We start from the raw sequence: 55,658 nt of genomic DNA on the forward strand, positions 1-55,658 counted from the left end.
ATTCACCGTTGTCGGCGTCGGCGACATGAGCGGTGACGTATTCGGCAACGGCATGCTGCTCTCGCCGCACATCCGGCTGGTCGCCGCGTTCGACCACCGGCATATCTTCCTCGACCCGACCCCCGACGCCGCGAGTTCCTTCGCCGAACGTGAGCGGCTGTTCGCGCTGCCGCGATCCTCGTGGGCCGAGTACGACCGGAGCCTGATCAGCGAGGGCGGCGGCGTCTTCGAGCGAACCGTGAAGTCGGTGCCGATCTCGCCGCAGGCGCGCACCGCGCTCGGCCTGCCCGATTCGGTGCAGACGCTCTCGCCGCCGGAGCTGGTGCGCGCGATTCTGCTCGCGCCGGTGCAGCTGCTGTGGAACGGCGGCATCGGCACCTATGTGAAGGCGAGCACCGAATCCAATGCCGAGGTGGGCGACAAGTCCAACGACGCGGTGCGGGTCAACGGAAACCAGTTGCGGGTCAAGGTGATCGGTGAGGGCGGCAACCTGGGCGCCACCGCGCTCGGCCGAATCGAGTTCTGCCGCGGCGGCGGCAAGATGAACACCGACGCCCTGGACAACTCGGCGGGCGTCGACTGCTCCGACCACGAGGTCAACATCAAGGTCCTGCTCGACGGCGTGGTCAGCGCCGGTGACCTCGCCGCCGCCGACCGCAATCCGCTGCTGGCCTCGATGACCGACGAGGTCGCCCGAATGGTGTTGCAGGACAACGTCGATCAGAACGTGCTGATCGGCATCGCACGCACTGACGCGCCCGGGATGCTCAATGTGCACGGCCGGGTGATCGCCGACCTCGAACAGCGACGCGGCCTGGATCGGGAGCTCGAAGCGTTGCCGTCGAAGGCCGAACTGGCTCGCCGCGTCGAGGAGGGCGCCGGGCTCGCCTCACCCGAACTGGCCAACCTGCTCGCGCACGTGAAGCTCGGACTCAAGGCCGACCTGCTCGATACCGACATGCCCGACAGCACCTATTTCGCGAGCAAGCTGCCGCTGTACTTCCCGACACCGCTGCGTGAACAGTTCGGTGCGGCGATCAAGAAGCACCGGCTGCGTCGCGAGATCATCACCACGATGATCGTCAACGAGGTCGTCGACTACGGCGGCATCACCTACGCCCATCGGCTCAACGAAGAGGTCGGCGCCACCACCTCCGACACGGTGCGCGCGTTCGCCGCGGCCTCCGAGATCTTCCAGCTGCACGACGTGTGGTCGCGCATCCGCAGCGCCGACGCTCCGGCCGGGGTCTGTGACCTGCTGGAACTGGAATCCAAGCGGACGTTGGATCGGGCATCGCGCTGGCTGCTGAGCAACCGGCCACAGCCGATCGCGGTCGGCGCCGAGATCAACCGGTACCACCGCCGGGTGCAGAAGCTGGCGCCGCAGGTACCGGGGTGGTTGCGCGGGCACCACGTCACCTCGCTCACCCAGGGCTCCGCCGAGTTGATCGCCGATGGCGCACCGACCGACCTGGCCACCGAGGTGTTCGGGCTGCTCGGAATGTTCCCATTGCTCGATATCGTCGATATCGCCGATATCACCGATCGCGACGGTGCCGAGGTGGGCGCCCTGTACTACGCGCTCAACGACCATCTCAAGATCGACTGGCTGCTCGAGGCGGTGAGCCACCTCGAACGCGGCGACCGCTGGCATGCGCTGGCCCGGCTCGCTCTGCGCGACGACATGTACGGTTCGTTGCGCTCGCTCACCCTCGATGTGCTGTCCGCGGGTGACCCGGAGGAAACGCCGGACGAGAAAATTGCATACTGGGAGTCGAAGAACCAGTCCCGGCTGGGCCGTGCGCGCGCGGCACTGTCGGAATTGTTCGAGTCCGGGACCCACGACCTCGCCACACTGTCGGTTGCCGCGCGACAGGTGCGGAGCATGGTGAGCGGGGTGGGCGCCCAATCGGAGGTACCACGGTGACGAGTTCGCCGAACGGCAACATCGCCACGTCCGCACCGGATCTGGTGTTGCCGCAGCGTTTTCACGCGAAGGTCGAGATCCGCTGGTCGGATATGGATGTGTTCCAGCACGTCAACCACGCTCGGATGGTGACCCTGCTGGAAGAGGCGCGGATTCCGTGGCTGTTCGGTGACGACAAGCCGACGGCGTCGATGGGGCGCCAGGGCTGTGTGCTGGTCGACCTGCATGTGAAGTACCGCGGGCAGTTGCGTCACGAGGACACCCCGCTCGACATCGCCATGTGGGTCAAGCAATTGCGCGCGGTCGATTTCACCGTCGGCTACGAGGTGCGTGCCAACGGCGCGGCCCCCGATTCGCCGCCCGCGGTCCTCGCGACCACCCAGCTCGCCGCGTTCGACATCGACACCCAGCGGCTGCGTAGGCTCAGCGAGTCCGAACGCGACTACCTGTCACTGTGGCGGGCCTGATTTCGTGAGCTCCGAGCAGCGGGTGCTACACACGCCCGACCCGGCCGAGCGCGAGAACCTGGCCACCTTCCTCACCCGCGCCATCCGCCTCGACCCGGCCGCTGTCGTCCGGTTGCGGCGGCGGGGATCCAGCCTCGTGTCAGCCTGGGTGGCAACGAGTTTCGAGACTCTCGCGGTGCGCACGATCACCGCTGAACTCGGCGTCGACGATGTCACTGTTGGTGCGGACGCGGTCCTCGCCGGGCTGGGAACCGGCCACCCGATAGACCTCGGTTACTCGATGGATTCCGCCTGGCGTGGCGCCCTTCCGCCCACCGACGGCTTCACCCATGTCGACGACGTCCCGGCGCGCACCCTGGTCGAGCTGGCCGAGCGCGGCGCGGATGTGGCCCGCGAACATGGCGGTCCCAAGGGGCCGCCCGCCTCCCTGCTCGACCAGTCGGTTCTCACTGTCACCGGCCCCGAAGATATCGAGGTCCAGGTGCCGATGCGCGTCGTCTTCGCGCTCACCGCGATGGATTTCATTCCGCACGCGGGGGAGAAGACGGAGTCGCGACGGATCCAGCCCTCGGAGCTGGTTCGGGTCCGTGCTACCCGCACCTGGTTGCGGTTGGATGCTCGGTACGGGTCCGTCGCGCGACGGCTGGGTGGGGGAATACCGTTGTCGCCCAGCTGAATGCCGGGGTCGGGTCAGTGCACGCCGACCAGCCGTAGCAGGGCGGTTGTCGTGGCGGCGGCGAGCACCGTGACGAGCAGGGGAGCGCGCCGCCAGGCGAGGACTCCGCCGACGCCGACGCCGGCGGGCAGGGCGATGCCGAGGTGGCCGGAGCCTGTCGGCAGCGTGGCTGTCGCGACCAGGGCGGCGAGCAGGATGAGGGCGCCGGTGTCCAGAAGATGGATTGTCCTGGGGGACAGTCGCAGTCGATGGCGCATCGCGGGGCCGGTCCATCGCAGGGCGTACGTTCCCACGGCCAGCGCCAGCATGGCGGGGAGCAGGTACGGCGCGTTCACGCCGTGACCGGCTCGGCGGTAGGCGTCGGCGGGCGCAGTGCGAAGACCAGCCCGCCCAAGGCGATCAGGACCGGAAGTCCGGCCGGTACGTACGGCGCGACCACCACTGCCAACCCCGCACCGACGAGTACCGGCCGCAACGTGGCTCGATCGCGCAGTGCGGGCAGGATCAATGCCAGCAGAATCACCGGAAACACCGCGTCCAGTCCGAGCGCCGAGGTGTCGGGCACCAGTGAACCCAGCGCCGCACCGAGGGTCGCCCCGAGTGGCCAGCACAGCGCGACCCCGATCCCGCACGCCCAGTATGCGGCGCGTTTGCGCTCCTGATCGCCCGGCGCGGCGGCGAAGGCCACCGACTCGTCGTTGAGGACGTGGATGCCGAGCACCCGTTTCCAGCCGCGGCCGAACACCTCCGGCGCCGACAACCCGTACGGCAGATGGCGCGCGTTGAGCAGCAGTCCGGCCACCACCGCCGCCAGCGGACTGCCCCCGGCCGCGACGATCCCGAAGAACAGCAGCTCCGACCCGCCTGCCAGCACCGTCACCGCCATCACGATCGGCATCCACATCGGGAACCCGGCCGCGATCGTCGACGCGCCGTAGGACACACCGAACAGGCCGACGGCAAAGCACGCCGCGGCTACGGCAGCCACGGTTCCCCGGTCGAGTGTTCGCCAGATCGAACGCATGTTGTTTATATTGAACGCACAGGGTGGGTAAAGTCAACGCGGTATCGCCAGCCCTCAGGAGGCGTAGATGGACCGGCAGGACCCTGTCGTCGGACCGCCCCAGGCGGTGATCGCCGCGGCGCTGCGCCGCGAACGCGCCCGCGCAGGCTTATCGCTGACCGAGGTCGCCAATCGGGCAGGCGTCGCGAAATCCACACTGTCCCAACTGGAATCGGGTACCGGCAATCCCAGCCTGGAAACCCTGTGGGCACTGTGCGTCGCCCTGGAGATGCCGTTCTCCCGGCTGCTCGACCCGCCTCGATCCAACGTCCAGGTGATCCGCGCCGACGAGGGTTCGCCGGTCCCGGCAGCCGACGCCGACTATCGGGTGACATTGCTCGCAGCAGGCCAGTCGCACACCCGCTGCGACGTGTACCGCATCGCGGCCGAACCCGGTCACACGCGCCGCTCGGAGCCGCACACTCCCGGCGTCGTGGAACACGTGGTGCTCGCGGCGGGGCACGCCATGGTCGGCCCGGCCGACGAGCCCGTGGAAATGCGCCCCGGCGACTACATCCGCTACCTGGGTGATCTCCCACACATCTTCGAAGCCCTCGAACCGGGAACCTGGGCGACGATGGTCATCGAGAGCGCCTGAACTCCTCGCGCGCGGTGTGTCAGGCGGCTCCTTCGCCGAGGTACTGCAACCAGATCGGGTCCAGATCGGCGGTGGTGGACAGCAGCCGCCAGTGCGGACCCTTGGGGGAGACCAGCGGGTGGCGCAGGTGCCAGCCCAGGTCGGCCAGCATCTTGTCGGCCTTGCGGTGATTGCAGGGGGCGCAGCTGGCGACGCAGTTCTCCCACGAGTGCTCGCCGCCGCGACTGCGGGGGATCACGTGGTCGATGGTCTCGGCTTTGCCGCCGCAATAACCGCATCGGTAGTGGTCGCGATGCATGAGCGCGGCGCGGGTCATCGGCACGCGGGCGCGGTAGGGCACCCGCACGTAGGTGCGCAGGCGGATGACGGACGGAATCGCTACTTCGGAGCCCGCGGAGTGCAGGACCGGGCCTTCGGGATCGTCGTGGACGGCGTCGGCCTTGGCGCAGATCAGCAGCACGACAGCGCGACGCGCGGACAGCGCGGTGAGCGGCTCGTAGGTGGCGTTGAGGAGGAGGACCCGGCGTTTGCGCCATGCGGCGGCGTCGTGGTCTCCGGCGAGATGCAGCGGCGCGGGGATATGCGGCAGGTCGTGAAGACCGTGTGCGCCCGGATGGTGATCGGACAGGATATGCAGCGGAACAGCCCCCGAGCCACGATTGTGGACGTCGGCGGGCTGGAGTTGTCGGTGCGTTCGCGCCTCGTGTGAACGGGCGCCCGGTCGCTGCTTCATCCTCTTGACCTCAATTTCATGATTGGCAGGATCATGTGGTATCTGGGGCCGATACTGCCCTCAGTTGACCATGGTTCCGGCGGTATTGCACGGCTATTTTTCAAACTTCCGGATGAACTGTGGTTGAAGGGCAGCGCGTTCGTGACCGTGGCGATCGGGGCACAATGGAACGCGTGACTTCCGGTGAGCAGACAACGACCTCCTTCTACGAAGCCGTGGGCGGCGCGGAGACGTTTCGCCGTCTGGTGTCGGTCTTCTATCGCGAGGTCGCGGCCGACGAGATCCTGCGTCCGTTGTACCCGGAGGAGGACCTCGGTCCGGCCGAGCGCCGGTTCCGGATGTTCCTCGAACAGTACTGGGGCGGTCCGCGCACCTACTCCGACGAGCGCGGACACCCGCGCCTGCGCATGCGCCACAACCCGTTCGTCATCGGGCCGCTCGAGCGCGACGCCTGGATGCGGTGCATGCGGATCGCCGTCGGTGAGATCGAACCGTCGATCCTGGACGACGAACACCGCAAGGCCCTGCTGGACTACTTCCAAATGGCCGCCGCATCCCTACAGAACGCCCCGATGTGACCCAGGCGTACACCGAGTCTCCCGCAGCCTCCCTGCAAAACGCCCCGATGTGACCCAGGGGCGTACACCGAGTCTCCCGCAGCCTCCCCACAGAACGCCCCGATGTGACCAGGCGTACACCGACTTTTCCGGCCTCGCCTGAGCCGACGGGTGCCCGCTGTTCGCTGATGACCGACAGGTGGCGGGCCGGTTTCGCGCTCATTCCGCCTTTTACCATGATGTTTCGTCATGGCGTGGCGAACGCTGGTGATTTGCCAGATTCGCAGAAAGTCTCGCCCCACATGAATATTGCGGGCGATCTTTGGCAATATTGCGGGTGTGACACAGACACCTGCCTCGCCGGTGCCGGGGGAAGCAAGCACCGCTCCGTGGTGGAAAACCGCCGTGTTCTATCAGGTCTATCCGCGTTCGTTCGCCGACTCCGACGGTGACGGTGTCGGCGATCTGGGCGGTGTACGCGAGAAGATGGGGTACCTGGAGCTATTGGGCGTCGACGCGCTGTGGATCTGTCCGGTGATGCGGTCACCGCAGGCCGACGGCGGCTACGACGTCTCCGATCCGCGCGACATCGACCCGCTCTTCGGCGGTCTGGCCGCGCTGGACGAGTTGATCGCCGAGGCGCACGACCGCGAGATCAAAGTGACGATGGATCTGGTGCCCAACCACACCAGCGTCGAGCACGCGTGGTTCGCCGAGGCGCTGGAGGCGGCGCCGGGCAGCCCCGAACGCGCCCGATACATCTTCCGCGACGGTCGCGGCGAGAACGGGGACGAGCCACCCAACAACTGGCCCAGCATCTTCGGCGGCCCGGCTTGGACCAGGATCGTCGAGCCCGACGGCACCCCCGGGCAGTGGTACCTGCACATCTTCGCGCCCGAACAACCCGACCTGAACTGGGACAATCCCGAGGTCGCCGACGATTTCGAGAAGACCCTGCGCTTCTGGCTCGACCGCGGCGTCGACGGTTTCCGCCTCGATGTCGCGCACGGCATGGCCAAACCCGAGGGCTTGCCCGACATGGACAAGGTCGACACCAAGATGCTGGTGCACGACGACGACGATCCCCGTTTCAACAACCCCGGCGTACACGCCATCCATCGCCGCATCCGCACGGTCCTCGACGATTACCCGCACGCGGTGTCGATCGGCGAGGTGTGGGTCGACGACAACGTCCGCTTCGGCGAATACGTCCGCCCCGACGAGCTGCACCTGGCGTTCAACTTCCGCCTCGCCGAGACCCCCTTCACCGCGCAGGGCGTCCACGACGCGATCACGCACTCGCTCGAGGCTGTCGCCGACGCGGGCGCCCCACCCACCTGGACGCTGTCCAATCACGACATCGAACGCGAGGTGACCCGCTACGGCGGCGGCAACACCGGCGTCGCGCGGGCGCGGGCGATGATGATGGTCGAGCTCGCCCTGCCCGGTGCGGTGTTCATCTACAACGGCGCCGAACTGGCGCTGCCCAACGTGGACGATCTGCCCGACGAGGTCTTGCAGGACCCCGTGTGGGAGCGCACGGGCCACCAGGAACGCGGTCGTGACGGTTGCCGGGTCCCGATGCCGTGGGAGGGCGCGGCCGTGCCGTTCGGTTTCACCGAGGGCAAGCCGTGGCTGCCGATCCCCGCCGACTGGGCCGACCGCACCGTCGAAGCGCAATTGGAAACCCTGCACTCGACGCTGTCGCTGTACCGCCTGGCGATCGACCTGCGCGCCACCCGGCCGGAGTTCGCGGGCCAGCGGATCGAGTGGTACGGCAGTCCCGACGGCTGTCTCGCGTTCCGCCGTCCGGGCGGGCTGATCTGCGTGCTCAACGCCTCCGAGGGCCCGATCCAGCTGCCGCCGGGGGAGGTGCTGCTGTCGAGTGCACCGGTTGCCGACGATCGGTTGCCACCGAACGCGGCGGCCTGGTTGGTGTAGTCGCGCCGGACACGCGGTGCGGGAACTGCCAGCCGGAGGATGAACTACTACACAGCATCGTCTACCGTTGGAGCGTGAGCATTCTCGAGACAGTGCTGATCTTCGTCGGCATCCCGGCCGTGATCTACTTCGCGATCGCGGGTTTGTCCTTTCTCGGTAAGCCATTCTCCGGTGAGAAGCCGGCCCACTTCGCACTCGGGCAGAAGTGGACCCACCGGCCGGTGCTGTGGAGTGCTACCGAAGAGGTGACCGCCGCGGCGGGGCACCACACCGCCGAGCCGCATGGCGATCATGCGGCTCTCGAAACCGCGCATGCGGAGCTGATCGGAGGCCGGGCAAGTGGCAAGTTCTAATTGGCCCGCGGTGGTCGAGGCCGACCTGCCGCACGGGTTCGCCCTGACCAGTAGCGGCCGTGTGTCCGGCGTGCACGAGCCGGGCACCGTGTTCGACGAGGTGCCGTTCACCGATCGTGAGCGCATCTCCCTCGACAACGCGCTCACCGAGGCGACCCGCGCCACCAAGGTCCGCTTCAACATCTACCTCGGCGACCTCGGTTCCGATCCGGCGGCCGGTGCCGACGCGATCCTGCCGAACACCCCGGAGTCGGCCGATTCGGTGCTCATCGCCGTGTCCCCGAACCAGGGCGCGATCGAGGTCCGCTCCGGTGCGAACGTGACCGAGCGCGCCAACGACCGCATCTGCCAGCTCGGCGTCACCGCCGCCCTGGCCTCGTTCCGTCAGGGCAACCTGATCGACGGTCTGATCTCGGCCACCCGCGTGATGGCCGCCGCGATCGGCCGCTAGTTCGTTCTCCACCGTCCGGCGCGTTCACCTCCTGGTGAACGCGCCGTTCGTGTCTGCGGCGTAGGAGGTCTGCACGCCGCTTAATCCGAGATTGCCCGGCTGCGAACCGTTTTCGCGCCGATGACATTCGTGACGAAGGAATACGATTCCCGACCCTCGTGTTCTAACCGCTGAAATTGATTTAGCAAGTTAGGACGTGACGGCATGCGGCGTGAGCATCTCGCGTGGGCAGGACTGGCGGCGATGACCGTTTCATTCGGCCTGAACTTCACCATGGGCGTGTTCTTCGCCCCCACCGCCGCCGCGTACGGCGTTTCGGCGACCGCGCTGGCCGTGGCCGCGGCGTTGAGCACCGCGGTCACCGGTCTGGCCCAGCAGGGCATCGGCCGGTTGCTCGACCTGCTCGGTCCCGAACGCGTGCTGATCGGCGGGCTCACCTTGATCTCGAGCAGCTACGTGGTGCTGGCCTCGGTCACCCGGACCTGGCAGTTCGTCGCGGCCTACATGGTGCTCGGCGGATTGGGCTTCGCGGCCTCGTCGACCCTCACCGTGACCACCCTGCTCGGGCGGGCACACGGTGCGCAGGTAGGCCCGGCCATGGCACGGGCCGCGATCGGCATCAACCTCGGCCAGCTGATCACGCCGTGGGCGGCGACCGCGCTGTTCGACCCGATCGGTGTGCGCGCCACCTTCGCGCTGCTCGGCGCGATCGGTCTGGCCGCCACCGCCGTGCTGTGGCTGCAGCTGCCCGCCGGTCAGCGGGTGAGTACCGGCGCGGGCGTCGGAGAATCGCTGGCCGACCGGTGGAAAGTGCTGGTGTCCTTCGGTTTCCACGCGGCGACCATGTACGTGGTCGTCTTGATGCTGCCGAAACACGCGGTGGAACAAGGCTGGTCGGTGGCCGGTGCGGGCAGGCTCGTGGCGTCGGCCGCGCTGGCGGCCGGGCTGACCTCGGCCGCGATGGTGCGGCTGTTGCGGCACTACCCACCGGAATCACTACTGCGGGTGCTGTATTCGGTGCGCCTGGCCGCCTTGCTGCCCGCGGTGTTCGTGCCGGGGCCGCGGGTGCTGGTTGTGATCGCCGTGCTGTTCGGCATCGCCTCGTTCCCGGTCATCCCGCTGACCATGGCGATCCTGTCGCGTGGTCTCGACCCCGCTCGGATGGGCCGCACACTGGCGCCCGCCTGGGTGATCCACCAGCTCGCCGCCGCCTCCGGGCTCGGCGTGGCCACCGTCGTGCACGCCCTCACCGACAGCTATCGCGGCTATTTCGCCCTCGGCCTGGTGTTCACCGTCGTCGCCGTCGGACTGATCACCCCGGTACGCCGCCGCGAACCGGTCACCGTCTGAATCCCCCGACCGAGCGTGCCGGAGATCCCGGGCTCGGCGCGAGTATCACCTTCACAGTAAGAGATCCACGATGAACAAGATCAGCCACCGCACCGTCGAGATCCAGGGCCACTCGGTCTTCTACCGCGAGGCAGGCGACTCGAACAAGCCGACTCTGCTTCTGCTGCACGGCTTCCCGTCCAGCTCGGCCATGTTCCGCAACCTGATCCCCGCACTGGCCGACGACTATCACGTGATCGCGCCCGATCATCTCGGCTTCGGCCAGTCGGCCATGCCGGCGGTCGACGAATTCGATTACAGCTTCGACGCGCTCACCTCGCTCACCCTGGAACTGCTCGACACCCTCGGCGTCGACCGATTCGCGATCTACATCCAGGACTACGGCGCCCCCATCGGCCTGCGCATCGCTTCGCGTAACCCCGAGCGGATCACCGCGATCATCACCCAGAGCGGCAACGCCTACCTCGAAGGGTTCACCCCGTTCTGGGAGGTGCTGTTCGCGCACGCGAACGACCGCGTCACCCACGAGCCCCAGGTGCGCGAGCTGCTCGAGCTCGACGCGACGAAATGGCAGTACACGCACGGTGTTCCGGCCGACCGGCGCGCGCTGGTGAGCCCGGATGCGTGGACCCTCGATCAGGCCTACCTCGACCGCCCGGGCAACAAGGAGATCCAGCTGCAACTGTTCTTCGACTACAAGAACAACCTCGACGGTTACCCCGCCTTCCAGAAGTACTTCGCCGAGCACCGGCCGCCGACGCTCATCGCCTGGGGTTCCCACGACGAGATCTTCGGCGCCGATGGCGCCCGCGCGTATCTGCGCGACCTGCCCGATGCCGAACTGCACCTGCTCGACGCAGGTCACTTCGCGCTGGAGACGCACGGACCCGAGATCGCCGCGCTGATCCGCGACTTCCTCGGCCGGGTTCTGAGCTGAACCGGTGGACGGCTGGGCTCCTGGGGCGCCCAGCCGTCCGGATGGCATCGAGTAACCTGGTCGGCGGTTTATCGGCCACGTCATGGGCCGTCGGCGTATCGGGGGAAACTTGCACACACGTATTGCTCGGGTGATCGCGGCGGGGTGCCTCGCGCTGTTCGCATCGGCCTGCGCCCAGGACAGCCGACCCGCCGAATTCGCCTCGGCCGCACCACTTTCCGCGTTCTATAACCCCGGTGCGGAATCGATTCCGGGACAGCGCGGTTCGGTGATCCGTGCGCAGTCGCTCACCGGTGCGCAGGCGGTGCCCGGCGCCCGCAACTACCTCACGTTGTACCGGTCGCTGGACGCGCAGGAGAAGCCGGTCGCGGTGTCGGGGACGCTCGCGGTGCCGGAAGGGGATGCGCCCGAGGGTGGTTGGCCGCTCATTTCCTGGGGGCCCGGTAGTACCGGAGTCGCCGATGTCTGCGCGGCCTCGCGCTCGGAAGGGTCGTCCCCGAGCCGGGACGAACAGGCTCGCTGGGTGGCCAAGGGGTACGCGGTCGCCAGGACCGACTACCAGGGGTTGGGGACACCGGGCGGTCACGGGTACATGATCGGCGAAACCGAGCAGCGTGCGATGGCCGATATCGCCACGGCGGCAAGGGACGTCGACAAGTCCGTCGGCTCGCGCTGGGTGGCGATGGGGCATTCGCAGGGCGGCCACGCTGCCCTGTTCGCCGCCGTCGACGCCGCCGGGTGGACGCCGAACACACCCCTGCTCGGCGCCATCGCGCTGGCGCCCGCCTCGCACCTCGGCGACCAGGTGCGCATGGCGAAGTGGGCGGCGTCGAATCCGCTGGGCAAGCTCGGTACCGGCGATGTGTCGGTGTACCTGCCGCTGCTGGTGCGCGGCGCCCAGACGGTGACCGATGTGGACCCCGCCCGGTTCCTCACCGGCCGTGCGCAGTCCCTGCTGCCGGTCGCCGACTCCGAATGCACCGGCGGGCTGCGCGACAAGGACAAGTGGGGCGGCCTGTCGCCGAAGGATGTGTTCACCGCCGACGGCGATGTCTCCGGGCTGTTGCGAGTACTCGACGACAACGACCCGAGCGGGCTGCGATTCACCGTCCCGGTTCTCGTTCTCCAGGGCCGTTCCGACCTCACCGTCCCGCTGCAAGCGACCGACGCGATGGTCGCTGAGCAACAGGGGCGGGGCGAGTCGGTCGACTACCGCAAATACGACGACGTCGACCACAGCGAGATCGTCGCCGCGTCCTTCGCTGACGCGCTCGGCTGGGCAGACACCCGCTTCGGCATCACCCGCTGAGTCTTTGGAGCGCTGGTGCGCTCGAGCGGGGCCCTTCGGGCCCCTGATCTTCCCTCCCTCCGGGTACTCCTTCGTCGCACCCTCCACTCAGTCCAGATCAGGGCGGGCCCCTTCGGCTCGGGGTTACGCCCAGAGCAGAAGAGCCGGGTGTTTCGGTCCGGGCATCCTTACGCTCGGAGTATGGGCGAGCACAGCGGGTTGCGGGTGATTCCAGGCGGACGCGGCGAACAGCAGTCGCGGCCGGAACCACTCTGGCGTGAGGCGCTGGGTGAACGGCTGCGCGCGCTGCGCCTGGAACAGCGCTCCACCCTTGTCGATACGGCGGGGCGCGCGGGCATCTCGCCGCAGTACCTCTCCGAGGTCGAGCGCGGGCGCAAGGAGCCATCGAGCGAGATGATCGCGGCCCTGGCCGGCGCCCTCGGTACCTCGCTGGGGGATCTAGTCGCGCAGGTAGCCGAATCCATGCGCAGGTACGCCCTCGTGCCGACGCGCGCGGTCGTGCTGGGCGGGCAACGCCAGATCGCCCCCTCGAGCTCCGCTCCTATCGCGCCGGCCCCGAACGCCGTCCTGCTCGCGGCCTGATCCACCTGACTCGCCGGCCGATCAACCGGCCTTCACGCTCGGGCGATGTTCGCGTGACGCCCTGGCGATCAGCTGTCCACTGACGTGCTCGTCCGGGCGGCGGCGATCTGGCTGCGGAGTAGATCGACGATCGCGCTCACGGGGAGCTCGGGGTCGATCGCGCGTTGTACGCCGAGGCCGATGCCGAGCGAGAGTAGTTGCAGCGCGGCATCTTCCGCGGCAATCGGGAGTTCGAGGCCGAGCTGGTCGGCCTGTGTCTGGATCACGGACGCGAGCATCGCCGTCAGGGTGCGTCGGCGATCGGCGAGCTCGGTGCGGATCTCGGGCATGTGCCGGGTGCTCGTCGCGAACTCGACTTCCAGCGCGGTCCAGCCGACATCACCGATGTTCTCGTCGGCCCACCGCGCGAAACCTTCGATCCGCTCGGCCATGTTGTCGTGCGGCAGCATCGCGTCCACGAGCGACTGCGCCCGCTCCACGTGGACGACGTCGATCACGGCCAGGCCCAATTCGTGTTTGGTCGCGAAGTTGGAGTACACCGCGCCCTTGGAGAACCCGGCCTCGGTGGCCACCTTCTCCAGCGGGGTCACGTTGTAACCGTCGGCCATGAACAGCCGCTTGGCGGTCTCGACCAGTCGTTCACGCGTGAGAGCGTGCGACTCCTTGCGCGTCATCCTGGCCATGTGCAGGAGTTTAGCAAGATGGACTACCGCCGGAATTCGAATACCGTTAGTATTCGAAATATGACAACACGACGTGGCTTAGCGATCGGCTGCGGTGGCCTCCTCGGCTTCGCCTGGACCGCCGTAGCCCTCGACACCGTCGAACGCGCGATGAACTGGGACATCCGCACCGCCGATGTCCTGATCGGCACCTCCGCGGGCGCGGAACTCGTGGCGGCGCTCGGCTCCGGGCGCACCCCCGCCGACCTGCTCGCCGCCCTCGACGCGGCTCCCGACGCCGACCCGGTCCTGGCCGCGCACGTCGCCGTCGACCCCGGCAGAATTCCCCCGCTCCCCGGGCTCGGATTCCCCGGCCTCGGTCTGGTCGGCGCCGGTCTGCGCGCTCGTTCGCCCTACACCGCGCTGGCCGGACTCCTGCCGCGCGGCCGCGGTGACGCCGGATGGTTGCGTTCCCTCGGTCAGGCGCTGAGCGGGCCGAGCGGCTGGGTGAGTCACCCCGCGACCTGGGTGGTCGGCGCCGACGCGGCAACGGGCGCGCGAGTCGCCTTCGGCGCGAACGAAACGGCCGATGGCATCGTGACGGCCGGGACATCGGGCGCTGCCGGTGCGGAGCCGGTCGATCTGGGTGACGCGATCGCCGCGTCCTGGGCCATCCCCGGGTGGTTCCCCCCGGTGCGGATCGGCGGCAACGACTACGTCGACGGTGGTTCGGTGTCGTCGGTGTCGGCCGATCTGCTGGTGCCGCTGGAACTCGACGAGGTGGTGGTCATCGCCCCGATGACGTCCGAGGGCGGCGCACCGGCCACCGGCCTGGACCGGGTCGAACGTCTGCTCCGCACACAGATGACCCGCGGCCTCGACCGAGAAGTGGCCCTGCTGCGCGCCGCGGGCACCCGGGTGATCCGCGTCGAACCCGGCCCGGAAGAACTCGCCGCCATGGGCCCGAACTTCATGGACTCGGCCCGCCGCCCGGCCACCCTCGCCGCTGCCCGCCGCGCTATGACGACCCGAGTCGCCGAGGCGCTGCGCGGTTCCGCGGGCCGACTCGCGTGAATCACCCTCTCGCGAAGCGCCTTCCGAGAGCTCTCGGTAGCGGTCGACGACCACGCAGCGCGTTCCCGACTCGGGGTCGGGTGCGCCGACGCGGTCGCTGCGCCGGTCCCTCGTGTCAGGTAATCGGTTCCGTATCTACTCGCGCCGTGATCGGCGCGCCGCTCGTTTCGTTCGAAGGAGAAATCGTATGAGCCGCCACCACGAGGTCGTTGTGATCGGAGCGGGAGTGTCCGGCATCTGCGCCGCGATCAAGTTGATCGAGGCCGGGGTCGAGGATGTGGTGATCGTCGAGAAGGCCGACACCTTCGGCGGAACCTGGCGGGCCAACACCTATCCCGGCTGCGCGTGCGATGTTCCCTCCGGCCTGTACTCGTTCTCCTTCGCGCCGAACAGCGAGTGGTCGCGGCTGTTCGCGACCCAACCCGAGATCCTCGACTACGTCGACCGGGTGGCGCGCGAGCACGGGCTGGCCGAGCACACCCGCTTCGGTGTGACGGTCGAGGGTTCGCAGTTCGACGATGCCGCGCAGCTGTGGCGGCTGGAAACCAGTGAAGGCCCGCTGAGCGCGCGTTTCGTCGTCTCGGCCGCTGGTCCGTGGAACGAACCACGCCTACCCGAGATTCCGGGTCTGGCCGAATTCCCCGGCGAGGTCTTCCATTCCGCGCGCTGGAACCACGATTACGACCTGCGTGGCAAGCGGGTCGCGGTGGTGGGGTCCGGTGCGTCCGCGGTGCAGTTCGTGCCCGCGATCCAGCCCGAGGTCGCCGAACTACACCTGTTCCAGCGCACCGCGCAGTGGGTGTTGCCGAAACTCGATCACCGCGTACCCGGCTTCGAGAAGAAGGTGATGCGCCGATTCCCGTTCGCGCACAAGGCCTTGCGCTCGACCGAGTACGCGCTGATGGAAGGTCTCGGGGTGGCGTTCCGGCATCCGCGACCGCTGATGCAGACCGTGCAGGCCGTGGGTTCGGCGTATCTGCGTGCCGTGGTGCGTGATCCGGCACTGCGGGCGAAGCTGCGGCCGGACTATCTGCTCGGCTGCAAGCGAATCCTGTTCTCCAACAGCTATCTCCAGTCGCTGACCAAGAGCAACGTCGACGTGCACGCCACCGGGGTCGCCGAATTCCGTGGCAACACCGTGGTCGGCGCCGACGGCACCACCGCCGAGGTCGACGCCGTCATCCTCGGTACCGGCTTCCACATCCTCGACACCCCGCTGGCCGACATCGTCCGCGGCGCCGACGGCCGCACGCTGGCCGAGCATTGGAAAGGCTCGCCCGAGGCCTACCTCGGCACCGTCACCACTGGTTTCCCCAACGCGTTCACCGTGCTCGGCCCCAGCCTCGGCACCGGCCACTCCTCGGCGTTCGCCATCCTCGAAGCCCAGGTCGCCTTCCTCGTCTCGGCGATCGAGAGCGCCCGGCGCGAAGGCTGGGTGGGGCTGGATGTGCGTCCCGACGTGCAGGCGCGCTACGTCGACCAGGTGCAAACCGCGCTGGCGAGCACCGTCTACAACGCGGGCGGCTGCCACAGCTATTACATGGATGCCAACGGCCGCAACAGTTTCAGCTGGCCCTGGTCGACCGGTGAGCTCACCACCCGTGTCAGTGCGTTCGACCCCACCGACTTCACCATCACCCACGACGCGACGGTACCCGCATGAACGCCCGCGCCGACAACCGACGAGAGGCCACGACATGAGCTACCCACGGATCGACCTCGAAGGCGCCACCATCGCGATCACCGGCGCCGCGCGCGGCATCGGACTCGCCACGGCCAAAGCCTTTGTCGAGCAAGGCGCGTACGTCGCCCTCGGTGACCTCGACGAAGCACTGGCCGTGCAGGCCGCCGCCGAGATCGGCGACCACGCGATCGGCCACGCGCTCGACGTCACCGACAAGGCCTCCTACGCGGCGTTTCTCGACGCGACCACCCGGTGGCACGGCCCGCTGGACGTGCTGGTGAACAATGCCGGCGTGATGCCGAACGGCCCGTTCCTGGAGCAGTCCGACCGGATCGACCAGCTCACGATGGACGTCAACGTCTATGGCGTCATCCACGGCATGCGGCTGGCCCTGCCCGGGATGGTCGAACGCGGCTACGGTCACGTCGTGAACGTCGCCTCGCTGGCGGGCAAGTTCCCGCTCAAGGGCCTCGCGGTCTACAACGCCAGCAAGTACGCGGTGGTCGGCCTGACCGCCGCCACCCGGCTGGAAATGGATGCCACCGGCGTCAGTGTGAGTGCGGTCCTGCCGTCGGCGGTGCGGACCGAACTCAGTTCCGGCATCGACTACGGCATCTTGCCTGCCGTCGATCCCGAGGACATCGCCGCCGCGGTTGTCCGCACCGTCAGGACTCGGGCAGCCGAGACCGCGGTGCCCGGCTATGTGGGACTGATGGCGAACGCGTCCGGTTTGGTGCCGGAGAGGGTATTGCGGGCATTCCGCAAGATGGCCCACGACGACGCCGCGATCAACGGCGTCGACGACAGTGTCCGTCGGGTCTACCTGGACCGCATCGAAAAGCAGTGAGCGGCAGGTGAACACGTCTCGGGTGTCTGGTGCTCGAACCGGAACTGTCACGCTGGACTGTCACCGGGTCGGACCTAAGGGTAGGTGACAGTCCAGCGTGTCCCGGGCAGGATCATTCCCGCTCGTGCAGGACCTGGTCGACCAGTCCATATTCGAGCGCGGTCGCTGCGGTGAACACCCGGTCGCGGTCGGTATCGCGGCGCAGGGTTTCCGGGGTCTGGCCGGTGTGCTTGGACAGGATCGCCTCGATCGCCGCGCGCATCCGGACGATCTCGTCGGCCTGCAGAATCAGGTCGGGAATGGTGCCCTGGCCGCGAGTCGCCGGTTGGTGCAACACGATTCGAGTGTGCGGCAGCATCGCGCGGTGGCCGGGCGCGCCGCCGGCGAGCAGGACGGCACCGACGGCGATCGCCTGGCCGACGCAGGTGGTGTGCACCGGCGCCTTGATGAATCGCATGGTGTCGTACACGGCGAGCATGGCGGACAGGTCGCCGCCTTCGCAGTTGATGTAGAGGCTGATCGCCTGGCCGGGGCTGTCGGATTCCAGGTGCAGCAGCTGGGCGATGAGCGCGTTGGCGACGCCGGAGTCGATGGGCGTGCCCAGGTAGACGATGCGTTCGCTGAGCAGATGCGAGTAGATGTCGGTGATCCGCTCACCGCCGCCGCGATGCTGCGACACGACATTGGGAATCGTGTAGGTCATGAGCTCGCCTTCCTGACGATGGTGTTTCGGGGACCGGCGCTCATGCGGTGATTCCGATGCGATGCCGGTTCGGGACGACCTGGTCGAAGGATTCGACGATGTGGTCGATGAACCCGTACTCGAGTGCCTGGGGCGCGGTGAACCAGCGGTCGTGCAGCGAGTCCTCGTAGATGCGGTCGAAGGGTTGGCCGGTGTCGGCGGCGATGAGGCCGAGCACCGTGTCGACGGTGTGGCGCAGATCGTCGGCCTGCACCTCCACCTCCACCGCGCTGCCGCCGATTCCCGCCGACCCCTGGTGCATGAGGACGCGGGCGTGGGGCAGGGCGTAGCGCTTACCCGGCGTGCCGGAGGAGAGCAGGAATTGTCCTGCGCTGCATGCCAATCCGAGAGCCAGCGTCGAGACCTCGCAGGGAACGAGCCGCATCACGTCACGGATCGCCAGCATCGAGGGCACCGAACCGCCGGGGGAGTGGATCCACAGCGATATTCCAGCCTCCGGGGATTGTGCTGCGAGGGTGAGCAATTGGGTGATGAGCAGGGTGCCGTTGTCGTCATCGAGAGGGCCGTCGAGGACGAGGATTCGACGGCCGAACAGTTGTTCGCGGGCTCGCCAGCTGAACATCGGGGTCTTGTCGTCGTGTGCCATGAGTCCACGGTGCCTCGCGCACACCCCCGCGCGCCGCCGTTGCTGCCCCCAGCAGATCTGCTCACAGCAGCAAGATCGTCCAGCGCACGCGCGGTTCTCGGGAAGGCTCCGGACAGGGCAAGGGCCCGGTGCGGCGACATCGCGCACCGGGCCCTTCGGTCGAACTACTTGGCGTCGAATTCCCGTGCGCGCAGGGAACGTTCGATGCCCGCGCGGCCCTCGGAGACGAGGCGATACAGGGCGGGCGGGTGGTCGCCTGCCAGGAACTCGTCGGCCTTGGTAACCGCTTCCTCGGTGATCGCCCAGTGCGGGTACAGGCCGATCACGACGGTCTGCGCGACCTCGCTCGAGCGGCGGTCCCACACCGCGGGGATCTCGGCGAAGTACTTGTCCACGTACGGCGCGAGCACCTCACCCTGACCGGCGGGGGCGAACCCGCCGACGATGGCGCGGGCGGTGATATTGGGCACCGAGTCGTCGCCCAGCACCGTGTCCCACGCCTGTGCCTTGACCTCGGCGATCGGGCGCGCGGTGGCCGCGGTGGCCGCCTGACGCTTGCCCGCCGCGGTCGGATCGCCCTGCAGTTCGGCGTCGATGGTCGGGGAGGCCGGACCGTCCGCGTCGATCCGACCCGCCGCGGCCAGCGCGGTGATGACGCGCCAGCGCAGGTCGGTGTCGACGGTGAGACCGGGCAGACCGGCCGCCGCCGGGTCGGCGTCGAGCAGCTGCGCCAGCACCTCGGTGTGGCGCGTTTCCAGCTTCGCCCCGGTCAACGCGTTGACGAAGGCGAGCTGATGATCCGAACCCGCCTCGGCGTCGCGGGCCAGCTCGAGCAGCCGGTCGGCGTATGCCGCCCAGCCCTCCTCGTCGGCCCATGCCGGGTCGGCGTAGCTCGAGATGGCGGTGTTGGCCTGCATGAGCAGCCGCTGCACCACTCCGATCTCGGATTCGGAGCCGATTCCGCGCTGCACGAGCGCGACGAAATCGCGGGCCTTCATCTCGGCCTGACGGGTCATCTCCCAGGCCGCCGACCAAGCCAGCGTGCGCGGCAGCGAATCGTCGATGTCACCGACGCGCTGCACGACCACGTCGAGCGAGTCGGGGTCGAGACGTAGCGAGCAGTAGGTGAGGTCGTCGTCGTTGACCAGCACCAGCGCACCGCGCGGCACGCCGACGAGCTCGGGCACCTCGGTGCGCCCGGCGGCGTCGAGATCGAGTTCGACTCGCTTGGTACGCACCAGCTTGCCGTCGACATCGTCGTAGATACCCACGGCGATCCGGTGCACGCGGTACTCGCCCGCGCCCGGCGCGGCGCCTTCCTGCACGACCGCGAAGCTCGAGAACGTGCCATCGGCCGCGACGGCGAAATCGGGGCGAAGGATGTTGAGCCCGGTGGTCTTGAGCCACTGCGTGCCCCAGTCCGACAGGTCACGCCCCGACGCCTTCTCCAGCGCCGCGAGCAGATCGTCGAAAGTGGCGTTGCCGTAGGCATGGTCGGCGAAGTAGTCGCGCAGACCGGCCAGGAACGGCTGCAGCCCCACGTAGGCGACCAGCTGCTTGAGCACCGAAGCGCCCTTGGCATAGGTGATGCCGTCGAAGTTCACCTCCACCGCGTGCAGGTCGGGGATGTCGGCGGCGATCGGGTGGGTCGAGGGCAGCTGGTCCTGGCGGTAGGCCCAGGACTTCTCCACATTCGCGAAAGTGGTCCAGGCGCTGGTGTATTCGGTGGCCTCGGCCTGGCACAGCACCGAGGCGAAGGTCGCGAACGACTCGTTCAGCCACAGGTCGTCCCACCACTTCATGGTGACCAGATCGCCGAACCACATGTGCGCCATCTCGTGCAGCACGGTCTCGGCACGACGCTCGTAGGACGCGCGGGTCACCTTGGACCGGAACACGTAGTCCTCGAGGTAGGTGACGGCGCCCGCGTTCTCCATCGCGCCCGCGTTGAACTCCGGCACGAACAGCTGGTCGTACTTGCCGAAGGCATACGGCACGCCGAAGTTGTTGTGGTAGAACTCGAAACCCTGCTTGGTCTCGGTGAACAGCCGCTCGGCGTCCATGTGGTCGGCCAGCGAGGCGCGGCAGTACAGGCCGAGCGGGATCTCGCCGCTCGCGTCGGTGAAGGTGTCGGACCACTTCGCGTACGGGCCCGCGATCAGGGCGACCAGGTAGGTGCTCATCCGCGGGGTGGTGGCGAAGGCGTGGCGCACGACCGCGCCGATCTCGTGCTGCTCGATATCGGCGCCGTTGGAGATGACGGCCCAGTCCGCGGGCGCGGTGGCGACGATGTCGAAGGTGGCCTTGAGATCGGGCTGATCGAAGCAGGCGAACATCCGCTTGGCGTCAGCGGTCTCGAACTGCGAGTACAGGTACACCTTGTCGTCGGTCGGATCGACGAACCGGTGCAGGCCCTCACCGGTGTGCGAGTACTCGCAATCGGCCTCGACGACCAGCTCGTTGTTCTCGGCCAGTCCCGGCAACGCGATGCCGGTCGACTCGTCATAGGCGCTCACGTCGAGCGCGACCCCGTTGAGCGCCGCCGACCGCACTCGCTGCGCCACCAGATCGATGTAGGTGCTCGCGCCAGGGGTGGCGGTGAAGCTGACAGTGGTCTTCGATCCGAAGGTGTCCGACACCTCGGACCCCGCTCCGCGCGGCTGATCGGTGAGGTCGAGTTCGATCCGATAGTTCTGCACGGCCACCACGGCCGCGCGTTCGACCGCCTGGTCGCGGGTGAGATTCGGGGCGGACATTGATCTCCTTCGTCGTCGACGAACACGGCACGGTAGTTCGGCGTCCACAATGCCACTTGCGGTCCACCCCCGCTCACGAGTTTCCGGCGACGGGTGGGCCGGGTAGGCCTGAGAGCGGCAACAGGTGGGCCGGTAGAGTTCGGGGAAACCCGCAGGTACCGCACCGGAGATTCGGAGGCTCGACGTTGAAGCATGTGCACGCCGGGAAAGTTCGCGACCTCTACGAGGACGGCGACACCCTGCTGCTCGTCGCGTCGGACCGGGTGTCGGTCTACGACGTGGTGCTGCCGACGCCGATTCCGGACAAGGGCGCGTTGCTGACGCAGCTGTCGAACTGGTGGTTCGAGTACTTCACCGGGATTCCGAATCACGTGATCTCGGCGACCGATGTGCCCGCGGAGTTCGCGGGGCGTGGGATTCGGGTGAAGCCACTGAAGATGCTGGCTGTCGAGTGCATCGCGCGCGGATACCTGACCGGGTCGGGGCTCAAGGAGTACGAGCGGTCGGGGACGGTGTCGGGGATCGCGCTGCCCGCGGGTCTGTGCGACGGCGACAAGCTGCCCGAGCCGATCTTCACGCCGTCGACCAAGGCGTCCGAGGGGCACGACGAGGCGATCAGCTTCGCCGATGTGGTGAACCAGGAGGGCCGTGAGGTCGCCGAGAAGCTGCGCGATCTGACCCTCGAGATCTACTCGCGCGGGGCCGAGCACGCGGCGAAGGCGGGCGTGATCGTCGCCGATACGAAAGTCGAATTCGGCTGGGACGGTGATGTGCTCACCCTCGGAGACGAGGTGCTGACCTCGGACTCCTCGCGCTTCTGGCCCGCTGACGAGTGGGAGCCGGGCCGCGCCCAGAGCTCCTTCGACAAGCAGTTCGTGCGCGACTGGTCGACCTCCACCGGCTGGAACAAGGAATACCCGGGCCCGGAGATCCCCGCCGAGGTCGTCGAAGGCACTCGCCGCAAGTACGAAGAGGCTTACGAGCGCATCACCGGCCAGAAATGGACCGGGATCCAGGCTTGACCCGAGGCGGCGCCGGTCGATGTTGCGGCGCCGCACCACTTCTGACCGGGATGTCGCGTCAGTGCACGGGTGCGTCTACGCCCTTGACTGCGCAGATATGCACCATGTTCTCGTTGCCCCAGGCGCCGAGGGTGGACAGTGCGCCGTTGAGTGAGAGTCCGCGTTCGGTGAGCGAGTACTCGACCTTCGGGGGTACCTGCGCGTAGACCTCGCGGTTGACGATGCCGTCGTGCTCGAGTTCGCGCAGCTGCTGGATCAGCATCTTCTCTGTCACGCCTGGGACCAGGCGTTTCAGGTCGCCGAAGCGTTGAGTGCCGGTGGACAGGGCCCACAGGATCAGCGCTTTCCACTTGCCGCCGACTACGTCGAGCGCGGCATCGATACCGCAGGAATACGGGCGCTCTCGCTGCTTCATGCTCGCCTCACTTACTTTTTGGTGAGTATTGCACTTGATAGTCGGTACTTGTGGAGTCCACCGTAACCCACGAATCTAGGCGGGCGCTGCCGATCGGCGGTGAAAGGCTCTGGAACAAGGGGAATCGTGACTGATTCGACAGCAGCACAACATGTTTCGTTGATCGGCCTCGGTGCGATGGGCACCGCGCTTGCCAAGGCGCTGCTGGCGGGCGGCCATGAAGTGACGGTCTGGAACCGCACCCCGGCACGTGCCGAAGCGCTGGTGGCCGACGGCGCGAAGGTGGCGGCGAGTTCTGCCGAGGCGATGGCCGCGGCCGACCTGGTGATCCTGTGTGTGCTCGACGATGCCGCGGTACGCGAGCACCTCGAGCCCGCTGTCGACCGGTTGCGAGGGCACACGGTGGTGAACCTGACGACCACCACGCCCGAGCAGGCACGGTCGCTGGGCGCGTGGGCCGAAGCCCACGGAATCGAGTTGGTCGACGGCGGCATCATGGCGGTGCCCGCGATGATCGGCGAGCCCGGCGCCTTCGTGCTCTACAGCGGCGCGACCGCGACAGTCGAGCGCTACCGATCGGTGCTGGAACTGTTCGGCCGTGCCGAGTTCGTCGGCGACGATCTCGGCGCCGCGGCGATGTACGACGTGTCGATCCTCGGCGGCATGTACGCCATGTTCGCCGCGTTCGGACAGGGCGGTGCGATGGTCCGTACCACCGGCGGCTCCGCGGCGCGCCTGGCCGAGTTGATGACGCCGTTCCTGCACGCCATGGCCGCGATGCTCGCCGCGCAGGCGCCCGGCATCGACACCCCCGCCGACTTCGTCCAGGTCCAGAGCGACGAGTTCACCGCCGCCGCCCTCGATCTGATCGACCGGGCTGCGGTCGAATCCGGCACGCCCACAGAGCTTTACGGCGTGCTGCGCCGCACGCTCACCGGGCTCTGAGCTGAGCCGCTGCCGAGACTCGCGCCGGGCAGGTCGGGCCCCGCCGTGTTCGGTCGACCGGAGCGGGTTCCCGGTCGGCCGAACGGTCGGTTCAGGCGGCGACGCGACTCGCGCTGAGCAACGCGTCGACGAAGCCATCGGCCTTGGCGTCGAAGGCGGCGTAGTGGGTGGTCCGCGCGTCTCCGCTGATCGCCTCGCCGATCACGAGATTGCCCTCGGCGTCGAGACTTTGGGGCTGCTCCTCGGCGTCGGGAAGCAGGCCGACCCGGGAATCCGCGAAACCGCTGTAGTAGGCCAAGCCCTCGTTGAGCTGGGCTTCCAGCAACTGCTGCATGCCGGGGACGATCGCGTCGTCGGCTGTCGCGCCGGCCAATCCGAGCCACAGGATGCGCTTGCCCGCCAGTCGCGGTTTGCTGCGACCGTAGGCGAAACCGTAGTTCCAGACGGCATCGATCCAGCCCTTGAGCAGGGCGGGCACACTCTGCCAGTAGATCGGGAACACGACGACCACGACGTCGGCGGCCAGCAGTCGCCGCATGTGCGCCTCGGCGGTGGGGGAGTAGACCTTGTCGCGATTGCCCCACTCGGGCTGGTCGGCCACGGTCATCCTCGGGTCGAAATTCTCGGCATGCAGATCGAGGAAGTCCACCGTGTACCCGGCGGCGGTGAGACGGCCGACGGCGCGGTCGGCGACATGGGCCGACAGCGAGTCGGAGCGGTGGTGACCGAGCACCACGAGCGCTGTCGCGCCCGGGGTGACGGAATCGGCGACGCTCGATCCGGGGGTGACGAGTTCGGCGGTTTCAGTCGTAGTGGCGACAGACTGCGGCACGGGGAGCTCCTGTTCGATCGTGGTGCGGGCTGGTCGGCCCGGTCCAATGAGTCAACCGCGAATCATGTGGACGATCTATGGGTGATCATCTCCACTCGATAGGAATTCGTCTACGCTGGTGGCGTGGATCCCTTGAGTTCATTGCTGAGTGGCATTCGTGCCGAGGGGTCGATCGTGGCCCATACCGTGCTGCGCCCGCCGTGGACGATTCGCTTCGCCGACCGCGCCCCGCTGATCATGGTGACGGTGCTGCGCGGCGGCGGCACGCTGGTTCTCCCCGACGGGTCACGGAGTTGCCTGGTGGCCGGCGACACCGCGCTGGTGCAGGCGGGTGAACCGTTCCACCTGGCCGACACCGCCGCCGCGCTCGATCGACCGCACATACGCTACGAGCTGTCCTGTTTCGTGCCCGACGGCTTCGGTCCCGCCGATATCAGTTGCGCGACACCGGAACTGATCGTGATGCCGTCGACAACCGGAGCGCCCGAAGAGACTTCGCTTCTCGTCGGCGCATACCGGGCAGCCGGTCGCCGCCACGAACGCCTGTTACGGGCGCTACCGCAGGTGATGGTGGTCCACGAAGACGCCGAAACATGCCTGTGGCTGGAGCAATCCGCCGCTGATGCCGTCCGGCTGAGCGCGGGCTCGCAGGCGCTGATGGACCGGCTGCTGGACTGGGCATTGGTCTGCACACTGCGCAGTTGGCTCGCCGAACAGCAGCACTGCGCCCCGGCCTGGTATCGGGGAATGTCGGATCCGGTGGTCGGCCCGGCGCTGTCGGCCATCCACGACAGACCGTTCGACCGCTGGACCGTGGCGAGCCTGGCCACCGAGGCGGCGGTCTCGCGCGCCCTGTTCGCCCGGCGGTTCACCGAGGTGATGGGCGAACCCCCGCTGGCCTACCTCACGGAATGGCGCATGGCCGAGGCCGAGGAACTACTCGCCGATCCCGCGCGCAGCGTCGCACAGGTGGCCACGACCGTCGGCTATTCCGATGCCTTCGGTTTCAGCGCGGCGTTCAAGCGGTTGCGCGGCACCAGCCCGACCGAGTTCCGGGTCGGGCTCAGCTCCTCGGCGTGAGCAGGACCAGGGGGATCTCGCGGGTGGTTTTGGTCTGGTAGTCGGCGTATCCATGGTAGGACGAGGTGACTCGCGGCCACAATGCCGCGCGTTCGTCGGGGGTGGCTACGCGGGCTGTCATCGGTTGCTCGGGGCCGTTGCGCAACGACACCTCGACGTTCGGATTGTCGCGTAGGTTCAGGAACCAGGCCGGGTGGGTGGGATCTCCGGCGCGCGAGGCGACGATCACGATCATGTCGCCGTCGATGATCGGCGCGGTCAGCATGACTTTGCGCGGTTCCCCGGATTTGCGGCCGATCGTGGTGAGTTGCAGTGACGGCATCCCGAAGAACGAGTTGCCGAGGCAGCCGCCGCTCAGCGTGAGCAGCGCGCGGTGAACTCTGTTCGTGATCTTCAGCTGCAGGTCAGTGGGCATAGTCGAAATCTACTCCGACCTCAGTCCAGCTGATCGACGAGTCGGGTGAGGAAGGGCCGCTGGCCCTTGCCGAGTTTTTCCGCCGCGGTGGTGGGGTCGAACCAGTCCGCTCGGTCGATCTCGGGGAATTCCGCGACCCGGCCCGACCTCGGCGGCCACTCCATCTCGAAGGTTCCCGGCACGACCTCGGCCGGGTCGAGCTCGCCCTCGACCGCCCACACGGTGAGGTACTTGCGCTTGGCTCCGCTGCGATAACTCACCTCGCCGAGGCCGATCCATTCGCCCTCCGGCACCGGCAGCCCGAGCTCCTCGGTGAACTCGCGCCGGGCGGCATCGCGCGCGGACTCCTCCTCGGCCACGTACTCGCCCTTGGGAATCGACCACGCCGACGCGTCCTTCTTCGCCCACAGCGGCCCGCCCATGTGCCCGAGCAGCACTTCGATCCCGGCCTCGCCCCGGCGGTACACCAGTACGCCCGCGCTGAAAACGTCCGTCATCCGAACGAGTCTGCCAGGTGCCTGCCGTGCGCCGTGCCGCTCGATCGCCCGGTGTCACTTCGCGTCGCCGACGCGCAGGCGGGCGGCACGCAGCAGCAGGTAGTCGCGTTCGGGCACGCTCGCTGTTTGCTGTGCGGCGCGGCGATATTCGGCGACAGCCGCAACGTGATCGCCGGCCATCTCCTGGAGGTGTCCACGGACGGCCGCGAGGCGGTGTGAGCGGGACAGCGGTTCGGCGACGCTGTCGGCTACCGTCAGCCCCGCGGCCGGACCGTGCACCATCGCGGTGGCGACGGCCCGGTTCAGGGTGATCATCGGGTTGGGGGTCGAGCGCTCGATCATGGTGTAGAGCTGCAGGATTCGTGCCCAGTCGGTGTCTTCGGGGCGGCGGGCTTCGGCGTGCAGACCCGCGACGGCGGCCTGCATCTGGTACAGCCCGGTCAGCCCGGCGGGCATGGTCGCGGTGAGCAGCCGCAAGCCCTCGGTGATCTGCGGGCGGTCCCAGCGGGAGCGGTCCTGTTCGGTGAGCGGGATCAGTTCGCCGTGCGGTCCGGAGCGGGCGGCCCGGCGGGCGTCGGTGAGCAGCATCAGCGCGAGCAGGCCGGTGACCTCGGTGTTGTCGGGCAGGAGTCGGCACAACGCGCGGGTCAGCCGGATCGCCTCGGCCGACAGATCGCCGCGCCGCAATCCCGCACCCGAACTGCTGGTGTGGCCCTCGGTGAAGATCACGTACAGCACCTGCAGCACCGCACCGACCCGAGTGCTGTCGTGCGCGCCGTCGGCGAACGGTCGGTCGGATTCGGCCAAGCGCTTCTTCGCCCGCGAGATCCTCTGCGCCATAGTCGATTCCGGTACCAGGAAGGCGGTGGCGATCTCGGCGGTGCTCAACCCGCCGACCGCGCGCAAGGTGAGCGCGACAGCACCGGCGGGCGGCAGGTCGGGGTGACAGCACAGGAAGTACATGTCGAGGGTGTCGTCCCGCTCGATCGCGTCGACGGGCACATCGCGCACGAAAACCGTTGTCTCCCTGCGTCGCCGCGCCACCTCGGCCCGCACGGCATCGGCCATCCGCCGCTGCGCGACCTGGATCAGCCAGCCACGTGGATTGTCCGGAAGCCCGTCGCGATCCCACTGGGTCGCCGCCGCCAGCAGCGCATCCTGCACCGAGTCCTCGGCGAGGTCGAAATCGCCGAAGCGGCGGACCAAGACGCCGAGGACCTGCGGCGAGAGTTCACGCAGCAGGTCCTCGATGCGCGGCAGGGTCTCGGTCACGCGACGTCGGGCGCGCTCATGATCTGACGCACCTCGATGTATTCACCGATCGGCTTGCCGCCGGGGCCGGGCGCCGCGGAAGCCTGCGCGGCGATCTCGACCGCGCGCTCGACCGAGTCGACATCGACCACCCAGAAACCGGCGAGGAACTCCTTGGTCTCCGGGAAAGGCCCGTCGGTCACGACCGGCGCCGAGCGGCCGTCGGAGCACACGATCATCGCCTGATCCGGTGCGGCCAGGCCCTGCGCGTCGACGAGTTCACCCGCGGCGGCGAGCTGTTCGCCCAGTGCCCGCTGGAAGTCGATGTGGGCGGCGATGTCCTCGGGTGCCCAATCCGGCAGCGCGATGTCGCAGTAGGCAGCCTCGGAATAGGTCTTGACCAGCATGAATTTCATGGTTCGGCTCCTGTTCGGTGCGCCCATGTGGCGCGTTCGACTGTTGGTCGGAGCTGATCCGCGGTCTTCGACACTCTTGTCTCTGTGAACTGGATCACAGGGGAATGTTAGTGTCCGCCAGCCGGTCGGGATCGACGGGTTGCGCCGATCCGATCAACTCCTTGATCCGGTCGGTCACGTCCCAGACGTTGACGTTCATCCCCGCGCGCACCCTGTTCTGCGCGTCGAGCCAGAATGCGACGAACTCGCGCTCGTCCAGATCGCCGCGCACCACCACCCGCACATCGTCGCCGCGCCCGACGTAGCCGGAGTACTCCATCCCGACGTCGTACTGATCGCTGAAGAAGTAGGGCAGCCGGTCGTAGACAGCGGCTTTGCCCAGCATCGTCTGCGCGGCGACGGCGGGCTGGTTCAGCGCGGTCGCCCAGTGCTCGACGCGGACCGGCCGGTGCAACAGCGGATGCTCCTGTTCGGCGATATCGCCCACCGCGACCACATCGGGGTTGCTGGTGCACAGCGCGGCGTTCACGAGCACGCCGCCGTCGCTCGCCAGTCCGGCCGCGGTCGCGGTCTCGATATTGGGCTGAGCCCCCACCGCGACCAGTACCGCCTGCGCGGGCACCACAGTGCCGTCGCCGAGCCGCACGCCCGTCGCCTCACCGTCGTCGGTCAGGATCTCGTCGACGGAGGTGTGCACGTGTAGGTCGACGCCGTGCGCGCGATGCAGATCGGCATAGAACCTGCCCATCTCCGGACCGAGCACACCGACCAGCGGCAGCTCGGCCGTTTCGATCACCGTCACCTCGACGCCCTTGGCGCGGGCCTGCGCGGCGACCTCGAGTCCGATCCATCCGGCCCCGATGATGACGAGGCGCCGATCCGTGCGCAGGATCTCGAGCAGCGCGTTCGAATCGCCGATGGTGCGCAGTGTGTAGACATTCGGGGCGTCGGCGCCGGGAATGTCGAGGGTGCGGGCTCGCGAGCCGGTGGCGAGGGCCAGCTTGTCGTAGTCGAGGGTGGAACCGTCGGGCAGCGTCACCGTCTTGGCGATCGGATCGAACGCGGTGGCGGTGGTGCCGAGCCGCAGGTCGATGTGGTGATCGCGGTACCAGGCGGCCGTGTCGACGGTGAAATCGGGCAGTTCCTGGGTGCCCGCCAGATGCTGTTTGGACAGTGGCGGGCGCTCGTACGGCAGTTCTTCTTCGGCGGCCAGCAGAGTGACGCGACCGTCGAAATCGTTGGCGCGTAGGGCTTCGGCGATCTTCGCTCCGCCCAGACCTCCACCGATAACGACGAAATGCTGATTCGAGCTCATGAACGGACCCCTTCTCGCGGACGACCCGGACTCCTCGCAACCCGAGCTTAGTGCGCGTTTTCGCCCACGGGAACGATTCCGGCGGCGATGCGGTTGCACCAGTCGGTGGGGCAGACCGACCCACCACAGCTGACCCGAGAGGAACCCATCGTGAGCGAGCAGGCCACCAAGGATGTCGCCGATTTCTGGTTCGACCCGCTGTGCCCGTGGTGCTGGATCACCTCCCGGTGGATCCTGGAAGTCGAGAAGGTGCGCGATATCGAGGCGCACTTCCACGTGATGAGTCTGGCGGTGCTCAACGAGGGCAAAGACGACCTGCCGCAGCGTTATGTCGAGCTGATGGCCGCCGCGTGGGGTCCGGTTCGGGTCGTCACCGCCGCTGGTCAGAAGTACGGCGACGAGATCCTGTCGCCGCTCTACACCGCGTTGGGCACCCGGATCCACGACCGCAAGGCCGAGTACGAGCGCGAGACGAGGCAGGAGACCTTCGACGCGGTCGTCGCCGACGCGCTCGCCGAACTGAACCTGCCCGCCGAACTCGCCGAGGCCGCGAACAGCACCGACTACGACGAGGCGCTGCGGGCCAGCCATCACGCGGGCATGGACAAGGTCGGCCCCGATGTCGGCACGCCGACCATCCACATCAACGGGACCGCCTTCTTCGGGCCGGTGCTCTCGCGCATTCCGCGCGGTGAGGACGCGGGCCGGGTGTGGGACGGCGTGGTCGCGCTGGCCTCGTACCCGCACTTCTTCGAGCTCAAGCGCACCAGGACCGAGGACCCGGTCTTCGACTGATCCTGCGGGTCGGGGGTGCCGCCCACCGCACCCCCGACCGATCAGACCGGCTTCGGCGGCAGCGGGGGCGGCGCCGAGTTCAGCGGATATCCGCGCTGCGGCGGGATCATGCCGGGGTGCGGCGCGCTCGGTCGCCAGAACATCGGTCCCGGCTTGCTGCGATCACGCAGCGCCCACATCCGCCAGGTGAGCACCGGGTGGCTGGCCATGGCATTGACCAGCCAGATGAAACCGCCCCTGTCGAGTGCGGCCCGGTCGGCCATCTCGTCGACGCCGACATCGCTGTTGAGGTACTTGCCCGCGGCGAGAGTCGCCATCGCGCTGGGCGCGCCGTGCGGTCGGAAGCAGAAGCCGTGATTGTCGGCGGTGTACTCCTGGGCGCGGATCAGCGACGACCCGAGCACCGGCAACCACGGTGCGACGAACATGCCGAGCTGACGCCAATAGGACACATGGCCCGCGGCGATATGGCCCACTTCGTGGCCGATGATGAACGCGAGCCCGTCCGGTTCGCGTGCGGCGCCGCCGATCTCGAACAGGTCGCTGTAGACCACGACGAACCGGCGGAACCCGTGTCCGGAGGCGAAGGCGTTGATCTGGCCGTTGCCCAGGATCACGTAGGCGTCCGGCGCCTTGTGCATCCCGAATCGCGCCGCCGCCTCCTGCACGAGGCGGTACCCCTCGGGGAACTGGGTGGGCGACATCTTCACGCCGTTCACGCGCTGGGTCGCGAAGTTCAGACCACGACCGGCCCACAACAGCACCGGGGCGAACAACAGCAGCAGCACATACGGACTGGTGACGAGGGAACTGGTCTGCTCCACGCCCTTCTCGTCGATGACGGGATCGGTGAACAGTTCGACCGTCATGAGCAGGAGCGCGAGCAGATACGCGACCGCGGTGATCATGACGACCACGATCAGCAGCGGGATCTCCCACGGATGCCGGGCGGGGCGATCCCACGGCATCAGTCCGCGCGGTCGGTGCTGCGGTGGCGGGGGCGGACCGCTCGGCGGGTAGTAGCCGGGGGCGTACTGGCCCGGAGCGTACTGACCAGGGGCGACGGGCGGATACGAGCCGGTCGGCGGCTGCGGTGGGCTGTCGTGCGTGGGGAAACCGCCGGTTCGTGGATCAGATTGTGCCCACGGCGACGGCGGCGCGGTGTCGGAATTCGGTGACGATGTTCGCTCGGGCTGGCTGCCCGTGTGCTCCGGCGGGGAACCCGCCGAATGCGGGGAATGCGGTTCGTGCGGGTGCATGAAACGACTCTAAGCGGGCCTGCGACAATCGCAGCCATGCGCGTTTACCTGGGTGCCGACCATGCCGGTTTCGAACTGAAGAATCACGTGAAGGCCCATCTGCAGGAGGCCGGAGTGGAGGTCGTCGACTGCGGCGCCCTCGAATACGACGCTCTCGACGACTACCCCGCCTTCTGCATCGAGGCGGCTCGGCGCACCGTCGCCGACCCGGGCTCGCTCGGCCTGGTCTTCGGTGGCAGCGGCAACGGCGAGCAGATCGCCGCCAACAAGGTCGCGGGCGCCCGCTGCGCCCTGGCCTGGAGCGTCGAAACCGCCGTGCTGGCCCGCGAACACAACAACGCCAATCTGATCGGCATCGGCGGCCGCATGCACTCCACCGCCGAAGCCCTCGCCATCGTCGACGCGTTCCTCGCGGCCGCCTGGTCGGACGAGGCGCGCCACCAGCGTCGCATCGACATCCTCGCCGACTACGAGAAGACCGGCATCGCTCCCGAGATTCCCGCGTACTGAGGTAGTGCCAGAAGGACATACCCTCCACCGGATCGCCGACCTGCATCAGCAGCGGTTTTCCGGTGGGGTGGTACGGGTTTCGAGTCCGCAGGGGCGGTTCACCGAAGGCGCCGCGCTCGTGGACGGGCAGGTGTTCGAGCAGGCCGAGGCCTACGGCAAGCATCTGCTGCATCACTACGCGTCCGGGCTGACGGTGCATGTGCATCTCGGGCTGTACGGCATCTTCAGCGAGGTCGAGTTGCCGATGGCGGCGCCGGTCGGGCAGGTGCGGATGCGAATGATCGGTGCCGCAACAAATTTCGGTACCGATCTGCGCGGACCCACGGCGTGTGAAGTGTTGTCGCCGCCCGAAGTGGACGCGCTCACCGCGCGCCTCGGAGCCGACCCGTTGCGTCCCGACGCCGACCACGAACGCGCGGGCGCGCGAATTCGGCGTTCCCGCAGGGCGATCGGCGCGTTGCTGATGGATCAGGCCCTGATCGCCGGCGTCGGCAACGTCTACCGCGCGGAAGTCCTGTTCCGCCACGGCATCTCACCGTTCCGTCCGGGTACCTCGATCACCGCCGACGAATGGGACGCACTCTGGGCCGACCTGGTCGAGCTCATGCCGATCGGCGTCGCCACCGGCCGCATGCACGTGGTCCGCCCCGAACACGACACCGGCGCACCGTCGTACACCAAAGACCGCCCCCGCACCTACGTCTACCGCCGCCAGGGCGAACCGTGCCGAGTGTGCGCGACCCCCGTCGCGCACAAGGTCATGGACGGCCGAAACCTGTTCTGGTGCCCCACCTGCCAGCCGGCAGAGTAATCGGCTGAGCCGGACCGCGAAGTGCAGGCTTCGCGATCCGACTCAGCCGGCGACCGCCGTTCCCAGTTCGGGGTCGCCCGATTCAGCGAGCGCGAAACGCCGCCCGCCCGCCGACTTCGCCGAGTACATCGCGCGGTCTGCGCGACGCAACAGGTCGGTGAAATCGCACGTCTTTCCCGGTGGGCAGAAAGCGGTGCCCACGCTGGCCGAAACCGGTACGGGGCCCGCGCTCGACCACACCGGGTCGCGCAGTGCCGCGACCACACGGTGTGCCAGCTCGCCGAGGGTGTCGCGGCGCGGGTTGGCCGCCACCACGAACTCGTCGCCGCCGTATCGGCAGATCACCGTGTCGGGCGGGCACACCTCACGCAGCCGGTTGGCCAGTTCGACCAGTACCTCGTCGCCGATCGCGTGTCCGTAGCCGTCATTGATCTGTTTGAAGCGGTCGAGGTCCACCACCAGCACACCGACACCGCGGCTCGGGTCGGCGGCGAACGCACGTACCCGTTCCTGCAGCAGCGTGCGGTTCGCGAGATCGGTGAGTGCGTCGTGGGTCGCCTCGTGGCGCAAGCGGTGCTGCAGCGCGGCGATCTCCTGTACGCGCAGTGACACTTTCGCCGAGATGTTCTGTTCCTGTTGCGCCAGAGCGCGTTCCTGTAGTGCCTGTGCGTAGCTGTCGATGGCCTGGCTGGCCACCAGCGGCCAGCGGGTCGCCACCAGCGAGCCCGGAACCCCCGAGGGGAAGCCGAGCAGCCAGCGACTGGCATGGGCCAGCATCCTGGTGCGTTCGAAAGGCGCCTCGGCCAACCGCGCGCCGAGCTTGCGCGCCTGTGGTACCGGGAACGGTTCGGTCCGAGCCAGGTGCAACAGCCGCTCGACGATGTCGACGAGCACCGGCTCCAACTGGTGCGGCGCCGTGGAAGAGCCCGGTTCGGCGCATACCGCGCGGGCCCAGGCGCGGGCCATCGCGGCGACCGGTGGCTCGATGTGGGTCATCGAGATCACCGGCGATAGGTGGCGACGGTCTTGCCACCTCGATCATTCGCACTGCTACGCGGTTGGGTCCACCGAGTTCGGCACACGCTCACCGCCCCCTTTCCAGATACCCCCGTCCGGCAAAAAGGATCCTAGCAAGCCACCCGAGACCGAAAATCCACGTTCTGGAACGGGTTCTCTGGTCTCTCGCGAATGGCGATCGGCTATGACATCGCTGCAGAGCCTTCGGCGTTACACAGTTTCCGAAAGAATTTTCGGAAACCTGAAACGTGCAGCGTGATGCCCTCCGCTGGGCGGTGGACGTTGTGTCGCCATGGGTCCCTCCTGGCACGGGGTGCGAGTTGTGACGATGTGGCAGTAGTCGTCACGCGCACTCTCATGGTGGCCTACTCGCCGCCCACGTGGCGGGTTTTCAAGGATAATTCTCCTATTTAATCCCCCCGGTGGAGCAGGCGCCGGTCCCCATGGGCGCACCAATCCATCGTCGCCGGGAGGACGTTTCGGGGCTAGGGTCATTAGGCCCTAATCGGGCATAGCGGCGATTGATCGCAGAGAAGTTGGGTACACCGGCGGCCGAGGCGCATCAATCGGGCAGGCAGGGGCCGGATTGGCATTTTTCGCGCGGGGTTCGGTACAGTCGTGGCGCACACGACATCGTGGCGATCCCATCGATGTCGTATGCCTGCGGGTGTAGTTCAATGGTAGAACCTCAGCCTTCCAAGCTGATGGTGCGGGTTCGATTCCCGTCACCCGCTCAAACATGTATTGCCTCGACGGTGCTCTCGCCGGTGAGGTATCGGGGTGTAGCGCAGCTTGGTAGCGCATCCGCTTTGGGAGCGGAGGGTCGCAGGTTCAAATCCTGTCACCCCGACCATCACCATTCGCCCAGCTCAGGCTTGTAGGAGACGGATGCCCACGCAACGTAAGGTCGCGATCGTCACCGGAGCAGCCCGTGGCATCGGCGCCGCGGTCGCGGTCAAGCTCGCTGCCGACGGATATGCCGTCGCCGTGCTCGATCTCGACGAAGCCGCCTGCGCGGGCACCGTCGCCACCATCGCGTCCGCCGGGGGCGAAGCTCTCGCGGTCGGTGCCGATGTGGCCGACGAAGGGGCCGTCGCCGCCGCGGTGGAGCGGATCGCCACCGAACTCGGCTCACCGACCGTGCTGGTCAACAACGCGGGCGTGCTGCGCGACAACCTGCTGTTCAAGATGTCGGTCGACGACTGGGACACCGTCATGAACGTGCACCTGCGCGGCGCCTTCCTGATGACTCGCGCCGTGCAGAAGTACATGGTCGAGGCGAAGTTCGGCCGCATCGTCAACCTGTCGAGCACCTCGGCGCTCGGCAATCGCGGCCAAGCCAACTACTCCGCGGCCAAGGCGGGCATGCAGGGCTTCACCAAGACTCTCGCCTTCGAACTCGGCAAATTCGGCGTCACCGCCAACGCGATCGCTCCCGGCTTCATCGAAACCGAGATGACCGCCGCGACGGCCGCCCGCGTCGGCGTCGAGTTCGAGGCGTTCAAAGCGGCTACCGCCGCGCAGATCCCGGTCAACCGGGTCGGCACGCCCGACGACATCGCCAACACCGCCTCGTTCTTCGCGAGCGAGGGCGCCGGCTTCGTGTCGGGTCAGGTCATCTACGTGGCAGGCGGCCCGAAGGACTGAGGTCGCCTCAGGCGCAGCCGAACCGGAAGTCCGCTCGCGCCTCGGTGCCCGCTGCCACGGTGACCCTGACCGGCTCCGTGACGGCCAACCCGCAGCCGCCGGGCACGGTCACCACCTCGGCTTCGTAGCAGCCCACCGGCAGCGCCACCGTGGCCCGCCCGTCGGCCCCACTGACCAGCGTGGCGACCACCTGCTTCGCATCGCACGGCGTGACCTCGATATCGGCCCGATTCACCGGCATCGGCTCCCGGCCGGTGAATGTCCACACCGTCAGCGACCCCGTCCCCACAGGTGCTGGATCGGCGCTCGCGACACCGCTGACCATGAGCGGAGCGAGTACGGACAGTGCGAGAAATGTATGGCGCATGAACCTCTCCTCATCGATGAGTCGGGTCGTCCGCTGCTGATGGTAGGCCCATCCGGGTCCGAATCCGCATGTCACACCCGGATTCGGCGTTGACGATTCGGCGACGATGCGTGAGCGGCGAACCTGTCGCCTGGTGAGAAACCGCTGGTCCGACCTAGTCGGACAGCGACATCCGATGTGTCAGGATCGGGCGATGACCTATGTCGCCGATCCGCGAGTCGACGCCTACATCGACGCGCTGCCCGTCTGGCAGCAGGGAATCTGTCGCCAGGTGCGCGAGCTCGTCCACGCCGCCGACCCGGCCGTCACCGAGACGGTCAAACGTCGAATCCAGCCCTACTTCGTGCTCGACGGCAATATCTGCGCGCTGCTCGCCGCCAAGACGCACGTCAACATCTTCCTCTACGACGGCGCGATCGTCCCCGACCCCGACCACATCATCACCGGTGGTCACGACAACAAAACCGCTCGTACGGTCGCCGTGTACGAGGGGCAGGCCCTCAACGAACGAGCGCTGTCGACGATGCTGAAGCAGATCATCGCCGACAACCGGGCGGGTGGCTGGCGCAAGATCAAGAAGGAGCGCGGCGAGGGCTAGGGTTCGTGCCCGTCACACAGTCGGGGTGATGCCCGCGCGTTCGCTCCAGACCTGTTCGGCGGGGACCGAGATCGTGGTCAGCTCGGGGTAGCGCAGGGCGGAGAGGGTGCCGCCGAAGACGGCGCCGGTGTCGAGGCAGAGGGTGTTGTTGACCCAGGCGAGGGTGGGCACCGGGGTGTGGCCGTAGAGGACGGTGGGGGTGCCTCGATAGTCCTGGGCCCAGTCGTAGCGGATGGGGTAGCCGTGTTCGTCCAGTTCGCCGGTGGGGGCGCCGTAGAGGGCGAAGGAGCGGGCTCGGCCGGAGGTGCTGCCGTGCAGGCTTTCCGGGAGACCGGCGTGGGCGACGACGAGCTTGCCGCGATCGAGCAGGTAGTGGCTCGGCAGGCCGCGCAGGAAAGTGTGTGCGGCGGTGCGGAACTCGAGATCTTCGTCCGCCAGCTGGGACAGTGACTGTTCGAGGCCGTGCGCGATGCGGACGTTGCGACCGTCGAGGGCGCGCATCAGCTTGTGGTCGTGGTTGCCGGTGACACACAGGGCGGTCTTCGCGGCGACCATCCCCATCGCCAGGCGCAGCACGCCCGGGGTGTCGGGACCACGGTCGACGAGATCGCCGACGAAGACCACGGTGCGATCGTCGGGGTGGGAGGCGCCGATCGGACGGCCGCGGTCGTCGCGGTCCACGGTGTAGCCGAGTTCGCCGAGCAAGGTCTCCAGTTCGCTGCGGCAGCCGTGGACGTCGCCGATCACGTCGAACGGTCCGGTCAGGTCGCGGCGGTCGCGGGGGAGGAGGTCGGTGCGGCGGGGTTCGGTCATATCCCCTCCATCGTCGTGTAGGGCGGGCCCGCGCCGCAACCGCGTTACCCCGCGGTGGGGATCGCCGAGTCGGGCCAGACCCAGTCGGCGACGACCGGGATGTCGGCGCCCTGTTCGCGGGTCCAGCGGCGCGCGATCAACCGGGCGTCGACCATCTCCTGGCGCAGACCCGCCGCCCGCTCACGCAGTCCGGGCACGCGGTCGATCACATCGAGCACCAGATGGAAGCGGTCCAGATCGTTGAGCATCACCATGTCGAAGGGGGTGGTCGTGGTGCCCTTCTCCTTGTAACCGCGCACGTGCAGGTTGGCGTGATTGGTGCGGCGGTAGGTGAGCCGGTGTACGAGCCACGGGTAGCCGTGGAAGGCGAAGATCACCGGGCGGTCGGTGGTGAACAGGGCGTCGAACTCGGCATCGGGCAGGCCGTGCGGGTGTTCGTCGGCGGGCAGCATGCGCATCAGGTCGACGACATTGACGAACCGAATGCGTAAGTCCGGCAGTCGATCTCGCAGAATCGCCACCGCCGCCAGGGCTTCCAGGGTCGGCACGTCGCCCGCGCACCCCAGCACCACATCGGGCGTGGTCCCGAGGTCGTCGTTGTGACACGCCCACTCCCAGATCCCGAGACCGCGCGTGCAGTGCAGCCCGGCCTCCTCGGCTGAAAGCCAGTCCGGCCCTGGCTGTTTGCCCGCCACGACCACGTTCGCGTAGTGCAGCGACCGCAGGCAGTGGTCGTAGGTCGACAGCAGGGTATTGGCATCTGGCGGCAGATACACGCGCACGATATCGGGGCTCTTGTTCGCCACCACGTCGAGGAAACCGGGATCCTGATGGGTGAACCCGTTGTGGTCTTGGCGCCACACGTGCGAGGTGAGCAGGTAGTTCAGGCTGGGGATCTTGCGTCGCCACCCCACCTTCAGGCTGGCGTCGAGCCATTTGGCGTGCTGGTTGAACATGGCGTCGACGATGTGGATGAACGCCTCGTAGCAGGTGAAGACGCCGTGGCGGCCCGTCAGCAGGTAACCCTCCAGCAGGCCCTCGCACATGTGCTCGGAGAGCACTTCGACCGCGCGACCCACCGTCGAGAGATCGACATCCCAGCGCCCGACTTCTTCCTGCCAGTCGCGCCCGGTCACCTCGAGGATGTCCTGGAGCCGGTTGCTGGCCAGTTCGTCGGGAGCGAAGGTGAGGAAGTTGTGCGGATTGCGGGCGGTGACATCGCGCAGCCAGCCGCCGAGCACCCTGGTCGCCTCGTGCTGACCCGCGCCCGGCGCCACGACATCTACGCAGTAGCCGCGCCAATCGGGCAGGTCGAGAGCGCGAATCAGCGAGCCGCCGTTCGCGACGGGGTTGAGGCTCATCGGATGCGCCGGAACCTGTTCCAGCAGGGCGGGCACCGGCGAGCCGTCGTGGTCGAACAATTCCTCCGGCCGATACGACCGCAGCCACAACTCCAGCACCCGCCGGTGTTCGGCGTCGGTGCGCGCGTTGGGCAACGGCACCTGATGGGCGCGGAAGGTGCCCTCGACCTGTTTGCCGTCGACCACCGGCGGACAGGTCCAGCCCTTCGGGGTGTGCATCACGATCATCGGCCAGCGGGGACGTGTCGTGTCACCGTCCTCGCGGGCGGCCCGCTGGAACTGCGCGATCCGGTCCATGCAGGTATTCATCGCGTCGGCCATCGCCTGGTGGACCGGTGCGGGGTCGTCGCCGGAGACGATCAGCGGCTCGTAGCCGTAGCCGCGCAGCAGTTCGACCAGCTCTGCTACGGGGATGCGGGCGAGGATCGTCGGATTGGCGATCTTGTACTCGTTGAGCGCGAGGATCGGCACCACCGCCCCGTCGCGGCCCGCGTTGAGGAATTTGTTCGCGTGCCAGCTGCCCGCGAGTGGCCCGGTTTCTGCCTCGCCGTCGCCGACCACGCAGAACACGATGAGGTCGGGGTTGTCCAGGGCGGCGCCGAAGGCGTGCAGCAGGCTGTAGCCGAGCTCACCGCCCTCGTGGAACGACCCCGGCGTCTCCGGCGCGCAGTGACTCGGCACGCCGCCGGGGAAGGAGAACCGGTGGAAGAATCTACGCATACCGTCGACGTCGCGCGGGATATCCGGCTCCAGTTCGGTGTAGGCGTCTTCGAGCCACGCGCAGGCGTTGGGCCCGGGCCCGCCGTGCCCGGGGCCCGCGACGTATACCGCGTTCAGGCCGCGATCGCGGATCACCCGGTTGGCGTGCGCCCACACCAGATTCAGGCCGGGCACGGTGCCGAAGTGGCCGAGCAGGCGCGGCTTGATGTCCTCGGCGACCAGCGGGGTGCGCAGCAGCGGATTGCTCATCAGGTAGATCTGGCCGACCGCGAGATAGTTCGACGCCCGCCACCACGTGTCGACCGCGACGAGCTCCTCGCGCGAGAGCGGACCGGGTGCGTCGGTGAGGACGTAGGGCGTGGGAGCGATGGTCTCGCCCTGGCCCTCTCCCAGGTTGTCGGCGGCGGTGTCGCCCGAGCTGTTCCCGGTCATCGCGGACTCTCCTCGAAATCGGTGAGTTCGCAGCGCCGTCCGCGCCGCGGTGCATGCACGGGTGCCGATCGAGGACCGGTGACACCCGGTGGGGAATCGCACCGCCGAGCCTACCGTCGTGCCGGTTTCCGCCCCGGCTACGACAGTCGATTACTGTGCGGGCCATGCATTCTCTCGGCAGGATCATCGGAATCGGACTCGTCGCGGCCGCCGCGATCACGACAGCGGCCTGCGGCTCCGACGCGGATTCGACCAGCTCGCCGAGCTCGAGCTCGGTCGGCGGAAATCCCGCGAGCACGGGTCTCGAATGCACCGCCGACGACGTGAAGGTCAGCGGCGGTTTCGGCGAGGCGCCCAAGATCACCATCCCCGAGACCTGCGATCCGCCCAAGACCCTGATCGTCAAGGATCTGGTGGCAGGCAACGGGCCCGGCGCTGCGGCCGGACAGCCGCTGACCATGAACTACGAGCTGGTCACCTGGTCGGACAAGCAGGTACTCGACAGCTCCTTCCAGCGCGGCAAGCCGTTCGGGCTGACCCTCGGCGCGGGCCAGGTCATCCAGGGCTGGGACGAGGGCCTGATCGGCGTACAGCAGGGCACCCGCAGGCTGCTGATCGTGCCGCCGAACCTCGGCTACGGCGAAGGCGGCAACGGTGTACCGCCGAACGAGACGTTGGTCTTCGTGACCGACGCCGTGCAGGTCGGCCGCTAGCGGCACCCTCAACCAAACACCGATTGCGCGACCGCGCGGGCGGTCAACTACCCTGGTCGGGATGCGCATTGTGCGCCGCACCTGGCTTAGCCGTGCCTGACTATGGCGCGTCGCCCCCTGTGGGGACACCACCATGAACTACGAACCAAGGAGTATGTCCGTGAAGAGCACCGTCGAGCAGCTGAGCCCGACCCGGGTCCGGATCAACGTCGAGGTGCCCTTCGAGGAGCTGAAGCCCGACTTCGACAAGGCCTACAAGGCGCTGGCGCAGCAGGTCAAGATCCCCGGCTTCCGTCCCGGCAAGGCTCCGGCCAAGCTGATCGAGACCCGTGTCGGCCGTGGCGCCGTGCTGGAGCAGGTCGTCAACGACGCGCTGCCCGCCCGCTACGCCGAGGCCGTGCAGGCCACCGAGGTCAAGGTCATCGGCCAGCCCGAGATCGAGATCACCAAGATCGAAGACGGCGAAGAGCTCGCGTTCACCGCCGAAGTCGACGTGCGCCCCGAGATCACCCTGCCCGATTACTCGGGCATCGAGGTGAGTGTCGATTCCTTCACCATCGGCGACGACGACATCGAGGAGCAGCTCACCTCGCTGCGTCAGCGCTTCGGCACCCTCACCGGTGTCGAGCGCGCCGTGGCCGATGGCGACTTCGTGTCGATCGACCTGTCGGCGACCGTCGACGGTGCGGACGTCCCCGAGGCGGCCACCACCGGCCTGTCGCACGAGGTCGGTTCGGGTCAGCTGATCGAGGGTCTCGACGAGGCCGTCATCGGCCTGAAGGCCGGCGAGTCCGCCGAGTTCACCTCCACCCTGGTCGCCGGCGACCACGCGGGCTCCGAAGCCGTGATCACCGTGACCGTGCAGTCGGTCAAGGAGCGCGAGCTGCCCGAGGCCGACGACGAGTTCGCTCAGCTGGCCAGTGAGTTCGACACCATCGACGAGCTCAAGGAAGACCTGAAGGGCCGCGTCGAGCGCGTCAAGAAGGTCGAGCAGGCCGGTTCGATCCGCGACAAGGTGCTCGACACCCTGCTCGAGACCGTCGAGGTCCCGCTGCCGGAGGCCGTCGTCAAGGCCGAGGTCGACGCCGTGGTCCACGACGCCGTGCACGGTTTCGACCACGACGAGGCCAAGCTGGCCGAGGCGCTCGAGGCGCAGGGCTCCTCCCGCGAGGAGTTCGACAAGGACACCCAGGAAGCCGCCGAGAAGTCGGTGAAGACCCAGCTGCTGCTCGACGCCATCGCCGAGGCCGAGAACACCCAGGTCGGCCAGCAGGAGCTGACCGAGCGAATCCTGTTCCAGGCACAGCGTTACGGCATGTCGCCGGAGCAGTTCATCCAGCAGGTGCAGCAGGCCGGCCAGCTCGGCGCGGTCTTCGCCGACGTGCGACGCGGCAAGGCGCTCGCCGGAGTTGTCGGTCAGGTGAAGGTTACCGACTCCGACGGCAACGTGGTCGACACCACCGAAATGTTCGGTGACCCTGCGGATTCCGCTGAAATCGAGCTGGACGAAGCCGCTGCTGAGTAGGTTTCGGCGGCGTGATTTGATTGCGCTGTGAGCGAAGAAGGGCGGTACCGGGAGTTCGGTGCCGCCCTGCTTCGTTAGTGTTTGTGACGACGACCCGTATTCGTATGGCCGTAGCAATCGGTGAGAAGAGAAGGCAGGTATCCGTGACAATCAACCAGGCAGGGGTCATGACAGCCACTACTGCTGGTCTCAACCTCAGTGATTCGGTGTACGAGCGTCTGCTGCGCGAGCGGATCATCTTCCTGGGTAGCCAGGTGGACGACGACATCGCGAACAAGATCTGCGCGCAGATCCTGCTGCTCTCGGCCGAGGACTCGACCAAGGACATCGCTCTCTACATCAACTCCCCCGGTGGTTCGGTCACCGCGGGCATGGCGATCTACGACACCATGCAGTTCGCCGAGTGCGACATCGCCACCTATGGCATGGGCCTGGCGGCGTCGATGGGGCAGTTCCTGCTGACCGCGGGCACCAAGGGCAAGCGTTTCGCGCTGCCGCACACCCGGATCATGATGCACCAGCCCTCGGCGGGCATCGGTGGTTCGGCCGCCGACATCGCGATCATGGCCGAGCAGTTCGCCCACACCAAGCGTGAGCTCAACGAACTGCAGTCGCTGCACACCGGCAAGTCGGTGGAGCAGGTGACCGAGGACGCGGACCGCGACCGCTGGTTCACGGCGAAGGAAGCCCTGGAATACGGCTTCATCGACCACGTGGTCGCCCACGCGAACCAGGCGAAGTAGCGCAGGCCCGCGCCCCATCACACTCGAGACAAGCTTGGAGACCAAGATGGCCAATCTGATCGACCCGCGCGCAGGCTTGGGCGGCGCTGCTGCCGCCAACCCGCAGTCGCGCTACATCCTGCCGCAGTTCACCGAGCAGACTTCGTTCGGCGTCAAGACCTCCGACCCGTACAACAAGCTGTTCGAGGAGCGCATCATCTTCCTGGGCAACCAGGTCGACGACGTCTCGGCGAATGACATCATGGCGCAGCTGCTGGTGCTGGAGTCCCAGGACCCCGACCGCGACATCACCATGTACATCAACTCGCCCGGCGGCTCGTTCACCGCGCTGATGGCGATCTACGACACCATGCAGTACGTGCGCCCCGACGTGGTCACCGTCTGCCTGGGTCAGGCCGCCTCGGCCGCCGCGGTGCTGCTGGCCGCAGGCGCTCCCGGCAAGCGTGCCGCACTGCCCAACGCGCGCATCCTGATCCACCAGCCGTCCTCCGGCGGTGTGCAGGGTCAGGTCTCCGACCTCGAGATCGCCGCGGCCGAGATCGAGCGGATGCGTCGCCTGATGGAAGTCACCATCTCGCGCCACACCGGCAAGCCCGAGGAGCAGGTCCGCAAGGACACCGACCGCGACAAGATCCTGACCGCCGAGGAAGCCAAGGAATACGGCATCATCGATCAGGTCTTCGACTACCGCAAGCTCAGCGGACAGAAGTGACACGCCCGGGCCCGCTGTCCTGATCTGGGCGGCGGGCCCGGCTTTTTCACCCGCGGTGGCTCACAATGGTGATGACCCGCACAGCACTCACGACAAACATGCGCGAGTTGTCGACCTCATTCGCGCACAACAGGTACGGTCGACTCAGGGACCATTGCTCTGATTGACGGCACCGAGACGTATTTCCGGCCCAATCGGGGGACGACGGTCGCACTCGGACAAGGAAGTAGGGACCTACGAGATGGCGCGCATCGGAGACGGCGGCGATCTGCTGAAGTGCTCGTTCTGCGGAAAGAGCCAGAAGCAGGTCAAGAAGCTCATCGCGGGCCCTGGGGTTTATATCTGCGACGAGTGCATCGATCTGTGCAACGAGATCATCGAAGAAGAGTTGGCCGAGTCGAGCGAAGTGAAGCTCGACGAGTTGCCCAAGCCTTCGGAGATTCGGGATTTCCTCGAGAACTACGTGATCGGCCAGGACACCGCCAAGCGGACCCTCGCCGTCGCGGTCTACAACCACTACAAGCGCATCCAGGCAGGCGACAAGGGCCGCGACAGCCGCGGTGAGGCCGTCGAACTGATGAAGTCGAACATCTTGATGCTCGGCCCCACCGGTTGCGGCAAGACCTACCTCGCGCAGACCCTGGCCAAGATGCTGAACGTGCCGTTCGCCATCGCCGACGCCACCGCCCTCACCGAGGCCGGCTATGTCGGTGAGGACGTCGAGAACATCCTGCTGAAGCTGATCCAGGCCGCCGACTACGACGTCAAGCGCGCCGAGACCGGCATCATCTACATCGACGAGGTCGACAAGATCGCCCGCAAGAGCGAGAACCCGTCGATCACCCGCGATGTCTCGGGCGAGGGTGTGCAGCAGGCGCTGCTGAAGATCCTGGAGGGCACCCAGGCGAGTGTGCCGCCGCAGGGCGGTCGTAAGCACCCGCACCAGGAGTTCATCCAGATCGACACCACCAACGTGCTGTTCATCGTCGCGGGCGCCTTCGCGGGCCTGGAGAAGATCATCTCCGACCGCACCGGCCACCGCGGCATCGGCTTCGGCGCCGAGGTGCGCTCCAAGGCCGAGGTCGACACCGATGACCACTTCGCCGACGTGATGCCGGAGGATCTGATCAAGTTCGGTCTGATCCCCGAGTTCATCGGCCGCCTGCCCATCGTCGCCTCGGTGACGAACCTGGACAAGGAATCGCTGGTCACTATTCTCTCCGAGCCGAAGAACGCACTGGTCAAGCAGTACGTTCGCCTGTTCGAGATGGACGGCGTCGACCTCGAGTTCACCACCGACGCCCTCGAGGCGATCGCCGATCAGGCGATCCTGCGCGGCACCGGTGCTCGCGGCCTTCGCGCCATCATGGAAGAGGTCCTGCTGCCGGTGATGTACGACATCCCCGGCCGCGACGACGTCGCCAAGGTGGTCGTGAACGCCGACACCGTCGTGCACAACGTCCTCCCGACGATCGTGCCGCGTAAGGCGCAGCGCCCCGAGCGTCGCGAGAAGTCGGCGTAACAAACCAACGGCAAAGGGCCCCTTCGGATCTGATCCGGAGGGGCCCTTCGCTGTGTGTCGATGGATGCTAGGTGGCGGCCGGGTTACCCATGCTCGGCGCGGACAGGAGATTGTCGGCCTCGTCTGCCGGGATCTCCGCGCTGGCACGGACGATCGCGGTGCTGTAGCGGGCGCTGGCGGCATTGTGGATGAGTAGCGCGACACCGATCATCACCGGGGCCACCGCGTGCACAGCGGCGTCGTACCAGTGCTGTGCGCTCAGGTGTGGATAGGTGTTGAGGGCGATGGTCAGCGTGAGCAGGAACAGCTCGGCGATCAGCACCTGGTTGCGATTGCCCATCACGCCCCACTCGGCCACGCGCGTGGTGCCGATCATGATGATGATCAGGCACACGCTGATCATCGCCTCCAGGCCGAAACTGGCCCAGTAGAGCGGATCGGTGGGACCGCCAGGGGCGATGTTGTGCTGGACGTTCACCGCCGACCACAGCATGCCCGTGATCACCACGCCTGCCAGGGCCCGCAGCGACCAGGTGCGGTGCTGATAGAGCGAGGCGAGGCGAGCGCGTGGGTTGGACTCGCGGCGTTGCGCGGCGATGGCCTTGCGGGCCAGCATCAGGTCCGACATCTCGGCGCGCTCCAGCTCCGCGGTGGTGTCCCGCAGGCGGTCAGCGTGCGAGGAGGCGGCCTTGATCTGTTTCCAGCGCTGGTCGCGCTCGTAGGTACGGATCTTCTCGGCGAGTTCGCGCTCGGCGCTCAACTCGTCTTCGGACAGCGCGTCGGTCAGGGCCGGATCGGACTGATAGGCGATGCGGCGCCTGGCCCGTTCCACCCGCACAGGCAGTGCGGTGACCTCGTGATCGAGCGGGTGTTCCTCGCGCATCGCAACTCCAGGTAGCAAAAGGGTTCGCCGGGTCGCGTCATTGTTGCGCATCGAGCGGGGGGAGAACACCCGTGGGCCCGAATTACTCGGTCCGAAGGCGCTGAAAATGTCTGGCGCACAACTGTGTAGCTGTTGACGGAGCGGTACGGGAGACGGTGACGACCGTTCGAGAATCGGTCGCGCCCGGGGCCGAGGAGCTTCGTTGATCCTCCGTGGTTCGCCGTTGAACCTTGATCCCGTAAAAGTGCTTCTGATGATGTGTCGTTGCTGGTCATCGGGGTGTTACTCCGGCCTGAACCGGTCGGTCTTTTCGTCCGTTTGGTCCGGCTTGCAGGGCCTTCATCGATTACGACGTGTTCGGCACGCAAAACTCATCGGCGTATCCTCGCGGTGTGTCGGACTGGTGCTGCCGATTTCGTGCTGTTTACTCGGTCCGTCAATCAGATGTTCGAGTGACGAGTGGAAGCGGAGGAGACATGGCACTGCCTACGATGACCGCCGAACAGCGCACCGAGGCGTTGGCCAAAGCGGCTGCCGTGCGCAAGGCGCGCTCGGAACTGATCGGCAAGGTGAAGGAGGGCAAGGTCACCGTCGCCGATCTGCTCAAGAAAGCCGACAGCGATGACCTGGTGAAAAAGACCAAGGTCGCTGCCGTGATCAAGGCACTGCCGGGCGTTGGTCCGGTCAAGGCCGCCAAGCTGATGGATCAGGCCGAGATTCCCGAAGATCGTCGTATCGGTGGCCTCGGTGCTCGTCAGCGCGCGGCCCTGCTCGACGCCCTCGAGGCCTGAGCCGATTAGCGATCCGACGCCCGTGGTGCTGGATGCACGGGCGTCGGGATGGTCTGTGAGTGATCTGGAACAAGTGAATTACACGCAATAGGTCAGCAGGAAGTCGTTGATCCGCAGGCGCCATCCCGGTTGCAATTCGATCGGGAGGGTGCCGACGCGCGACCAGCGTTCGCTGTCGGGGGCGGCGAAGAACGTTCCGGAGGTCGCGGGGGCCTCGCGGACGAACACCTTGCCACGGTCGGGGGCGACGAAGGCATGGACCCGCGAGACGAGCCGATCGCGCTCGATCAGGATCGGCGTCGCCGCGGAAGCGCGTACCGATTCTTCCCCCGAGGGATTGCGGCCGAGGACATAGGGCCGGTCCAAGGGGTAGCTCAGCCCTTCTTCGGTGACCAGTGCGCCACGCGAACTGCTGTGGGGCGCCGTGCCTTTGCTCAGCGCGACCGGTTCGGCGCGCTTGGCGGCTTCGAGTGGTTGGGACCACGCGCGGGGCGCGTCGGCATTGGGGGAGTTGCGCGGGCCGGTGCTCACGGTGGCACCGTCGCCGGTGCTCGGTCGGCTGCCCGTGCTCACCGTTTCGCTGTCGGGTCGGCCCGCATCGGGCTGGAAACCCGAGGTCGCGGGCTTGTCGGGTGTCGGTGCCGGAAATCCGGCGGTGGCCGGGAGCGCGTCGCCGGCGTCGGTGGGTCGCGAGGTCGGGGCGCGAAGGGCTTGGAAGCCGGTGGCCTCGGTGGGTGCGGGTTCGTCGACGGATTCGACCCGGCGAGGCGGGGGATTGCGACGTCGGCCGAGGTTGAGTACGAAACCGTTGCCGGTGACGATGCCGGCGCGCAGGTCGGTGCGTGGATTGGCGCTGGTGGGGTCGGCCAGCTCGGCGCCCACCGCGATCCGTCGGACCGGTTCGCGGATGATCTCGTCGACCCAGGTGAAGGCCCGGTCGCCGGCGAGGCGGCGGTTGCCCTCCGCGCCGGAGATCTCGGCGATCACCGCGCCGCGCAACAGGATCAGCATGCCGTCGGCCGTCGGGGCGAGCACGCCGAAAGGTGGTGGGGCAGAAGCTCCGCCGAACACCACGCCCGCCAGCCGCTGTGCCAAGGCCGCACCGGGCGCGCTCGCCGCGGTGTTGTTGGCGACGGTTTCCACCGCGCCGAGTAACCGATCGGTCGACGGCGTCTCCCCGGCCAGATAGACGACGACATCGCCGAATCTGGCGACGATCCCGGTCCCCGGCACGATGGCCACGGTGGACGAATGCGCGTGCATCAACGCCTCCTTGTCGGACTGGCTTGTACCGCCGCCTCGGCCGACCCCCCTGTGCGTCAGACCGCGACCTAACTCTCCGCCGCCAGCATAGATGGCCCGACGCCCGGGGATAAGGCCCGAAGCCGAACTTCGAACAGCGTTCGTGTCAAACGGTGTTCGTCGGACGCGTAGGATCGGCGCATGAACGCCGTACCCGTCAGCCGCCGGGCCCGACCGGCGAAAGTGCCCTTGAGCCGCGATCTCGTCATCGAGACCGGATTGCGCATCCTCGACACCGAAGGTTCGACCGCGCTCACCATGCGCAGGGTCGCCAAGGAACTCGACACCGGCGCCGCGTCGCTCTATGTCTACGTCGCCCATCGCGACGACCTGCTGACCGCCATGCTCGATCACGTCCTGTCCCAGGTCCGGGTGCCCACCGAGGGTGACTGGCGTGCGCGGGTGACCCAGTTGGTCGAAAACGCGATCGAGGCTCTCGGCCGCCACGACGGTCTCGCGCTCGTCACCTTCGGTCGCTTCCCGACCACCGAGCACGCCCTCGACTTGATCGAACAGTTGCGCGCCCTCCTGCGCGAAGGGGGGCTCACCCCCGCGACTGCCACCTGGGCCGTCGATCTGATCTACCGGCACATCGCGGCCGAGTCGGTGGAGCCCGCCACCCACCCCGCCGGTGACGTCCGGGCGCGCTGGGCTCTGCGCACGCTGCTCAACGGGATCGTCGCCACCCCGGTGGCCGGTGGACCTGCTCGGCTCGCGCGCGAGGAGGAGATCGCGGACCTGCAGGAGATCGAGCGACGGGCGGGCGCGCCGTTCGGCGAGGTGGGCATGATCGCGATCGCCGAGGACGACCCGCCGTCGTGGGAAGTGTTGTGGGCCTTCGTCGTCGAGGGGCGCGCGTGGGTGTGGCCGGACGACGACGATCACCCGGTCGGTTACCTGGTTCTCGGTCTCGTCGACGGTCAGCCCCACATCGACCAGGTTTCCGTCGACCCGGCCCACGCGGGCGCGCGGATCGGCAAGCGACTGATCGACCACGCGGTGCGGTGGGCGAAAGACCACGACCTCCACGAGATCACGCTCACCACGTTCGCCGAAGTCCCCTGGAACGGGCCGTATTACGAACGCCTCGGCTTCGCCTACATCCCGGTGGCGGACGAGCCGCCGGGACTGCGCGCGATCCGTGCCACCGAAATAGCCCATGGCCTCGACGAATGGCCTCGCGCGTGCATGCGGGCCGAGCTCGCGACATGGAGATTCGACTGACGGCGCTCGCGGCCTGACCCGCAGCGGCTCAGCGGGTGATCGCGGCGTGTCTGGCGAAAGCGGCTTCGGCCGCGGGTGCGGCGGCTTCACGGTCGGTGGGGATCAGGCCGATGCGGGTGCGGCGGTCGAGGAGGTCGTCGATGGTGAGGGCGGCCTCATGGGTGATCGCGAAGTCGAATTCGGCTGCGGTGACATCGATTCCGGGGGCGACCGGTGCGGCGAGGGCGGGATCGGCGAGCCAGGCGGAGACGATGCGGCTCGCTTCGCTGCCGTAGCGCTCGATGAGGACCGGCGGGGCGTCGATGCGGTCGCGGGCGGCTCCGGACACCGCGCCGACGAGGGGGAACTGGGTGGTGCGGCAGGGACCGGCCGTGAGCGCTGACTGCGCCACCGCCGCGTCGACCGCGTCCTGGGCCATCTGGCGGTACGTGGTGAGCTTGCCGCCGACGACGGTGATCAGACCGTCCGGGGCGGTGAGGACCGCGTGCTCGCGGGAGATGTCGGCGGTGCTGTCGTCGGCGGTTTTGAGCAGTGGGCGCAGGCCGGCGAACTTGCCGCGGATATCGGAGCGCGTCAACGGTTCCCGCAGGGCCGTATTGATGGTGTCGAGCAGGAAGTCGATCTCGGTCTCGGTGGGCTGGGGCTCGTCGGGGATCGGGCCTGGCGCGTCTTCGTCGGTGAGGCCCAGGTAGACGCGGCCGTGCGCGGCGGGCAGCGCGAAGACGAACCGGCTGATGCTGCCCGGTACCGGCACCGTCAGCGCGGCACTGAGTCCACCGAAGGCCGCGGCGTCGAAGACGAGGTGGGTGCCACGGCTCGGCCGCAGCTCGATGCTGTGGTCGACCTCGCCCGCCCACACGCCGGTGGCGTTCACGACCGCGCGCGCCCGCACGGCCAGGGTCTCGCCGGAGAGGGTGTCGCGCAGCTGGACCGAATCACCGGTGGCGGTGACGGCTTCCACGCGGGTGAGAACCGTCGCGCCTGCCGAGGCCGCGGTGCGAGCCAGGGCGACGACCAAGCGGGCATCGTCGACGAGCTGACCGTCCCACGCCTGCAAGCCGCCGCGCAGCCCGTCGCGCCGGACGGTGGGCGCCAGGCGCAATGCCTCGGCGGCGGCCACCCGGCGCGAGCGCGGCAACGTGTCGACGGAGGTGTGCGCCGCGATCCGCAGCGCGTCGCCCGCGGCGAACCCCGCGCGGATGAGCGAACTCTGGGCCAGCTTGATGCCGGGCAGCAGCGGAACGAGCTGGGGGAGCGGGCGCACCAGATGCGGTGCGGTGGTGCGCAACAGGATGCCGCGTTCGACCGCGCTCTCGTGCGCGATCCCGACCCGTCCGCTCGCCAGATACCGCAGCCCGCCGTGCACCAGCTTCGAACTCCAGCGGCTGGTGCCGAACGCGAAGTCGTTGCGCTCCACCAGGATGGTGCGCAGACCGCGCGCGGCGGCGTCGAGGGCGACGCCGGTTCCGGTCACGCCGCCGCCGATCACCACCACGTCGACCTCGGGATTCTCGCCGAGCGCGGTGAGGTCGGTGGTGCGTCGCGCCGCGTTCAGGGTGGCGCCGGAAGAGGGGGAGTCAGCAGACATCTGGGTCCTTGTCGGGTAGCGGGAGCAGGTAACCCTCGATAGCCCTGGACAATTCGGCGTCGAACTCCGCACCGGCCAGCAACGACTCCACCGTGCCCGCCGACTGCACCGCGGACTGGGTGATGAGCAGCAGCATGGTGGCCATGTGCTCGGCATCACCCGCCCGGATCGACCCGTCGCGGTGGCCGAGCTTGATCACGGTCGCGAACAGCCCGATCAGCGTGCGCTGATTGCGGCCCAACCGGCCGAACACATAGGTGAGCATCAGGTCGGTGTCGGTGCGGAAGATCTTGGCGAACACCGCGTTCGACCGAATCGCCGCCGCACCCGACACGATGCCGTGGACCAGCCGATCCCGGCCGAGGCCGGTGTCGGGCATGGTCTCGGCGACGATCGTGCGCAGTTCACGGACCAGCAGCTCGGCGATCAGCGACCCGGTGTCGGGCCAGCGCCGATAGACCGTCGGCCTGCTCACGCCGGCCCGCCGCGCCACCTCGGTGAGCGTGGTCCGGCGCACGCCGAAATCGACGACGCAGGCCCGCGTGGCATCGAGAATCGCCACGTCTGTGGGCGAAAGCTGGTCAGCGTGGGTCGCGAGATCGATCATCGTGCTTCACCGCCGGTGTGTTCGGTGGCGCCGGGGACTGAAAGCGCCGTGGTCGGGCTGGAATCGCCCAAGGGTATCGAGCGGACCAGCGGGGTTGCCGTCGTGAATGGCCGGTAGTGACATCCGACAGCGGTACGGATGTCGACTCTGGGACATATCGTTGGTTACTTCTTGACACTATATGTCATTATGTAACGCATGGTCGAGACGCAACGCGAACAATCCGGGTCTGCCACCCTGGCGCCGAACATGGTGTGGGACGCCTGGGGCGTCGCCGCCGGTCATCAGCCGCTGTCAGCGCAGATCCGTGGCCTGCTGGCGCAGGTGTTCGGGATCTCGGGTGAGCCGGTCACGCGCCGTGGCGAGAACGAGGTGCCGCTGATCCCCACCACGCTCACGGACGCCGATCGGGCGGGCCTGACCGGGATCGTCGGTGACGAATATCTCACTACCGATGACATCGACCGGCTCCGGCACGCCGGCGGCAAGAGCACCCCCGACCTGCTGCGCCGCCGCGCGAGCACACCGCAGGACGCTCCCGACGCTGTCGTCTTCCCCGCCGACCACCCACAGGTTCTCGCGCTGCTCGGGTACTGCGCCGAACACGGCATCGCGGTCGTGCCGTTCGGCGGTGGAACCAGCGTGGTCGGCGGCGTGGATCCGGTGCGCGGACAGTTCGACACCGTGATCGCGCTCGATCTGCGCAGGCTCGACACACTCACCGCGATCGATCCGGCCAGCGGCACCGCCACCCTCGGCGCCGGGCTCACCGGGCCGCAGGCCGAGGAGTTGCTCGGCGCGCACGGGCTCTCGCTCGGGCACTTTCCGCAGAGCTTCGAATTCGCCAGCATCGGCGGGTTCGCCGCGACCAGGTCGTCGGGTCAGGCGTCGGCGGGCTACGGCCGGTTCGACGACATGGTCGAACGCCTGGTGATCGCGACCCCGCAGGGCACCCTCGACCTCGGTCGCGCCCCGGCGTCGGCGGCCGGACCCGACCTGCGCGAGTTGTTCGTCGGGTCGGAGGGCGCACTCGGCATCATCACCTCGGTCACCTTGCGGGTACATCCCGTGCCGGAAACCGTCGGCTACCAGGCCTGGTCGTTCCCCGACTTCGCCACCGGAGCCGCCGCGTTGCGCACGGTGGTGCAGGCAGGCGCCGCGCCGACGGTGATGCGCTTGTCCGACGAGGCCGAGACGGGCCTGAACCTCGCGCGTTCCGCCGATGTCGGCGGCAACCCGGTCTCGGGTTGTCTCGCCATCACCACTTTCGAGGGCAGCCGGGCCCACGTCGCCGCCCGATCGGCGGAAGCGAGTGCCTTGCTCGCGGCCTCGGGTGGCACCGCGCTCGGCGAGGCACCGGCACGGCAGTGGGAGCACGGTCGGTTCGCCGCGCCCTACATGCGTGACGCGCTGCTCGATGTCGGTGTGTTGTGCGAGACCCTCGAAACCGCCACCAGCTGGGCCAATCTGGCCAATCTCAAGGTGAAGGTCACCGGCGCGCTGATGGACGCGCTGGGTTCGCAGGGCACACCCGCGCTGGTCATGTGCCATATCTCGCACACCTATCCGACCGGGGCGTCGCTGTACTTCACCGTCGTGGCCAAACAGCTCGACGATCCGATCGCGCAGTGGCGCATCGCCAAATCCGCCGCGAGCGACGCGATGGTCGCCGCTGGCGGCACCATCACCCACCACCACGCCGTCGGCGCCGACCACCGTCCGTGGATGGGCGCCGAAATCGGTGACCTGGGAGTTCGGGTGTTGCGCGCGGTGAAGCGCGAACTCGACCCCACCGGAGTGCTCAACCCTGGGAAGCTGGTGCCGTGAGCGAACAGTCGGTGCGGCGGGTGGTGGTTGTCACGAACCCGCATTCCGGGGCGGGCCGCGGCGACGGTGTCGCCGAGACGGTGCTGGCCGAACTACTGGCCCGCGGTGTCGAGGTGGTGGAGGTACGGGCGCCGAGCGCGGACGAGTCGGTGACGCAGGTCAGGACGCTCGTCGCGGGCCAGGACCGGCCGGACGCGGTGATCTGCGTCGGTGGTGACGGTCTGATGAACGTGCTGCTGGCGGCGCTCGCGCACAGCGGGGTGCCGCTCGGACTGGTGCCCGCGGGCACCGGGAACGACCTGGCACGCGAATTCGGCATACCGACCGGAGACCCGAGGGCGGCCGTCGAGATCGTGCTGGGTGGTCGAGTTCGGACCATCGATCTGGGGCGGATCGAATCGCCGGACGCCACACCCAGTTGGTTCGCGACCGTGGTCGGCACCGGGTTCGACGCACGAGTCACCCTGCGCGCCAACAAGATGCGCTACCCCCGCGGACCCCTGCGCTACACCGCCGCCGCTGTCGTCGAACTCATGCGCGGCTACACACTGCCGTTCCGGATCGAATTGTCCGGCCTCGCGCCCGGTGCGCTCGACAATCCACCCGACTCGCATGTGGTGATCCTCACCGACGCGGTGATGGCGCCGATCGGCAACACCCGCACCTACGGCGGCGGGATGCTGGTGTGTCCGGAAGCACTCGCCGACGACGGCTATCTCGACATCACCGTGGTCGGTGCGGTGTCGCGGCTGGAGATGGCGCGGCTGCTGCCCGCGTTGTCGGCGGGCAAACGGATCGACCATCCCGCGACGAAGCGGTATCGGGCCCGGCGGATCACGGTCGGCGCCGAGGGCGGGTACGCGACGGCCGACGGTGAGCCCGCCGGGATGCTGCCGGTGACGGTGCAGGCGATGCCGGGGGCGCTGAGCCTGCTGGTGCCCTGATCAGACCGCGTCGAAGGCGATGCGGGACACGGCGTGCAGCGTCGGGCGGTCGATGATCACCACCGATGTCGAGGACAGCGGTTGTGGGTCCGGCGCGAGGGTGGCGCTGCGGGCGCCGAGGGAATCCATCATCGTTTCCCAGCGGCGGCAGTGCCCGGTGAAGGCAACGCTGTTGACGCTTCTCCCTCGGCTGATCTGACCGGATCTGGCCTGCTCCGGGGGCACGTCGATGAGCACCATGTGCAATTCGCGGCGGCCCTGCGCGGCCCAGCGGGTGATCAGGCGACGGCTCCAGCGGAAGGTCGCGCAGTCGTGGATGGCGACCGGTCCGTCACCGGCGCGGATCGCGTCGCGGATCGCGCGGTAGTGCGCGAGGTGGACCAGCGGGCGCCACAGGGGATACGGCGCCCAGCCCAATCGGTGGCGCAGACGATTGCGAGTGTGGTTCGAGTCGAGCACCAGGGCGCCGGACGCGGTGCGCACCGGATGTTCGGCGTCGGGGCCCGCGCCGAAGAAGCGGTGTAGTGCGGTGGACTTTCCCGCGCCCGGCACGCCGGCGAAGACCAGCACGGTGGTATCGGGGTAGCGCAGTTCTTCGACCTCGCTCGCGCGCAGGTCCACCAGTGCGAGCGGGGTGATGATCTTCGGCGCCGACGGGGAAACGGGGGACGAGGAATCGAGCGGGGGCGTCACCCTCTCCAGGGTCCGGTAAAACGGACAAAACGGCAATCCGTGGTTACCCGGATATTTCGGGTTCGAGGCTTGGGGGACAAGGGTTTCCGCGTGTCGTAGTGGCGCGTCACAAGCCTTGCCGACCCGCGCGGTGCAGAAGCTGAGAATTGCATATGGATTCTGCTCGGCGGGGTTGATCGCCGGTAGGATCAGGGCTGTAGGCGGAGTCTTCGGTGTCCCTCATCCACCGAAGATTCCGTCTTTTTTTGTCCTCGGGTAGGCGGGGAAAAAGCTGGTTGCCGCTCCCCTTAGGATTGGGACGTGACCAGCGCAGCCCCTGACAACTCGCGTAATCGTGCCGATGCCCTGCCCAAGAGCTGGAACCCCAGCGAGGTAGAGGCCGACCTGTACGAGGGCTGGGTAAACGCCGGGTACTTCGCCGCCGACGCCTCCTCCGGCAAACCGCCGTACTCGATCGTGCTGCCGCCGCCGAACGTCACCGGCACCTTGCACATGGGCCACGCGCTCGACCACACGATCATGGACCTGCTCACCCGCCGCAAGCGGATGCAGGGCTACGAGGTGCTGTGGCTGCCCGGCATGGACCACGCGGGTATCGCCACGCAGACGGTGGTGGAGAAGCAGCTCGCCGTCGACGGGAAGTCCAAGGAGGACTTCGGGCGTGAGCTGTTCGTCGACAAGGTGTGGGACTGGAAGCGCGAATCCGGCGGGCAGATCCAGGGGCAGATGCGTCGCCTCGGTGACGGCGTC

General features: G+C 67.9%; 57 protein-coding genes and 2 tRNA genes (2 of these 59 only partly in view). 35 read left to right on the plus strand and 24 right to left on the minus strand.

All coding sequences use genetic code 11. From position 1 onward, the window contains the following. The 3 genes in view from OHS03_RS00845 to OHS03_RS00855 are tightly spaced (at most 4 nt apart) and all read left to right on the plus strand, a layout consistent with a single transcriptional unit that may run on beyond the window. Positions 1-1,927 carry the 3' portion of an NAD-glutamate dehydrogenase gene (locus tag OHS03_RS00845; RefSeq protein WP_328659970.1) on the plus strand. Its footprint begins 2,960 nt before the window's first position, so the window shows 1,927 of its 4,887 coding nt (coding positions 2,961-4,887); the start codon falls outside the window, past its left edge; its stop codon occupies positions 1,925-1,927. Further along, positions 1,924-2,394 (plus strand): acyl-CoA thioesterase, encoded by a 471-nt coding sequence (locus OHS03_RS00850; protein WP_371852091.1) that lies wholly within the window; start codon positions 1,924-1,926, stop codon positions 2,392-2,394. The genes OHS03_RS00845 and OHS03_RS00850 overlap by 4 nt, the downstream gene beginning before the upstream one ends. Positions 2,395-2,398: 4 nt before the next feature. Continuing rightward, positions 2,399-3,070 carry a DUF8185 domain-containing protein gene (locus tag OHS03_RS00855; RefSeq protein WP_328659972.1) on the plus strand — a complete coding sequence of 224 codons (672 nt, stop codon included), beginning with the start codon at positions 2,399-2,401 and terminating at the stop codon, positions 3,068-3,070. Between the two features lie 14 nt (positions 3,071-3,084). Here OHS03_RS00855 and OHS03_RS00860 read toward each other — a convergent pair whose 3' ends face one another. Together OHS03_RS00860 and OHS03_RS00865 are read right to left on the minus strand one after the other, a co-directional pair. Further along, complete coding sequence (locus tag OHS03_RS00860; RefSeq protein WP_056821560.1) at positions 3,085-3,405, minus strand: AzlD domain-containing protein; 321 nt, start codon at positions 3,403-3,405, stop codon at positions 3,085-3,087. Then, entirely contained in the window at positions 3,402-4,094 is a 693-nt protein-coding gene (locus OHS03_RS00865; protein ID WP_063003524.1) for an AzlC family ABC transporter permease, read from the minus strand. Before OHS03_RS00865 ends, OHS03_RS00860 begins: the two co-directional genes overlap by 4 nt. A 67-nt stretch (positions 4,095-4,161) precedes the next feature. On the opposite strand from OHS03_RS00865, the gene OHS03_RS00870 reads away from it, so the two are divergent. After that, positions 4,162-4,731, plus strand: a complete 570-nt coding sequence (locus OHS03_RS00870) for a helix-turn-helix domain-containing protein (protein WP_062985185.1) — start codon at positions 4,162-4,164, stop codon at positions 4,729-4,731. Between the two features lie 19 nt (positions 4,732-4,750). Here the strand turns inward: OHS03_RS00870 and OHS03_RS00875 are convergent, their stop codons facing one another. After that, complete coding sequence (locus tag OHS03_RS00875; RefSeq protein WP_235569835.1) at positions 4,751-5,464, minus strand: HNH endonuclease; 714 nt, start codon at positions 5,462-5,464, stop codon at positions 4,751-4,753. A gap of 164 nt (positions 5,465-5,628) precedes the next feature. Here OHS03_RS00875 and OHS03_RS00880 point away from each other — a divergent pair, with 164 nt between their 5' ends. The 8 genes from OHS03_RS00880 (at position 5,629) to OHS03_RS00915 (ending at position 12,944) form a co-directional block, all read left to right on the plus strand. Beyond that, positions 5,629-6,042: a globin gene (locus OHS03_RS00880; protein WP_056821556.1), complete on the plus strand. Its 414-nt coding sequence runs from the start codon at positions 5,629-5,631 to the stop codon at positions 6,040-6,042. A gap of 318 nt (positions 6,043-6,360) precedes the next feature. Further along, positions 6,361-7,962, plus strand: coding sequence for a glycoside hydrolase family 13 protein (locus OHS03_RS00885; RefSeq protein WP_407942445.1), 1,602 nt, complete (start codon positions 6,361-6,363; stop codon positions 7,960-7,962). Between the two features lie 74 nt (positions 7,963-8,036). After that, on the plus strand, positions 8,037-8,315 hold the full coding sequence (ctaJ, locus tag OHS03_RS00890) for an aa3-type cytochrome oxidase subunit CtaJ (protein WP_062985193.1): 279 nt from the start codon (positions 8,037-8,039) through the stop codon (positions 8,313-8,315). Then, positions 8,302-8,766, plus strand: a complete 465-nt coding sequence (locus OHS03_RS00895) for a DUF5130 domain-containing protein (RefSeq protein WP_056821553.1) — start codon at positions 8,302-8,304, stop codon at positions 8,764-8,766. Before ctaJ ends, OHS03_RS00895 begins: the two co-directional genes overlap by 14 nt. 243 nt (positions 8,767-9,009) lie before the next feature. After that, positions 9,010-10,116, plus strand: a complete 1,107-nt coding sequence (locus tag OHS03_RS00900; protein ID WP_328659975.1) for an MFS transporter — start codon at positions 9,010-9,012, stop codon at positions 10,114-10,116. A gap of 70 nt (positions 10,117-10,186) precedes the next feature. Continuing rightward, positions 10,187-11,053, plus strand: coding sequence for an alpha/beta fold hydrolase (locus OHS03_RS00905; RefSeq protein WP_328659976.1), 867 nt, complete (start codon positions 10,187-10,189; stop codon positions 11,051-11,053). Between the two features lie 109 nt (positions 11,054-11,162). Beyond that, positions 11,163-12,362, plus strand: coding sequence for an alpha/beta hydrolase family protein (locus OHS03_RS00910; protein ID WP_328659978.1), 1,200 nt, complete (start codon positions 11,163-11,165; stop codon positions 12,360-12,362). Positions 12,363-12,542: 180 nt separating this feature from the next. Then, positions 12,543-12,944 carry a helix-turn-helix domain-containing protein gene (locus tag OHS03_RS00915; protein WP_328659980.1) on the plus strand — a complete coding sequence of 134 codons (402 nt, stop codon included), beginning with the start codon at positions 12,543-12,545 and terminating at the stop codon, positions 12,942-12,944. Between the two features lie 68 nt (positions 12,945-13,012). On the opposite strand, the gene OHS03_RS00920 is transcribed toward OHS03_RS00915, so the two are convergent. Beyond that, positions 13,013-13,627 carry a TetR/AcrR family transcriptional regulator gene (locus OHS03_RS00920; RefSeq protein WP_062985208.1) on the minus strand — a complete coding sequence of 205 codons (615 nt, stop codon included), beginning with the start codon at positions 13,625-13,627 and terminating at the stop codon, positions 13,013-13,015. A gap of 60 nt (positions 13,628-13,687) precedes the next feature. Between OHS03_RS00920 and OHS03_RS00925 the strand changes: the two genes are divergently transcribed. From OHS03_RS00925 to OHS03_RS00935, 3 genes are all read left to right on the plus strand, one after another. After that, positions 13,688-14,680 (plus strand): patatin-like phospholipase family protein, encoded by a 993-nt coding sequence (locus tag OHS03_RS00925; protein ID WP_328659983.1) that lies wholly within the window; start codon positions 13,688-13,690, stop codon positions 14,678-14,680. 187 nt (positions 14,681-14,867) lie between these two features. After that, on the plus strand, positions 14,868-16,343 hold the full coding sequence (locus tag OHS03_RS00930; protein ID WP_328659985.1) for a flavin-containing monooxygenase: 1,476 nt from the start codon (positions 14,868-14,870) through the stop codon (positions 16,341-16,343). 34 nt (positions 16,344-16,377) lie between these two features. Continuing rightward, positions 16,378-17,211 (plus strand): SDR family oxidoreductase, encoded by an 834-nt coding sequence (locus OHS03_RS00935; RefSeq protein WP_328659986.1) that lies wholly within the window; start codon positions 16,378-16,380, stop codon positions 17,209-17,211. Between the two features lie 112 nt (positions 17,212-17,323). Here OHS03_RS00935 and OHS03_RS00940 read toward each other — a convergent pair whose 3' ends face one another. From OHS03_RS00940 to pepN, 3 genes are all read right to left on the minus strand, one after another. Next, a complete protein-coding gene (locus tag OHS03_RS00940) occupies positions 17,324-17,914 on the minus strand; it encodes a ClpP family protease (RefSeq protein WP_328659988.1) in 591 nt (196 codons plus the stop codon). A 40-nt stretch (positions 17,915-17,954) separates the two neighbouring features. Further along, entirely contained in the window at positions 17,955-18,560 is a 606-nt protein-coding gene (locus OHS03_RS00945; RefSeq protein ID WP_056821541.1) for a ClpP family protease, read from the minus strand. Positions 18,561-18,724: 164 nt separating this feature from the next. Continuing rightward, positions 18,725-21,316 carry an aminopeptidase N gene (gene pepN, locus OHS03_RS00950; RefSeq protein ID WP_328659990.1) on the minus strand — a complete coding sequence of 864 codons (2,592 nt, stop codon included), beginning with the start codon at positions 21,314-21,316 and terminating at the stop codon, positions 18,725-18,727. A 185-nt stretch (positions 21,317-21,501) separates the two neighbouring features. Here pepN and OHS03_RS00955 point away from each other — a divergent pair, with 185 nt between their 5' ends. Beyond that, positions 21,502-22,338, plus strand: coding sequence for a phosphoribosylaminoimidazolesuccinocarboxamide synthase (locus tag OHS03_RS00955; protein ID WP_328659992.1), 837 nt, complete (start codon positions 21,502-21,504; stop codon positions 22,336-22,338). Between the two features lie 58 nt (positions 22,339-22,396). On the opposite strand, the gene OHS03_RS00960 is transcribed toward OHS03_RS00955, so the two are convergent. Further along, entirely contained in the window at positions 22,397-22,753 is a 357-nt protein-coding gene (locus tag OHS03_RS00960) for a winged helix-turn-helix transcriptional regulator (RefSeq protein WP_328659994.1), read from the minus strand. 126 nt (positions 22,754-22,879) lie between these two features. Here OHS03_RS00960 and OHS03_RS00965 point away from each other — a divergent pair, with 126 nt between their 5' ends. Next, entirely contained in the window at positions 22,880-23,698 is an 819-nt protein-coding gene (locus tag OHS03_RS00965; protein WP_328659996.1) for an NAD(P)-dependent oxidoreductase, read from the plus strand. A 91-nt stretch (positions 23,699-23,789) separates the two neighbouring features. Here the strand turns inward: OHS03_RS00965 and OHS03_RS00970 are convergent, their stop codons facing one another. Next, on the minus strand, positions 23,790-24,530 hold the full coding sequence (locus OHS03_RS00970) for an NAD(P)H oxidoreductase (protein ID WP_328659999.1): 741 nt from the start codon (positions 24,528-24,530) through the stop codon (positions 23,790-23,792). 123 nt (positions 24,531-24,653) lie between these two features. Here OHS03_RS00970 and OHS03_RS00975 point away from each other — a divergent pair, with 123 nt between their 5' ends. After that, the gene (locus OHS03_RS00975; RefSeq protein WP_328660001.1) at positions 24,654-25,610 is read left to right on the plus strand and encodes an AraC family transcriptional regulator; all 957 of its coding nucleotides are present in this window, start codon (positions 24,654-24,656) and stop codon (positions 25,608-25,610) included. Here OHS03_RS00975 and OHS03_RS00980 read toward each other — a convergent pair. The 5 genes from OHS03_RS00980 to OHS03_RS01000 all read right to left on the minus strand — a co-directional run bounded on the left by OHS03_RS00980 (position 25,594) and on the right by OHS03_RS01000 (position 29,504). Then, positions 25,594-26,025: a nitroreductase family deazaflavin-dependent oxidoreductase gene (locus OHS03_RS00980; RefSeq protein ID WP_328660003.1), complete on the minus strand. Its 432-nt coding sequence runs from the start codon at positions 26,023-26,025 to the stop codon at positions 25,594-25,596. The genes OHS03_RS00975 and OHS03_RS00980 overlap by 17 nt on opposite strands. Before the next feature lie 20 nt (positions 26,026-26,045). Then, the gene (locus OHS03_RS00985) at positions 26,046-26,522 is read right to left on the minus strand and encodes an NUDIX hydrolase (RefSeq protein WP_056821533.1); all 477 of its coding nucleotides are present in this window, start codon (positions 26,520-26,522) and stop codon (positions 26,046-26,048) included. A gap of 54 nt (positions 26,523-26,576) precedes the next feature. Next, on the minus strand, positions 26,577-27,794 hold the full coding sequence (locus OHS03_RS00990; protein WP_328660005.1) for an RNA polymerase sigma factor: 1,218 nt from the start codon (positions 27,792-27,794) through the stop codon (positions 26,577-26,579). Next, positions 27,791-28,189, minus strand: coding sequence for a YciI family protein (locus OHS03_RS00995; protein WP_062985225.1), 399 nt, complete (start codon positions 28,187-28,189; stop codon positions 27,791-27,793). The genes OHS03_RS00990 and OHS03_RS00995 overlap by 4 nt, the downstream gene beginning before the upstream one ends. Before the next feature lie 94 nt (positions 28,190-28,283). Next, positions 28,284-29,504, minus strand: a complete 1,221-nt coding sequence (locus tag OHS03_RS01000) for an NAD(P)/FAD-dependent oxidoreductase (RefSeq protein WP_328660007.1) — start codon at positions 29,502-29,504, stop codon at positions 28,284-28,286. Positions 29,505-29,654: 150 nt separating this feature from the next. On the opposite strand from OHS03_RS01000, the gene OHS03_RS01005 reads away from it, so the two are divergent. Then, entirely contained in the window at positions 29,655-30,299 is a 645-nt protein-coding gene (locus OHS03_RS01005; RefSeq protein ID WP_328660008.1) for a mycothiol-dependent nitroreductase Rv2466c family protein, read from the plus strand. Positions 30,300-30,340: 41 nt separating this feature from the next. Here OHS03_RS01005 and OHS03_RS01010 read toward each other — a convergent pair whose 3' ends face one another. Further along, positions 30,341-31,558: a M48 family metallopeptidase gene (locus OHS03_RS01010; protein ID WP_407942446.1), complete on the minus strand. Its 1,218-nt coding sequence runs from the start codon at positions 31,556-31,558 to the stop codon at positions 30,341-30,343. A 36-nt stretch (positions 31,559-31,594) separates the two neighbouring features. Here OHS03_RS01010 and OHS03_RS01015 point away from each other — a divergent pair, with 36 nt between their 5' ends. Together OHS03_RS01015 and OHS03_RS01020 are read left to right on the plus strand one after the other, a co-directional pair. Beyond that, a complete protein-coding gene (locus OHS03_RS01015) occupies positions 31,595-32,068 on the plus strand; it encodes a ribose-5-phosphate isomerase (protein ID WP_062985232.1) in 474 nt (157 codons plus the stop codon). Between the two features lie 4 nt (positions 32,069-32,072). Further along, complete coding sequence (locus OHS03_RS01020; protein ID WP_328660010.1) at positions 32,073-32,879, plus strand: Fpg/Nei family DNA glycosylase; 807 nt, start codon at positions 32,073-32,075, stop codon at positions 32,877-32,879. Positions 32,880-32,921: 42 nt separating this feature from the next. Here OHS03_RS01020 and OHS03_RS01025 read toward each other — a convergent pair whose 3' ends face one another. Next, positions 32,922-33,875: a GGDEF domain-containing protein gene (locus OHS03_RS01025; RefSeq protein ID WP_056821857.1), complete on the minus strand. Its 954-nt coding sequence runs from the start codon at positions 33,873-33,875 to the stop codon at positions 32,922-32,924. A gap of 684 nt (positions 33,876-34,559) precedes the next feature. Between OHS03_RS01025 and OHS03_RS01030 the strand changes: the two genes are divergently transcribed. The 3 genes from OHS03_RS01030 to fabG all read left to right on the plus strand — a co-directional run bounded on the left by OHS03_RS01030 (position 34,560) and on the right by fabG (position 35,543). Then, positions 34,560-34,630, plus strand: a tRNA-Gly gene (locus tag OHS03_RS01030). A gap of 42 nt (positions 34,631-34,672) precedes the next feature. Next, positions 34,673-34,749: transfer RNA gene (locus tag OHS03_RS01035), tRNA-Pro, on the plus strand. Between the two features lie 35 nt (positions 34,750-34,784). Then, positions 34,785-35,543, plus strand: a complete 759-nt coding sequence (gene fabG / locus OHS03_RS01040) for a 3-oxoacyl-ACP reductase FabG (protein ID WP_328660012.1) — start codon at positions 34,785-34,787, stop codon at positions 35,541-35,543. 7 nt (positions 35,544-35,550) lie between these two features. Here the strand turns inward: fabG and OHS03_RS01045 are convergent, their stop codons facing one another. After that, positions 35,551-35,910 (minus strand): hypothetical protein, encoded by a 360-nt coding sequence (locus OHS03_RS01045; protein ID WP_328660014.1) that lies wholly within the window; start codon positions 35,908-35,910, stop codon positions 35,551-35,553. 193 nt (positions 35,911-36,103) lie between these two features. Here OHS03_RS01045 and OHS03_RS01050 point away from each other — a divergent pair, with 193 nt between their 5' ends. Continuing rightward, the gene (locus OHS03_RS01050) at positions 36,104-36,508 is read left to right on the plus strand and encodes a DUF1801 domain-containing protein (RefSeq protein ID WP_063056022.1); all 405 of its coding nucleotides are present in this window, start codon (positions 36,104-36,106) and stop codon (positions 36,506-36,508) included. A 12-nt stretch (positions 36,509-36,520) separates the two neighbouring features. Here OHS03_RS01050 and OHS03_RS01055 read toward each other — a convergent pair whose 3' ends face one another. Both OHS03_RS01055 and OHS03_RS01060 read right to left on the minus strand, forming a co-directional pair. Next, complete coding sequence (locus tag OHS03_RS01055) at positions 36,521-37,321, minus strand: metallophosphoesterase (protein WP_405150201.1); 801 nt, start codon at positions 37,319-37,321, stop codon at positions 36,521-36,523. Positions 37,322-37,365: 44 nt separating this feature from the next. Further along, a complete protein-coding gene (locus OHS03_RS01060) occupies positions 37,366-39,834 on the minus strand; it encodes a phosphoketolase family protein (protein ID WP_328660015.1) in 2,469 nt (822 codons plus the stop codon). Positions 39,835-39,998: 164 nt separating this feature from the next. Here OHS03_RS01060 and OHS03_RS01065 point away from each other — a divergent pair, with 164 nt between their 5' ends. The 5 genes from OHS03_RS01065 (at position 39,999) to clpX (ending at position 45,049) form a co-directional block, all read left to right on the plus strand. After that, on the plus strand, positions 39,999-40,547 hold the full coding sequence (locus tag OHS03_RS01065; RefSeq protein ID WP_063003510.1) for an FKBP-type peptidyl-prolyl cis-trans isomerase: 549 nt from the start codon (positions 39,999-40,001) through the stop codon (positions 40,545-40,547). Positions 40,548-40,707: 160 nt separating this feature from the next. After that, entirely contained in the window at positions 40,708-42,072 is a 1,365-nt protein-coding gene (gene tig, locus OHS03_RS01070) for a trigger factor (RefSeq protein WP_056821855.1), read from the plus strand. A gap of 167 nt (positions 42,073-42,239) precedes the next feature. Further along, complete coding sequence (locus OHS03_RS01075) at positions 42,240-42,815, plus strand: ATP-dependent Clp protease proteolytic subunit (RefSeq protein WP_328660017.1); 576 nt, start codon at positions 42,240-42,242, stop codon at positions 42,813-42,815. A gap of 46 nt (positions 42,816-42,861) precedes the next feature. Continuing rightward, the gene (locus OHS03_RS01080; RefSeq protein WP_056821519.1) at positions 42,862-43,527 is read left to right on the plus strand and encodes an ATP-dependent Clp protease proteolytic subunit; all 666 of its coding nucleotides are present in this window, start codon (positions 42,862-42,864) and stop codon (positions 43,525-43,527) included. 241 nt (positions 43,528-43,768) lie between these two features. After that, entirely contained in the window at positions 43,769-45,049 is a 1,281-nt protein-coding gene (gene clpX / locus OHS03_RS01085; protein ID WP_056821517.1) for an ATP-dependent Clp protease ATP-binding subunit ClpX, read from the plus strand. Between the two features lie 67 nt (positions 45,050-45,116). On the opposite strand, the gene OHS03_RS01090 is transcribed toward clpX, so the two are convergent. Then, entirely contained in the window at positions 45,117-45,932 is an 816-nt protein-coding gene (locus tag OHS03_RS01090; protein ID WP_056821515.1) for a hypothetical protein, read from the minus strand. 476 nt (positions 45,933-46,408) lie between these two features. Between OHS03_RS01090 and mihF the strand changes: the two genes are divergently transcribed. Continuing rightward, positions 46,409-46,723, plus strand: coding sequence for an integration host factor, actinobacterial type (mihF, locus tag OHS03_RS01095; protein WP_019045768.1), 315 nt, complete (start codon positions 46,409-46,411; stop codon positions 46,721-46,723). A gap of 78 nt (positions 46,724-46,801) precedes the next feature. Here mihF and OHS03_RS01100 read toward each other — a convergent pair whose 3' ends face one another. Then, positions 46,802-47,986 (minus strand): FHA domain-containing protein, encoded by a 1,185-nt coding sequence (locus OHS03_RS01100; protein WP_328660019.1) that lies wholly within the window; start codon positions 47,984-47,986, stop codon positions 46,802-46,804. Positions 47,987-48,166: 180 nt separating this feature from the next. Between OHS03_RS01100 and OHS03_RS01105 the strand changes: the two genes are divergently transcribed. Further along, positions 48,167-49,249, plus strand: coding sequence for a GNAT family N-acetyltransferase (locus OHS03_RS01105; protein WP_328660021.1), 1,083 nt, complete (start codon positions 48,167-48,169; stop codon positions 49,247-49,249). A 28-nt stretch (positions 49,250-49,277) separates the two neighbouring features. Here the strand turns inward: OHS03_RS01105 and OHS03_RS01110 are convergent, their stop codons facing one another. Both OHS03_RS01110 and OHS03_RS01115 read right to left on the minus strand, forming a co-directional pair. Continuing rightward, the gene (locus OHS03_RS01110; RefSeq protein WP_056821511.1) at positions 49,278-50,837 is read right to left on the minus strand and encodes a glycerol-3-phosphate dehydrogenase/oxidase; all 1,560 of its coding nucleotides are present in this window, start codon (positions 50,835-50,837) and stop codon (positions 49,278-49,280) included. After that, a complete protein-coding gene (locus tag OHS03_RS01115) occupies positions 50,827-51,444 on the minus strand; it encodes a TetR/AcrR family transcriptional regulator (protein WP_301905451.1) in 618 nt (205 codons plus the stop codon). The genes OHS03_RS01110 and OHS03_RS01115 overlap by 11 nt, the downstream gene beginning before the upstream one ends. A 198-nt stretch (positions 51,445-51,642) precedes the next feature. Here OHS03_RS01115 and OHS03_RS01120 point away from each other — a divergent pair, with 198 nt between their 5' ends. Together OHS03_RS01120 and OHS03_RS01125 are read left to right on the plus strand one after the other, a co-directional pair. Next, on the plus strand, positions 51,643-53,271 hold the full coding sequence (locus tag OHS03_RS01120; RefSeq protein WP_328660023.1) for an FAD-binding oxidoreductase: 1,629 nt from the start codon (positions 51,643-51,645) through the stop codon (positions 53,269-53,271). Beyond that, complete coding sequence (locus OHS03_RS01125; protein WP_328660025.1) at positions 53,268-54,215, plus strand: diacylglycerol kinase family protein; 948 nt, start codon at positions 53,268-53,270, stop codon at positions 54,213-54,215. Before OHS03_RS01120 ends, OHS03_RS01125 begins: the two co-directional genes overlap by 4 nt. On the opposite strand, the gene OHS03_RS01130 is transcribed toward OHS03_RS01125, so the two are convergent. Beyond that, positions 54,216-54,908: an AAA family ATPase gene (locus OHS03_RS01130; protein WP_328660026.1), complete on the minus strand. Its 693-nt coding sequence runs from the start codon at positions 54,906-54,908 to the stop codon at positions 54,216-54,218. 300 nt (positions 54,909-55,208) lie between these two features. On the opposite strand from OHS03_RS01130, the gene OHS03_RS01135 reads away from it, so the two are divergent. After that, a protein-coding gene (locus OHS03_RS01135; RefSeq protein WP_328660028.1) for a valine--tRNA ligase crosses the window boundary here: on the plus strand, positions 55,209-55,658 show its 5' end (the start). 2,280 nt of this gene lie beyond the right edge of the window; 450 of the gene's 2,730 nt are visible here — the first part of the coding sequence; the start codon lies at positions 55,209-55,211; its stop codon lies beyond the right edge, outside the window.

The organism is Nocardia salmonicida (genome assembly GCF_036142455.1).
Lineage (GTDB): Bacteria > Actinomycetota > Actinomycetes > Mycobacteriales > Mycobacteriaceae > Nocardia > Nocardia salmonicida.

Coding starts and splice junctions, on each gene's coding strand:
- OHS03_RS00865 (WP_063003524.1), bottom strand. CDS start 4,094: ATGCGTTCGATCTGGCGAACACTCGACCGGGGAACCGTGGCTGCCGTA.
- OHS03_RS00870 (WP_062985185.1), top strand. CDS start 4,162: ATGGACCGGCAGGACCCTGTCGTCGGACCGCCCCAGGCGGTGATCGCC.
- OHS03_RS00875 (WP_235569835.1), bottom strand. CDS start 5,464: ATGAAGCAGCGACCGGGCGCCCGTTCACACGAGGCGCGAACGCACCGA.
- OHS03_RS00880 (WP_056821556.1), top strand. CDS start 5,629: ATGGAACGCGTGACTTCCGGTGAGCAGACAACGACCTCCTTCTACGAA.
- OHS03_RS00900 (WP_328659975.1), top strand. CDS start 9,010: ATGACCGTTTCATTCGGCCTGAACTTCACCATGGGCGTGTTCTTCGCC.
- OHS03_RS00905 (WP_328659976.1), top strand. CDS start 10,187: ATGAACAAGATCAGCCACCGCACCGTCGAGATCCAGGGCCACTCGGTC.
- OHS03_RS00915 (WP_328659980.1), top strand. CDS start 12,543: ATGGGCGAGCACAGCGGGTTGCGGGTGATTCCAGGCGGACGCGGCGAA.
- OHS03_RS00920 (WP_062985208.1), bottom strand. CDS start 13,627: ATGGCCAGGATGACGCGCAAGGAGTCGCACGCTCTCACGCGTGAACGA.
- OHS03_RS00925 (WP_328659983.1), top strand. CDS start 13,688: ATGACAACACGACGTGGCTTAGCGATCGGCTGCGGTGGCCTCCTCGGC.
- OHS03_RS00930 (WP_328659985.1), top strand. CDS start 14,868: ATGAGCCGCCACCACGAGGTCGTTGTGATCGGAGCGGGAGTGTCCGGC.
- OHS03_RS00935 (WP_328659986.1), top strand. CDS start 16,378: ATGAGCTACCCACGGATCGACCTCGAAGGCGCCACCATCGCGATCACC.
- OHS03_RS00940 (WP_328659988.1), bottom strand. CDS start 17,914: ATGACCTACACGATTCCCAATGTCGTGTCGCAGCATCGCGGCGGCGGT.
- OHS03_RS00945 (WP_056821541.1), bottom strand. CDS start 18,560: ATGGCACACGACGACAAGACCCCGATGTTCAGCTGGCGAGCCCGCGAA.
- pepN (WP_328659990.1), bottom strand. CDS start 21,316: ATGTCCGCCCCGAATCTCACCCGCGACCAGGCGGTCGAACGCGCGGCC.
- OHS03_RS00960 (WP_328659994.1), bottom strand. CDS start 22,753: ATGAAGCAGCGAGAGCGCCCGTATTCCTGCGGTATCGATGCCGCGCTC.
- OHS03_RS00980 (WP_328660003.1), bottom strand. CDS start 26,025: ATGCCCACTGACCTGCAGCTGAAGATCACGAACAGAGTTCACCGCGCG.
- OHS03_RS00985 (WP_056821533.1), bottom strand. CDS start 26,522: ATGACGGACGTTTTCAGCGCGGGCGTACTGGTGTACCGCCGGGGCGAG.
- OHS03_RS00995 (WP_062985225.1), bottom strand. CDS start 28,189: ATGAAATTCATGCTGGTCAAGACCTATTCCGAGGCTGCCTACTGCGAC.
- OHS03_RS01000 (WP_328660007.1), bottom strand. CDS start 29,504: ATGAGCTCGAATCAGCATTTCGTCGTTATCGGTGGAGGTCTGGGCGGA.
- OHS03_RS01010 (WP_407942446.1), bottom strand. CDS start 31,558: ATGCACCCGCACGAACCGCATTCCCCGCATTCGGCGGGTTCCCCGCCG.
- OHS03_RS01015 (WP_062985232.1), top strand. CDS start 31,595: ATGCGCGTTTACCTGGGTGCCGACCATGCCGGTTTCGAACTGAAGAAT.
- OHS03_RS01025 (WP_056821857.1), bottom strand. CDS start 33,875: ATGACCCACATCGAGCCACCGGTCGCCGCGATGGCCCGCGCCTGGGCC.
- fabG (WP_328660012.1), top strand. CDS start 34,785: ATGCCCACGCAACGTAAGGTCGCGATCGTCACCGGAGCAGCCCGTGGC.
- OHS03_RS01045 (WP_328660014.1), bottom strand. CDS start 35,910: ATGCGCCATACATTTCTCGCACTGTCCGTACTCGCTCCGCTCATGGTC.
- OHS03_RS01050 (WP_063056022.1), top strand. CDS start 36,104: ATGACCTATGTCGCCGATCCGCGAGTCGACGCCTACATCGACGCGCTG.
- OHS03_RS01055 (WP_405150201.1), bottom strand. CDS start 37,321: ATGACCGAACCCCGCCGCACCGACCTCCTCCCCCGCGACCGCCGCGAC.
- OHS03_RS01060 (WP_328660015.1), bottom strand. CDS start 39,834: ATGACCGGGAACAGCTCGGGCGACACCGCCGCCGACAACCTGGGAGAG.
- OHS03_RS01065 (WP_063003510.1), top strand. CDS start 39,999: ATGCATTCTCTCGGCAGGATCATCGGAATCGGACTCGTCGCGGCCGCC.
- OHS03_RS01075 (WP_328660017.1), top strand. CDS start 42,240: ATGACAGCCACTACTGCTGGTCTCAACCTCAGTGATTCGGTGTACGAG.
- OHS03_RS01080 (WP_056821519.1), top strand. CDS start 42,862: ATGGCCAATCTGATCGACCCGCGCGCAGGCTTGGGCGGCGCTGCTGCC.
- clpX (WP_056821517.1), top strand. CDS start 43,769: ATGGCGCGCATCGGAGACGGCGGCGATCTGCTGAAGTGCTCGTTCTGC.
- OHS03_RS01090 (WP_056821515.1), bottom strand. CDS start 45,932: ATGCGCGAGGAACACCCGCTCGATCACGAGGTCACCGCACTGCCTGTG.
- mihF (WP_019045768.1), top strand. CDS start 46,409: ATGGCACTGCCTACGATGACCGCCGAACAGCGCACCGAGGCGTTGGCC.
- OHS03_RS01100 (WP_328660019.1), bottom strand. CDS start 47,986: ATGCACGCGCATTCGTCCACCGTGGCCATCGTGCCGGGGACCGGGATC.
- OHS03_RS01105 (WP_328660021.1), top strand. CDS start 48,167: ATGAACGCCGTACCCGTCAGCCGCCGGGCCCGACCGGCGAAAGTGCCC.
- OHS03_RS01110 (WP_056821511.1), bottom strand. CDS start 50,837: ATGTCTGCTGACTCCCCCTCTTCCGGCGCCACCCTGAACGCGGCGCGA.
- OHS03_RS01115 (WP_301905451.1), bottom strand. CDS start 51,444: ATGATCGATCTCGCGACCCACGCTGACCAGCTTTCGCCCACAGACGTG.
- OHS03_RS01120 (WP_328660023.1), top strand. CDS start 51,643: ATGGTCGAGACGCAACGCGAACAATCCGGGTCTGCCACCCTGGCGCCG.